Raw genomic sequence first — 57,063 nt, 5'->3', positions numbered from 1 at the left:
GGCCGGGGCACGTGACCGGTTTCGTCGGCCCGAACGGCGCCGGCAAGTCGACCACGCTGCGCACGATAATAGGCCTGGACCGGCCGGACGCCGGGACTGCCATCATCGGCGGCCGCCGGTACGCCGAGCTCGCCCACCCCATGCGCCATTGCGGAGCCCTGCTCGACCCCCACGCCCTGCATCCCGCGCGAAGCGGCCGCAACCATCTGCTCTGGCTGGCCGCCTCGCAGGGGCTGCCCGCCCGCCGCGCCGACGAGGTCCTCGGCCTGACCGGCCTGGCCGACGCCGGCCGCCGCGCCGCCGGCGGCTATTCACTGGGCATGCGGCAACGGCTGGGCGTGGCCGCGGCGCTGCTCGGTGACCCGCCGGTGCTGCTGCTGGACGAGCCGTTCAACGGCCTCGACCCGGCCGGCATCGTGTGGATGCGCGGCCTGCTGCGCGACCTGGCCGCCGAGGGCCGCTCGGTGCTGGTCTCCAGCCACCTGATGAGCGAGCTGCAGGACATGGCCGGCCACGTGGTGGTGGCCGGCCACGGCCGGGTGATCGCCGACGCCGGTGTGGACGACCTGATCGGCGAATACGCGTCGCTCGAGGCGGCCTATCTGGAGCTCACCGCCGGCGTGGGAGGCATCCGATGATCCTGCGCGCCGAGTGGCTGAAGCTTTGCACCGTCCGCGGCTGGATGGCGGGTCTCGCGGCGGTCCCGCTGATCATGGTGGCGCTCGGTGTCCTGTTCGCCTCCGGATCGACGATGTCCTGCATGGACGGCACGCGCGAGGTCGACTGCCCCGCGCCACCGGCCGACTCGTCCGGGCGGTCGGTGCAGGACAGGCTCACCTTCGTCAACCGGGAGCTCGACGGCGACGGCTCGATCACCGCGAAGGTGGGCGGCCTGGACGGGACGATCACCTACCCGCCGCCGAACCACGACGAGATCGTGCGCGGCGTGGTCCCGTGGGCCAAGGCCGGCCTCATGATCAAAGATGGCACGGGGCCCGGCGCTGACTACGCGGCGGTGATGCTCACCGGCACTCACGGCGTGCGCATGCAGTCCGCTTTCACCCGCGACAAGGCCGGCCCGCCGCTGAGGGAGGCCTGGCTGCGTCTCACCCGGCACGGCGACGAGATCACCGGCTACGTCTCGGACAACGGCGCCGACTATCAAAAGATTGATTCCGTACGCCTTGACGGCCTGCCCGCCACAGCCCGCATCGGCTTGTTCGTCACCTCACCGAGCGGCTACACGGTCGACGAGCGCGCCGAGGGCGGCCACGCCGTGTCGGCCCGCTGGACCCAGGCGACCGCCGAGTTCAGCCGGATCAGCCCGGGCGGCGCGTGGACCGACTCGCTGGTCGGCTACAGCGACTACCGCACCACGTGGGAGCAGACCCACCCGCCCGGCTACACCGAGTCCGGCGGCGTGATCACCGTGGCCGGCTCGGGCGAGATCGGGCCGGACAGCGAGAACGGCCTGGCGATCGAGCGAACGCTGACGGGGGCGTTCGCCGCGCTGCTCCCGCTTCTCGTGGTGGCGGCACTGTGCGGCTCGGCCGAGTTCCGGCACGGCATGATCCGAACGACGCTGGCCGCGATACCGCGTCCGCTGCGGCTGTCGGCGGCCAAGGCGGCCGTGATCGGCGCGGCGGCCCTGGTGACAGGCCTGGTGGCGGTCGCGGTGACGATGCCGGTGACCGTGGGAATGCTGCGCTCCCACGCCGTGGTCGTGCTGGCCGCGCCGTGGCCGACCGTCCTGCGCGTGGCGATCGGCACGGCCGTGCTGCTGTCGTTGGCGGCGCTGTTCGCATACGGCCTCGCATCGCTCCTGCGCCGAGCCGTGCCCGCCATCGTCATCACAACCGTGCTCGTCCTCGCCCCTCCGATCCTGGCCGCAACGTCGGTCCTGCCCGCCACCGCCGGCGTGTGGCTGCTGCGGCTGACCCCGGGCGCCGCGTTCGCAATCCAGCAGAGCCTCCCGTCCTACCCACAGGCTTCCCGCCCACAGACAGTCCTGGACGGCTACTACCCCCTGTCCCCATGGGCAGGCTTGGGCGTGCTGGCGCTCTACGCTTTGGCCGCCCTCACCGCAGCCACGTGGCGACTCCACCGAGACATGACCCCCTCCTCGCAGCCCGCCGCCTCCTCAGAGCGCGGCGCCACCTCCGAGCGCGGCGCCTCCTCCGAGCGCGGCAACCCCTCCGAGCGGGCCGCTTCGTCGGAAGGCGGCGTGAGACCACGCGGCTCCCTTCGCCAGGACTCGGCGTGAAAGCCGGGAGCAATGGCGCTAGGGCCGCGTGGGTCGCTTCGCGAGGGAGCGGCGTGACTTCCGAGCGTCGCGGTGTGAGGGGAGCGTGGGCTGCTGAGGTTGGGAAGCTTCGTACGGGAGGTCTCGGTCTCGCCGTGCCGCTTGGTTTCGCGCTGCTGCTCACCGCCGGTGGTGTGATGCTCGGGCGTGGTGGGATCGATGCGGTGCAGTTGCGGCTGCTGGGTGTCCGTCTCGGGCAGGCGGCCGTGGCCGCGGCCGGGGTGCAAATTCTGGCGGGTGAGTATGGCACCGGTCTGATTCGGGCCACTCTGATCGTTGTTCCGCGACGCTGGTCCGTGCTTGTCGCCAAGGCCGGGCTGCTCACCGCTGGGGTGGTGCCCGTCGCGGTCGTCGGCGTCGGCGTCGCGGTGATCGGGCTGCCGCTGAGCGACGCCCTGCTGCGGGCGGCCGGCGAGTCGGTGCTGCATCTGATCCTTGTCGGGCTGCTCGGGCTCGGGGTGGCCGCTGCCGTGCGCAGTTCCGCGGCGGCGATGGGCATTGTTCTGGGGCTGCTTTATCTGGCGCCGATGTTGTTGTGGATGCTGCCCGATCCGGACTGGGGGCGGTTCCTCTACCGCCTGACCCCGGCCACCGCGGTGCAAGCCCTGACCACCACCGTCGACGATGCCGGGCTGCCGCTGGGGCCGTGGGCCGCTCTCGGCGTCGTGGCCGCGTGGACGGTGGGCGCGCTCGGCATGGGCGCCGTGCTCTTCCAACGGCGGAACGCGTAAGAAGATCGGTGTTCGCCGATGGCCGTTCGGCGGATGGGTGGTGCACGGTGGCGGCCTAGCGTGACGAAATGGCCCGCAGATTCGCGCTCGTCGCCGTCGCCGTGCTCGCCCTGCTCGCATATGGGGCGCCCGCCGGCGCGCACACAGGATTCCGGCCCGGCACGGCCGGCATCGGTGATCCGTACTTCCCGCTCTCCGGCAACGGTGGCTACGACGTCAAGCACTACGGGCTCGACCTGCGCTACACCCCGGCCGACGACCGGCTGTCCGGTGTCGCGGTGATCACGGCACGGGCCACTCAGGACCTGTCGAGATTCAACTTCGACTTCCATGGTCTTTCCGTACGGTCGGTGACCGTCGACGACCGTATGGCGCGATGGACGCGCAGCGGCGACGAACTCACCGTCACGCCCGCGCGCGGCCTGCGCTCCGGAACGACTTTCATCGTGGTCGCCCGCTACGACGGCGTGCCCGGGCTCGTCACCAATGAGAGCCTCGGCGACGGCGGCGTCTTCCACACCGACGACGGCATGGTCATCGTCGGCCAGCCGTTCGCCGCGTCGACCTGGTTCCCGGTCAACGACCACCCCCGCGACAAGGCCGCCTACACCGTGCGGGTGACCGTGCCCAAGGGCCTCGAAGCGGTGTCCAACGGCCAGCTGATCAGCCACACCACCCAAGGCCCCTGGACCACCTGGCTGTGGGACGAGCGCGCCCCCATGGCGTCCTATCTGGCCACCGCCACCGTCGGCGAGTTCCGCACCACCTCGTACACCAAGAATGGCTTGAAGTTCTTCGACGCCATCGACCCGGACCTGTTCGTCCGGCCGCCCGCGCGCACCGGCACCCACCTGGCCATCAGCGGGGTGGGCGAACCCTCGTACAAACGCCTCACCCGCACCATCGCCGTGCCCGCGACCGGCGGCCGGATGACCTTCTGGGTCAGCCGCGAAACCGAATCCGACTGGGACTACTTCTTCGTCGAAGCCCGCACCGCCGGCGCCGGCGACTGGACCACCCTGCCCGACGCCAACGGCCACACCAGCACCGACACCGGCAACCTGTGCGACTACGCGCCCGACGTGCACCCGTTCCTCGTGCGCTATCTGAACTGCTCCTCGACCGGCACCGCCTCCTGGAACGCGGCCACCGGCGTCAGCGACGGCTACGAGCAGTGGTCCATCGACCTGTCCAAGTACGCCGGCAAGAGCGTCGAGCTTTCCCTGTCGTACGAGAACGACCCGTCGTATTCCCCGCCCGGCGTCTTCGTCGACGACATCGCCGTCTCCACCGGCCAGGGCACCACCTCCTTCGAACCCGACGGCAACCAGCTCGACGGCTGGACCCCGACCGGCCCGCCGCCCGGCAGCGAACCCAACCCGAGCCCGTGGACGGTCGGCACCGTGGCCGACGAACCCACCACCACCGGAGAACTGGCCGCGCGCTCCCTGGCCCGTGAACCCGAGATCATCCGATTCGAGTCCGGCCTCTTCGGCCCGTACCCGTTCAACGCCGCCGGAGGCATCGTCGACGACGTGGCCGGCCTCGGCTTCGCCCTGGAGAACCAGACCCGCCCCATCTACGCCCGTGAGTTCTTCACCGACCCTGAGCAGGGCGACAGCGTCGTCGTCCACGAGCTGGCCCACCAGTGGTACGGCGACAGCCTGGCCCTCACGAACTGGCGCGACATCTGGCTGAACGAAGGCTTCGCCACGTACGCCGAGTGGCTGTGGAGCGAACACGAAGGCCGCGACACCGTCCAGGAGATCTTCGATGGTACGTACAGCGGCATCCCCGCCGGCGACCCGTTCTGGACCCTGCGCATAGGCGACCCCGGCCCCGACAACCTGTTCGACGGCGCCGTCTACGACCGGGGCGCCATGACTTTGCACGCCCTGCGCCAGCGCATAGGCGACCCCACGTTCTTCCGCCTGCTGAAACAGTGGGCCACCACGAACGCCGGCGGCAACGTGACAACACCCCAGTTCATAGCCTTGGCCGAACGACTCTCCGGCCGGCAACTGGACGACCTGTTCACCGCCTGGCTCTACACCCCGTCCAAGCCCGCGGCGGCGGTGACGGCAGTCTCTTCCGTCACCCTTGACTTCAAGCGCTAGAGGGTACGCAGACTCGGACGGCATGAGCATTGTTCTTGTCACCGGAGCGACGGGTCACCTTGGTGGTCACTCCGTCGCCCGGCTGATCACCGAGGGATACGAGGTGCGGGTGGCCGTGCGCCGCCCGGACCAGGAGCACGAGGTCCGCGAGCGGGTCCGCCGGGCCGGCGTCGAGGCGGGCGACCGGGCCCGGTTCGTCGCGGCCGAGCTGACCTCCGACGACAACTGGGACAAGGCCACGGCGGGCGCCCGGTATGTGTGGCATCACGCCTCGCCGTTCCCGTTCACCCCGCCGGCCTCGGACGACGAGCTGATCGTGCCCGCCCGCGACGGAGCGATCCGCGTGCTCGCGGCGGCCCGGGCGGCCGGAGTCGAGCGGGTGGTGATGACATCGTCGTACGCGGCGGTGGGCTACACGGTGAAACCCGGCGGCCACTACGACGAGTCCGACTGGACCGACCCGGACGGCGACATCCCCGCGTACATCCGCTCCAAGACCCTGGCCGAACGCGCGGCGTGGGACTACGCCCGCGCCCAGGACGACCTCGAGCTGACCGTGGTCAACCCGACCGGCATCTTCGGGCCCCTGCTCGGCGCCAAGATGTCGGCGTCGACGGGCCTGGTGAAGGCGTTCCTCGAGGGCGCCATGCCGGTGGTGCCGAGGATGTACTTCGGGGTGGTGGACGTGCGCGACGTCGTCGACCTGCACCTGCGGGCGATGCGGCATCCGGGCGCCGCCGGCGAGCGGTTCATCGGGGTCGGCGGCCCGGCCATCAGCTTCTTCGAGATGGGCCGGACGCTGGCCCGTCACCTGCCGGCCTTCGCGGACCGGGTGCCGTCGGCCGAGCTGACCGACGAGCAGGTACGCGAGGCGGCCCGCACCGACCCCGCCCTGCGCGAGGCGGCCGGGCTGCGTGGCCAGATCCCGCTCATCAGCAATGACAAGGCCCGGCGCATGCTCGGCTGGCGTCCCCGCGACGTGGCCACCACGATCACGGACACCGCGGACAGCCTGCTGAGCCTGGGCGTCGTCAGAAGCGCCGGAGGATCTCCTCCACCCGCTTGACGGTCTCGGCCTCGGCCCGGCGATCACCCTGGTCGCGGGCGTCCCACATCCGAGCTTTGAGCACGAGGTATTCCTGCCGGACCCGCAGCCGCTCGATCTCGGCGGCGAGGTGGGCGGCGTGCTCGTCGAACAACTCCCGCAGCTCGCCGGCCGCGCCGTCACCCTTGTCCACCAGCTCGACGTAACGCCGCATCCCGTCGACGGTCACCCCCGACGACCGCAGGCAGGCCAGCGCCTCGACCCGGGCCACCACGGTCTCGTCGTACCGGCGGTGCCCGCTGGACGCGTCCCGCTCGACGACCCCCAGCAGGCCGATCTTCTCGTAATAGCGCAGCGTCGGCTCACTGAAGCCCGATCGCCGAGCCATCTCCTGAATGGTCAACGGCACCCGTCCAAGTTAGCCGCGCCCAGCAGGTTCGCCGAGTCGCAGGCCCAGGTCAGTCACGCTTGGAGCGGCTGGGCCTGTCGCCGCGCGGGGCGGGCCGGGCAGCCATGGTCGGTGGGGCTCGGACAGCCGTTGTCGGCGGGCGGCTCGGAGGGGTGGCCCGGGTCGGCCGTGGTCGACGGGGCCGGTGGAGGGCGGGCTTGGTCAGGGTCGGTCGGTCAGGCCGGCGAGGCGCAGGGCGAGGTTCGAGCGGAAGGCCGGCACCAAGGACAGGGCCGACAGGGCGGCGTTGCGCAAGGGACGAGCCGGGGCCGGAACGGTGGCCAGACGGGTCAGGCGGGACGCGAAGCGGACCACCTCCAGGGCGGCGGGGCGGCGGGCGGCGGCGTAAGCGTCGAGGGCGGCGTCCGAGCCGTCGGCCAGGGCGTCGGCCAAGGCCAGGGCATCGCGGAGGCCGAGGTTCATGCCCTGACCGCCGGCCGGGCTGTGCACGTGGCCGGCGTCGCCGGCGAGCAGGACCGGGCCGGCGCGGAATGTGTCGGCCACGCGGTGGTGAACGCGGAAGCGGGAGCCCCACACCACCTCGGCGACCTGGGCCGGCTCGCGGGCGGGGCCACGGCTGGAGAGGAGCTTTTGGACGTACGCAATGTCCGGCTGTTCCGGGGCGTCGTCGACGGCGGCCACGATGCGGACCGTCCCGTCGGGCAGCGGCGCCCAGACCAGCATGCCGGCGCGGGAGAAGTAGAGGACCACCTCGTCGCGGGCCGGCCCACCGTCGACCTTGATGTCGGCCAGCGTGAAGGACTCACCGTCCGTTGCGGCGCGGCCCGAGGCGTCCGTTGCGGCGCGGCCCGAGGCGTCCGTTGCGGCGCGGCCCGAGGCGTCCGTGGCCGTGCGGCCCGAGGCGGAGGCGTCCGTGGCGGTGCGGCTCGAGGTGGAGCCGGACGTGGCGGCGGGGCCGAAGCCGATGCCGGCCAAGCGGCGGATGGTGCTGTTCATGCCGTCGGCGGCCACCACCCGGTGGGCCCTGATCTGGTCGCCGGTGGCGAAGGTGGCCGTGGCGCCGTCCAGGCCCACCACCTCCTGGCCTCGCAGGACTGTGCCGCCGGCGGCGGTCAGGCGGTCGTTGAGCACGGCCTCGGTGGTCGACTGCGGGACCATCAAAGCGTACGGATATGGGGTCGGCAGGCCGTCGAAGGCCACCGGCACCAGCACCCGGTCTCGGTCGCGGATGGTGAATCGCGGCGCCGGAATGCCGGCCGCGACCAGTGGGGCGGCCGCGCCGATGCGGTCCAGGGCCTCCAAGGTGCGGGCGTGCACGACGGCGGCCCGGCTGGTGTGGGCGGCACCGGCCGCCCGGTCGACGACGGTCACGTCGATGCCCCTCTGGGCGAGTGCGGTCGCGGTGGCCAGCCCGACGGGGCCGGCGCCGACGACTAGAATGCCAACATCTGTTTGCCAACGCATGTTGGCAAAGATAAGCCCGGGCGGATGGCGGAGTCAACAGGTGTTGGCCTACGCTTGTTGGCATGAGCGAGAACCGGCAACCACCGCGCCGCTCCGACGGCACCCGGGCGGCCATCCTGCGGGCGGCCCGGGAGCGGTTCGCCGCCGACGGGTACGAGCGGGCCACCATTCGGGCCATCGCGGCCGACGCCAACATCGACCCCTCGATGGTCATGCGGTACTACGGCAACAAGGAGCGCCTATTCGCGGCCGCGGCCGAGTTCGACCTGCGCCTGCCCGCGCTCACCGGCGTACACCCCGATCAAGCCTCTGAATTGCTCGTCGGGCACTTCCTCGAGCGCTGGGAGGGCGACGAGACGCTGATGGCCCTGCTCCGCGCCGGCGTGACCAACCCGGCCGCGGCCGAGCGCATGCGCGAGATCTTCGCGGCCCAGCTCGTGCCGGTCGCCGAGCGGCTCTCACCCGATCGGCCGCAGGTGCGGGCGGGGCTCGTGGCGTCGCAGATCCTCGGGCTCGCCCTGTGCCGCTACGTGCTGCGGCTGCCGCCCATCGTCGCCATGGAGCGGGCCGACGTGGTCGCCTGGACCGCGCCGGCCGTGCGGCATTACCTGACCGGATCAGTAACGGAAACGGCCGAGGTTGGTCTGCAGGTCGCCGGCGACGCGGGCCAGGTCGACTGAGGTCTGCTCGGCGTTGGCGGCGGCGCTGGTCGTCTCGGACGCCGCCTGGGCCACGCCGCTGACGTTGGCGCTGATCTCGGCCGAGCCCGCCGCGACCTCGGCCACGTTGCGGCTCATCTCGGCCGTGGTCGCGGTCTGCTCCTCGACCGCGGCCGCGATCGCCGTCTGGGTGTCGTTGATCTGCTGGATGACCTCGCTGATCGCGTTGATCGCGACCACCGCCGACTGGGAGTCGGCCTGGATGGCCGAGACCCGGGTCGAGATGTCCTCGGTGGCCCGTGCCGTCTCCTGAGCCAGGTCCTTGACCTCGGACGCGACCACCGCGAAGCCCTTGCCCATCTCGCCCGCCCGGGCCGCCTCGATCGTCGCGTTCAGCGCGAGCAGGTTCGTCTGCTCGGCGATGCTGGTGATCAGCTTGACCACGTCGTCGATCTCGGCCGACGAGGCGCCGAGCTTGTCGAGGATCTCGCGGGCGCCGGCCGTCGTGGTGACCGCGCCCGCCGCCACCGCCGCGGCGCTGGAGGTCGACCGGGCGATCTCGGCGATCGAGGCGCCGATCTCCTCCGAGCCGGCCGCGATGGTCGAGATGTTGACGCTGATCTGCTCGGACGCCGACGAGGCGCCCTGCGCCTGCGCCGCCGACAGCCGGGCCGAGTCGTTTACCGACGTGGCCACCGCCGACAGCTCCTCCGACGACGAGGCCAGCGTCTCCACGTTGACACCGATCTCCCGCATGGCGGTCGACAGCCGTTCCATGGCGGTGTTCAGCGACTCGCCCATCTGGCCCATCTCGTCCCGGCCGCGCACCTCCATCCGCTGATCCAGGACACCCTTGGCCAGCTCGGCCAGCACGGCGACCGTACGCCGGGCCGGTCCCGCGATGGCCCGGCTGACCACGAAGACGATCAGCCCGGAGAGCAGCACGGCCGCGATGATCAGACCGATCATCAGCAGCTCGGCCCGGTCGCTGGACTTCTGGGAATCGGCCATCGACGCGGCGGCCGCGTTCGCCTCGATGTCCCCGATCTCATCGAGCGCGTCCATCATCGTCGTGATCGCGGCGTCGGCGTTGGCCGTGCGCACCTTCACGAACTGGGCGGACTCGCCGGCCAGGGCCAGCGGCAGCAGCTGCGTGTCGCGGACGTCGCGATAGGTGGCCAGGTTGTCGGTGAAGGCCTTGACCTGCGACTCGCGGCCCTCGACGCCGGTGGCCTGATACGCGGCCCACTCCTTGTCCAGGGCGTCGTCGTACTGCTTCATCTGGGTCTGCACCTTCGCCTTGGCCGCAGCCGTGGTCGAGATCAGCAGATTGGTCAGGCTGAAGCGGATCAGGACCAGATCGGCCTTGGTCTCACCGGCGTACGCGATGGCCAGCAGGTTGTTCCGGTACATCGCTTCGGTGTGCTCGTTCGTCTCGCGCAACCGCAGGATGCCGACGACACCCACGATGACGGTCAGGGCGCACACCACGCCGAAGGCGACGATCAGCTTCTGAGCCACCCGTAGGTTCTGGAACACACCCTTCCGGTCGGCCCCGGTCACGCCGTACTGAGAAGAACAGAAATGATCAGACACGGCGATCGTGCCACTTTGCCGACAGAACCCATCCGATGGCCGGCGGACGCCGAACCTCTCCTGACACTGGAGGGGGAACAATGATCAAACGATCTCTGGCGGCGACCGGCGCCGCGGTACTCGTCGTGTCGCTCACGGCCCTCGGGCCCGGTGCCTCCACGGCGTCCAGCCACCGGGAGGCGCCGCTCATCGCCAGCGACCCGGCGGCGGACAACACCGACCTGTACGCCTTCGTCAGCCCGGACCGCCCGGGATACGTCACGATGATCGCCAACTGGATCCCGTTCGAGGAGCCCGACGGCGGGCCCAACTTCTACCCGTTCGCCACCGACGCCGCCTATCGCATCAACGTCGACAGCGACGGCGACGCCAAGCCGGACGCCGTCTTCCGGTGGACCTTCAAGAACGTCGACAAGCGGGGGAACAAGACGTTCCTCTACAACAACGGTCCGGTGACCTCGCTCGACGACAAGAACCTGCTCTTCAAGCAGACGTACACCCTCGAGTCGTCCTTCGACGGCGAGCCGTTCAAGACCCGGATCAGCGACGCGCCCGTGGCGCCCTCCCGGATCGGCGCGGCCTCCATGCCGGACTACAAGAAGCTGCGCGACCAGGCGACCGTACAACTGAAGGGGGGTTGGAAGTTGTTCGCCGGCCAGGCCGACGATCCGTTCTTCCTCGACCTCGAGGTCTTCGATTCGCTGTACGGGGGTGACCTCAGCGAGCGTGGGAACGACACGCTGGCCGGCTACAACGTCAACAGTCTGGCCATTCAGGTGCCGTTCAAGGACGTCGCGCTCAAGGGCGACGCCCAGCGCAACCCGGTGATCGGCGTCTGGACGACCACCGAGCGCAACCGCTACCGCATGTCGTCGGGTGACGCCACCATCGGCGACGACCGGGTGCAGGTGTCCCGGCTCGGTAACCCTCTGGTGAACGAGGTCGTGGTGCCGGCCGGCCTGAAGGACGCCTTCAACTCGATCTCGCCGGACAAGGACGCCGGTATCCCGCAGGTGGTCAAGCGGGTCACCGATCCGGAGCTGCCGAAGCTGATCGAGGGCATCTACAAGGTCAAGGCGCCGCCCACTCCGCGCAACGACCTGGTGGAGATCTATCTGACCGGCATCACGACGAAGGCCGGCGGACCGATCAAGGCGGACCTGAACTCGCAGCTCAACAACAAGGACGTCGACGCCAAGCGGTTCCGCCCGTCGGAGATGCTGCGGCTCAACCTGGGCGTCCCGGTCAGCGCGCAGCCCGAGAGGCTCGGTGTGCTGGCGAAGGATCTGCAGGGCTTCCCGAACGGACGCCGGCTGACCGACGACGTCCTGGACATCTCGTTGCAGGCGGTCGAGGGCGCGGCGCAGAGCGGCAAGCTGGTCGACGCGCTCGCCGACGGTGACAAGGTGGACGCGAACGACAACGCTTTCGGAGACGTTTTCCCGTACGTAGCGTTGCCGAACCAGGGAGCTGTCAACGCGGACCGTAAGGCGGCCCCCGCCGCCGCCGTCGACCCCAGTCCCTCGGATGAGCCCAGCGAGGAGCCGGCACCCGATCTCACGCCGGCTGCTGCTTCCGCCGGGCTGAGCAACTCGTCCGCCGTTCTGGGTGGAGTCCTCGGTGCCGTCGCCCTGGTCACGATGCTCACGGTCTGGTGGCTGATGCGACGCCGGCGGCTGGCCCGCCCATCGTCCGACGACGACACGATCCTGTTCTGAGGACGCGGGTGTTCCCCATGAGAAGAGCCGTCACCGTTGCTCTCGCCGCGATCGCCCTGCTCGCCGTGGGCGCGATCTTCGGACTGCGGGGGACACCCGCACCTCCCGCGCCGGCCGCCGCCGTGGTTCGCGCCGACCGCTTGGCGCAGACCGTTTCCCAGGCCCAGCAACGACTTCGCAAGGTGCCGCGGGATCACCGTACGTGGGCCGAATTAGGTCTTGCCTATGTCGAACAGGCCCGGGTCAGCGCCGACCCCAGCCGTTACCCGATGGCCGAGGCCGCGTTGCGCCGCTCCCTTTCGGTACGCCCGAAGGACAACCCGGACGCGCTGACCGGCCTCGGCGCTCTCGCCAACGCCCGCCACGACTTCACCGCCGCCCGCTCCTTCGCCCGCGAAGCCCTGAAGATCAACACCTTTTCGGCCGACGCGTACGGGGTCCTGGCCGACGCCGAGACGCAACTGGGCCGCCCCGCCGAGGCCACCGCGGCCATCCAGCACATGCTCGACCTGCGCCCCGGCCTGGCCGCGTACGCCCGAGCCTCGTACGACCTGGAGCAGCGCGGCCGGCTTCCCGAGGCCGCCGGCCTGATGCGGCGCGCCCTGGACGCCGCCGTCGATCCGGCCGACGTCGCTTTCTGCCGCACCCAGCTGGGCGACCTGGCGCTGGCCCAAGGCGACCTGAAGTCCGCCGGCGCCGAGTATGCGGCCGGTCTGGCCGCCGCCCCCGACTATCAGCCCCTGCTGCGCGGCCGGGCCCGAGTCGCCGCCGCCACCGGCGACCTGGGCGCCGCCGTCGCCGATCTGCGCGCGATCGCCGCCCGAACCCCCACCCCGGAAACCCTTATGGAGTACGCCTCGGTGCTGCGCCTGGACGGCCGCGAGCCCGACGCCACCCGCCAGTTGACCTTGGCCCAGGCCGCCCACCGCGTCTTCGTGGCCAACGGCGGCCGCGACGACCTGACCGCCGCCCAGCTGGCCTTGGCCACCGGCGACGCCCGCGAGGCGGTGGCCGCCGCCCGGTCCGAGTGGCGCCGCCGCCCGTTCGCCGAGGTGGCCGACGTTCTGGCCCAGTCCCTGCACGCGGCCGGCCGCGACCGCGAGGCCCTTCCGTACGCGACGAAAGCCACCACCGCGAGCCCGCACAACGCTTCGTACGCGTATCACCGAGCTTTGATCGCCTTGCAGTTGGGCGACCGCGCCACGGCTCTTACGGAGCTACGCCGCACCCGTTCCTTGAACCCGTACTTCTCGCCCACCGACGCCCCGAACGCGGCCCGGGCGTTGTCCGCCTTGGAGGCCCAGCGGTGAAACGCACACTCCTGTCAGCGGCCCTGGCCGCAGTGGCCTTCGCGGCCTTGCCGTCGGCCCCCGCGGCCGCCCACCCGCTGGGCAACTTCTCGGTGAACCGTTACGCCGGCCTGACCTTGCACCCCGACCGCATAGACGCCGTGGCCGTGGCCGACCTGGCCGAGCTGCCCACCCTGCAGGACCCACCCGCCACTTGCGACGAGGCAGCACAGGCGCTGGTGGTCGAGGTTTCCGGCACACAGGTCCCCTGGACGATCACCGATTCGTCGCTGACGTTCACCAAGGGCGCCGGCGGCTTGCAGACCAGCCGCCTGACATGCCACTTGACCGCTAGGACGACCTTGGACACCCCCACCCGCATAGAGGTCACGAACCGCTTCCGAGACGACCGAATCGGCTGGCGCGAGCTGTCCGCCTCGGGCAGCGGCATAGCGTTGACTGGTTCCCCGCTACCCACGACCAGCCCCAGCAACGAACTCCGCGACTACCCGAGGGACCTGCTGACGTCCCCTTCGGACGTACGGACGGCCTCGTTCACCGCCGCCCCCGGCACCTCCTCGGCCACCATTCCCACGGCCGCTCCGGCGAGCACCGGCACACCGTCGTTCCTGGCGTCCGCCGAGCGCCACTTGGAAGACTTGATAGGCAACCGCATAACGCCTTTGGTGGGTTTCCTGGCAGTCTTGCTTTCGTTGCTGTTGGGCGCCGCCCACGCCGCCCTACCGGGCCACGGAAAGACCGTAATGGCGGCTTACTTGGCCGGTAGCAGAGGCCGCCCCCGAGACGCCATCCTGGTGGGCGCCACAGTGACTTTCACCCACACGGCGGGCGTGCTGGCACTGGGCCTACTGCTGACCACAGCCTCAGGAATAGCCGGCGAAACAGTCCTCTCCTATTTGGGCTTGGCCAGCGGCATCCTGGTCACCTTGGTAGGCCTGGCCACCTTGATCCCCGCCATCCGCCGCCACACAGCCCACCACCACACCCACGCCCACCCTCACACCCAGCCCTCCAAGCACAACCACCCCCACGATCCACCCCACAGCGCCGCTGTACCCCACTCCCACAGCGCCGCCGCACCCCACTCCCACAGCGCCGCCCCAGCCCACAATGTCGACCGCGACGCCGAGCCCACCCAAGCCGTAGCCCACACCCACGACGTCGCGCTGGTTAATGGCCGAGCGCTCACCGCCCACCACAACCACGACCACGACATCGCGCACACAACCGAGCCCCACGCCCACAGCCATGACACCGCACCAACTCACGACTTCGCCCTGACCCACCACCACACCCTCGTCCACAACGACGCCCCCGCCCACGGCGACGCCCACGCCCACGCCCACGGCGACAGCCAACCCCACGCCCACGGTGACGCCCACGCCCACGACCACGCCCACGGCGACGTCAACGCCCACGCCCACGGCGACAGGCACGTCCACGCCCACGGCGATGTCCACGGCGTGGCCCGCCACTATGTCCTCGAACACGGCCACAGCCACAGTCCTAAGGCCGCGGCCGCTCATGACCACCGGCCAAGCAGGTGGAGCATCGCGGGCCTCGGTGTAGCCGGCGGCTTGGTCCCCAGCCCATCCGCGCTGATCGTCCTGCTGGGCGCAGCCGCCTTGGGCCGAACGATCTTCGGCGTTCTGCTGGTTCTCGCCTACGGCATAGGAATGGCCGCCACATTGACCGCCGCCGGCCTCCTGCTGCTACGCCTGCGCGATCGCCTGGAACGCCACTCCTCCCTCTTCACCCGCTGGCGCGCCATTGCCCAGCCCCTCACCGCAGCCTTGATCGTCCTGGTAGGCCTCGGCCTGGCCGGCCGAGCTTTCTTCACCCTGTCGTAGCCCCTTCCCCGACGCCGGCGGCCAGCCTTCAGCCGTCAGGGCGGCCCGCGCCCGAACTGGTCGGCAGTCCAGCAAACCAACGGAGAGACTCAGGACTATCGGTGCAGGCGATTCGCCGAGCCGCTGAAATCGCGTCCCCGGGGTCTTCGAACACGCGCGGATTGCCAACGCCGCCGAACTGTGCAGGCTGGATCAGAGACGCGAATATGAGCTCGCTCATGGTAGCCTTCAGGTGGCTTTCCGTCGAGTCTGCCAAGAGCGCGAAATCGATCCGGATTTGCGTTTGAAGTAGCCGTTTCTCTCAAGTAATGTCGGCCGAATATCGGCTTATCCGCGGTCCTGCAGTCGCCCATAAACTCAGTCGTATCCCACCTCGACTCACCAGATCGACCGTCTGTCGTCAGCCGGAACGCGACTTCAACCCCGCCGCTCGCAGCAGGCTCGGCCGCGTCCAAAGCTGCGGCCGCCCGTGGGCGTCCGTCTGGCTCCGCCTTGGTCCGTGCGCTTGAAGCAAGCGGCTCGGCGGCTTGCCTGCCGACAACTAGGCCCGTCTCGGTTGACTCCGCAGCCTGCTGAGCCGCAGCGGAATCGTGATGATCAGCCGCCTTGGCGTCAAAGGTCTGGTCGGCCGTTTTGACGTCGATGGTCTGACCTGCCACTTTGGCGTCGATGGTCTGGCCAGCGGCTTCGGCGTCGGCACTCTGACTTGGCTTGGTGACCGGGGCTTGGCTGGTCGCAGCCTCGGCGTCTCCGCGTGGGGCGGTCGCGGCCAGCCGCACTTTGGGGCGCACGATTGCGCGATCGGGCTTGGCTGGCACGTCGCCGGCCTGGCGGAGCCAGCCTGGCCGGACCGTGTTGCGATCCGTGGGGGCACGCGAAGGCGGAGGCGGGGCTGAACGGCGTTCGGAGTCGGCTCGGGGCGCTTGGGGTGGCTCATCGCCGTTCAAGTGCCGCAGTTTTCGAGCGTGGCGTTGTTGTAAGCCCCAATCGCGGTGGCGCTTGTGCTCGCGGCGGAAATGTGCGCCCGCAGGGGAGTAATTCGGGCCTTTGTGGGGTCACGCATGGTGGCTAGTTCTGTTTGGTTGAAAAACTGCATCTGTGCCATGAGTAATTATCCCGTGGCTCGCATGTTCCGCGCCAGTTTTTGATCAGGCAAACTGAATTCCTGATTCTTTGTCAATGAGCCGCAATCGAAGGTGATAACAAGATCAACCTGGCATGGTGAGGGGAGAGCCCGAGGGATCCGCAGAAGCCGGTCACAAAGGATCAAGACCGGCCTGGGGTCAAGGCAGCTCGAAAGACCGTGCGATCAAGGCCCGTCGGCGCGGAGAATCAGGGGCCGCGCCAGGCAGGGCGAGGGTCAGGGGCGCGGAAGGGTCGGGATCGCGCTGGGTCGGACGAGGCTCAGGGGCCGTGGGAGCTGCCGGGTCTAAGGCTGTGGGCGGGGTCAGGGGACTGGGGCCATGGAGGGCACTGCGGCCAGGAAAGCGTGAGCCAAAGGAATGTCGCCCTCTATGGTGATGGCCAGCTGGGAAGGGGCCTGGCGGTTGGCGGCCAGGCGGCAGAAGTCGACCACGTTCACGGTTATGGCTGTGGCGGGGCTTGTCATGGCTGAGGCCGGGTCCAGGGGCACCGTCCACGTGCCGCCGCCTGGGCCGGTCAAGTGCAGGCGCACCGCCTCGCTGGACGCCACCGCTCGGGACACCACCCTCGGCAGCACGCGGGCCGCCAGGTCGGCCATCGGGTGGATGTGGGTGGGCAATGGTGGCATCGGTGGGCGGCCCGTCGCGGACGCTATGTCCTCGCGGTGGATCCACGTCTCGTACGCTCGGGCCGTCAGTGCGTCCTCCAACGGGAACGTGCGGCTCAACTTCACCATCACCGCGCCGGCCGACGTGGAAGCCTTTGCGATCTCGTCTGCCTGTGAACGCCACGCTCGGTGGGTCTGCGATGGCGACCGGTTCTCCTCGAAGCGGAGCACCGCCTCCGTGCGCGCCGCCGGGCTCGGCGGTGGGGCAGGCATCGGCGGGGCTGTCGGCAACCCCAGCGCGTGCGCCACCAGGCTGTCCGTCGCGGCCAAGTGGGCCACCAGCTCCCGCACCGTCAGCTCCCCGAGCGCCGGGCGCTGCCACTGCACCGGGGTGAGGTCGGACAGCAGCAGATCCAGCGCCGCGACCTGGGTGCCATAAGGGGACTTGGCCGGGGCCGCAGCCAGCAGGCGGGACAGCGAATGCGCCGGCGGCCGCAGATAGGCACCACCCAGATCGGCCGCCGCCTCGCGCAGGGCGGCCGCCTCGACGGCGCAGGTGTCGCAGGAGGCGAGATGCTCCTCGACCAGCTCGGTCTCGTCGGGTGGGCACGCGTCCAGCGCCCATGCCCCGATGAGCTCGGCGACGGCGTCGTGGGTCATCTTCCCTCCACCTCGCCAGTGTGCGTCTCGCGCAGCGCCTCCGCCAACCGGCGCAGGCCCTCGCGGAGCTGCGATTTGGCGGTCCCCTCGGGTACGCCCAAAACCACCGCCACCTCGCGGTACGTGTGGCCTTCCAAGTACGCCAGGGTGATCGCCCGGCATAATCGCTCCGGCAGGGCTTTCAGCGCCTCGGCCAGCCGCGCTGCCGCGTCCTCGTCCGACACCTGCTCGCCCACCGGGTCTCCCCGGCTGAACGTGGCGTCGTAGAGACGCACGGCGAGGTTCGTACGGCGGTGGGCCTCCTCCCGGCGTACGAGATCGACGGCCCGCCGGTGGGCCATCATGGCCAGCCACCCCCGCAGGCTCCCTCTGTCCGGCTGGAAGTCGTGCGGGCGCTGCCAGACGGCCAGGAACACCTCCTGGGTGATGTCCTCCGCGGCCGTGCTGTCGCGGGTGACGCGCACGGCGATCGTGTAGACCAGCGAGCTGAACCGTTCGTGCAGGTCGATGAGGGCGGTCTCGTCCCCGTGGACGAGCCGGTCGCGCGAGTTTGCGTCATCGGTGGCACGTTGCTGGAACAAGGCGCTCACCTCCACCTCGGGCCCTACTCTAACCCCCATTTCGCCTGATTCCAGGCCGGCGCCGGCACTGTCGGGACATCGACGCCCCCGCGTACCGTGCCCAGGTCGGTCAGCGCCACCTTCTCCAGCCCGTTGCCCGGGCCGCCGTCACTGGTGACCGCGATGGCCAGCGTGTTCTCTCCGCGGGGATGCAAAATCCCATTGGGCAGGGTGTACGTGTTCTGGGGCCCCACGTTCGCGGTGTACTGCCCCATGTTCCAGCCGTTGACGTAGATCAGCGCCCGGTAGTTCGCCGTGGACCGCAGCGTCGCCGGGTCGCCGATGGTCAGACCGAGCGACGCGTCGTGCCCGTCCGGGACGGACAGTTCGAACGTCGTGCGATACCAGGTGGTCCCGGGTTCGGCCGTCGCCGCGGGCACCGCAGCGGTGGCCCAGGAGCTGTCCGGATATCCGGGCAGATGGTAGCCGTCATACGAACCGGCGTTCATGATCCCGCGCACCGGGTCGACCAGATCCTCACCACCGCGGTTGCCCTGGATCTTCCAGGTGGCCGCCGCACCGAGCGAGGTCGAGATCAGCCCCCGCCCTTCCTTGTGCGCTTCGTCGGCGGCCATGTCCTGCGTGTGCCCGTTGTTGCGCACCATGACCGTCACGACGTGTTCTCCCGCGGAGGCCGGAGCGTCGAAGGTGGCCGTCGCCAGTCGGCGTGGGGCGGGAACGCCGCTGGGCACCACGCTCTGCCCTAGATAGACGCCGTCGACCCAGGCTTGCAGCAGCCCGGCACCGCCGCCGCCGAAGCGAAATGTCAAAGATTTCCGAACACCAGAATAGTGACCTCGGTACCAGATGTCCCCTTGATGGAAGCCGTAGTCGTCGGCCGTGAGCACCGGATTCCCGGCCGGCGGCTTGGTCGTGGCGGTCGTCGTGATGTGATCGGCGACTTGCCAGCCGGTGTCGTCCGGGAGAGGCGGGACGAAGGATCGCCAGATCAACTGGGGCAAGGTCACCGCGGACGGCCCGGCGATCTTTCCGGCGTACGGCTCCCCGTTCCACAGCACCCGCGAGACCTGCGCGGGCCCCCAGATCCGCAACGACGCCGGCGCGTCCGTGTCACCGGTCAAGGTCAACAAGGACCCTTCCATTGCGGCCGTACGGACGAGAGCCGGCCCACTCACCAGCACCGGCCCCGCCGCCGTGTCGTACCGCCACATGTCCGAGATGTCATCGGTCAGCAGCAGCGTCAGCGGCGGCCGCCCGCCCCCGCTGATCTTCACCTCACGCAGACCGCCGTGGACATAGCGAAGCCGGAGATCACCCGTGGCCGGGTCGTACGAACTCGCCACGTCCCCCGACACGGTGGGCGCGGAGGCGTACCGCAGAACCGTCTCTCCGCTCTCGCCTTTCCGCCCGGTGAACAGTGCGGTCCCGGCGAAATGGGTCACCATCTCGGACGTGGAATAGACCAGGTGCTGCCCGTCCATGTCGTAGTCGGCGACGAGCAGTTTCGCGTCCTGCCCGTCGAGGCGTACGGCCGGCTCATAAGCCCCGTCCCTGGTTTCGATGGGAAAGGTGAACGAGTCGTCCGTCGTCGCGCGCGACGGGTTGTGCATGGCCACGAAAAGATGGGCCCCCGAGTCGGGATTGACGTCGTGATAGACCTTCACCTTGGACGACGACGGCGTGACGGCCGAGCCGCGGGTCAGCTTGGTGATCGGCGAGAAACTCTGCACGAACAATCCGAGCTGCTTCATCACCGTCGTCTTCGGCCGCAACTGCCGGGCCTCGCTGATCGCGGCCCCGTAGTCGTACGAGGTGTAGACGATCGGCGACGGCAGCCACCCCCACGAGGTCCCGCCGAAAGTCATGTAGAAGTTCTGGATGCTCAGCCCGTTGGCGATGTTCGTGCCGTAGAAGACCCGTTCGTATCCCGGCCCGGCCCCTTCGGCGGCGAGGCATTCGTACGCGTCCGGCCCGCCCCAATAGTCGAACCATCCGCCGCCGAACTCGGCCGTGAATCCCGGCGTGTTCGGCGACGCCTTCGCCCCCACGTCGCCCCAGATCCCGAAGTCGGGCGCGTCCTTGGCCTTCTCATCGCAGCGCTGCGGCCCGACGTAGGCGTCGAACGCGTACAGATCGACCGGCCCTTTCAGGGGCCCGGCCCCGCCCGGCGGCACCCAATAGCCGTTCCGGGCCACGTCGTTGTGGAAGATCGGGACCGTGATGCCGTCGGCCCGTACCCGCGAAGCCAGACGTTTCATGTATCTCTGCTGCGACGGTCCGGTGGCGAACAGCTCGTTCTCGATCTGCTGGAGGATGACCGTCCCGGTGCCGTTCGTGTATTGATGCCGCCGGATGACGGCGTCGATCCGCGTCATCCATTCGTCGGCCGCCGCGAGATAGCTCGGCGCGTCGCTGCGGGCCTTGCCCGGATCGTTGTTCAGCCAGCCCGGAAAGCCCCCGCTGCTGGTCTCGGCGTTGATGTACGGCCCGGGGCGCGCGATGACGTACAACCCCATCTCCTCGGCCATCTCGAGGAGCAAATCGACGTCGCGGATGCCGCTGAAGTCGTACACACCCTTCTTCGGCGAGTGATACGCCCAGTTGAAGTAGATGGAGACGGTGTTGTAGCCGTTCGCCGTCATCTTCTGCAGCACATCGCGCCAGAGCCCCGGGCTCGGCAGGCGCCAATAAGCGAATTCCCCCGACCAGATGTACGTCCGCTTGCCGTCCAGCATCAGCGAGTACCTGTCGTACGTCACCGTGTGCTTCTCCGTGACGCCACGGGGAACGTCCGCGGTGAGCACCGCGGCCAGGACGACGAGCACCGTGACGAGCGCGGCTCTGCGGACCAAGGTCATCCGGACACGCTATGTGATCCGCCTTACGCACGATTCTCATCCCTTCCGGGTTCGACGAGGATGACCTGGTGGAGCTGCTGGGACGGCGCCAGGAATGCGCCACGATCGACCGGATGATCGCCGCCGTCCGCAGCGGCGAGAGCCGCGTCCTGGTCCTGCACGGCGGGGCCGGCGTGGGCAAGACCGCGCTGCTCGACTACGCCCGCCGCAAGCCGGCCGGCCTGCGCGTGCTGCGGGCGGCCGGCGTCGAGTCGGAGATGGAGCTGGCCTTCGCCGCCCTGCACCAGCTGTGCGGGCCGCTGCTCGACCTGCTGCCTCGGCTGCCCGAGGTGCAGCGCCACGCCCTCGAGACCGTGCTCGGCCTGCGCACCGGCACCCCGCCCGACCGTTTCCTGGTCGGCCTGGCCGTGCTCAGCCTGCTCTCCGAGGCGTCGGAGCAGTCGCCGCTGCTGTGCGTCGTCGACGACGCGCAGTGGCTCGACCGGGCCTCGGCCCAGACGCTCAGCTTCGTGGCCCGGCGGCTGCTGGCCGAGTCGGTGGCGCTGCTGTTCGCCAGCCGCGAGCGCGAGCCGGCGCTGATCGGCCTGCCCGAGCTCGAGATCACCGGGCTGCGCGACGGCGACGCCCACGCGCTGTTGAGCTCGCTGACCCACGCCGGGCTCGACCGGTCCATCCGCGACCGGATCGTGGCCGAGACCCGCGGCAACCCTCTGGCCCTGGTCGAGCTGCCGCGCGGGCTGTCGCTGACCCAGATCGCCGGCGGCCTCGGCCTGCTCCGGCCCGGCGACTCCGCGCCCGGACACGACTCCCTGCCCGGCCACATCGAACGGAGCTTCCTCAACCGGATCGACGGCTTCGCCGGTCCGACCCGCACCCTGCTGCTGATCGCGGCGGCCGAGCCGCTCGGCGACCCGGTGCTGGTGTGGGCGGCCGCCGAGCGGCTCGGCATCGACCCGGCGGCCGCGCTCGCCGACGGCACCGACGGGCTGCTGTCGATCGACGAGCGGGTGACCTTCCGGCATCCGCTGGTCCGCTCGGCCGTCTACCAGGCCGGCGAGCCCCGACAGCGCCGGGCCGTGCACCTGGCCCTGGCCGAGGTCACCGACGAGACCATCGACCCCGACCGTCGCGCCTGGCATCGGGCGGCGGCCGCGCCCGGCCCCGACGAAGAGGTGGCGGCCGAGCTGGAACGCTCGGCCGGCCGGGCCCAGGCCCGCGGCGGGCTGGCCGCGGCGGCGGCGTTCCTCCAGCGTTCGGTGCAGCTGAGCCTCGACACCCGGCAGCGTGTCCGGCGGGCCCTGGCCGCGGCCGAGGCCACCCTGGCCGCCGGCGACTTCGAGGCCGCGAGCCGCTTCGCCGACCTGGCCCGGCGCGAGGCCACCGACGAGTTCCCGAGAGCCCGGTCCGAGCTGATCCGCGGCCACATCGCGTTCTCGTCCGGCCGCACCGGCGAGGCGCCCGGCGCCCTGCTCGCCGCGGCTCAGCGGCTCGAGCCGCACGACATGGACCTGGCCCGCGAGACCTATCTGCTGGCGTGGGGCGCGGCGCTGATGGCGGGCGACCGGCCGACCCTGGAGGCGACCGCCCGCTCGACCGCCGCGCTGCCACCGCGCGAGGGCGGCCGGCGCGCGCTCGACCTGGTTCTCGACGGCTACGCCGAGCTCCTGGTGGGCCGCCGGCCCGAGGCGGTACGCCTGCTGCGCGAGGCCACACCGCTGGTGATCGGCCTGCCGCTGAGCGACGCCATGCTGTGGGGCTGGGTGGCCAACGCGGTGCCGCCGTCCATCTGGGACGACGCCGCCATGCGCGAGCTGTCGGACCGCCAGGTCGAGGTGGTCCGGGCGGCCGGCGCGCTGGCCCACCTGCCCCTCGACCTGACGGCCGCGGGGATGGCGACGTCGTTCAGCGGCGACCTCGACCGGGCGGCCGCCCTGGCCGCCGAGGCCGAGACGGTCGCGAGCGCGCTGGGCCTGCCCATCTCTCCGTACGTCCGCTTGCGCCTGACCGCCCTGCGCGGCCGCGAGCCGCAGGCGTCGGCCCTGCTGGCCGAGACGGTGGCCCGGGCCGAGGCGAAGGGCGAGGCGCTCGGCGTGGCCATCTCCCAGTGGTCGTCGGCGGTGCTGAACAACGGCCTGGGCCGCTTCACCGAGGCGATGGCGGCGGCCCGGGTCGCCTCCGGCATCTCAGTGATCTGGGTGGCCGAGTGGGCCCTGCCCGAACTGGTCGAGGCGGCGGCCCGGGTCGGCTCGCTCGACGTGGCCCGCGAAGCCCTGGACCGGCTCACCGAGATCACCGCCCCGTGCGACACGGACTGGGCGCAGGGCACGCTGGCTCGCTGCCGGGCCCTGCTGAGCGACGCGCCGCCGGCCCTGTTCCATGAGGCGATAGAGCGCCTGGGACGCACAGGTCTGCGGGCCGAGCTGGCACGCGCCGAGCTGCTGTACGGCGAATGGCTGCGCCGCAACAGCCGGCCCACCGAGGCCCGGGAACACCTGCGAAAAGCTCACGAGATGTTCACCGGCATGGGCCTGGAGGCTTTCGCGGAACGAGCCCGCCGCGAGCTCTTGGGAACAGGCGAGGCGGTCCGCAAGCGTACGGCCGAAGCCCCGGTCCGAGACGAGCTGACCGCCCAGGAAAGACAGATAGCGGTGATGGCCCGAGACGGCTTCTCCAACCCCGAGGTGGGCGAACGCTTGTTCCTGAGCCCTCGCACCGTCGAGTGGCACTTACGAAAGGTCTTCACCAAGCTGGGCGTAACTTCCCGCCGCCAGCTGCGGGAGGCCCTACCGCGCGACCCGGCGAGCTCGCCCGGGCCATGAGCCCGGGCGAGCCGACATCAGGCCCGGCGACGCCGGCGGGTGAAGGAGAAGCCGACCAGGCCGGCGATGGCGGCCAGGAAGCCGCCCGAGGCCGTCCATACCCAGCGGGAGGAGAACTCGGGCACCAGGTCGGAGGCCCAGGATTCGTCCGGGGTGGCCGATGAGGACGGCGCCGGGGTCGGTGTCTCCGTCATGACTGTGCCGGGGCGGTTGACCGGGTTCAGTGGGGCGGCCAGCTTGCCCTGGTCGGCGCCCGTGTCGCCCTTCTCGGCGGTGAGGGTCAGGTCGGCCTTCAGCGGGAGGCCCAGGTCCTGTTCGGGCAGGGCCGTCGACGACAGGCGCACGTAGTACGTACCGGGAAGCGGGTCCTGGTCCGAAGGCTCGGCCCACGACCGCACCTGGCGGAGTTTGCAGCCCAGGGCCACCTCCGTGGCGTCGTTGGTGACGATCGGGCTCTGTTCGCCGGCCACGCACGGCTGGCGGCGGCGCAGGCCGTCGAAGACCTCGATCGTCCACGCCTGGTAGCCGTGGCGGTCGGCCACCGGTGGCAGCGTGACCTTGGCCGTCAGCTCGGGCTGCTGGCCCGCCGTGGCCGGGAACGACCAGTACAGGTAGTCGCCGGTGACCGCGGAGACCTGCACCGGGCGGGTGGTGTCGATCGGGGTCGCCGTCAGATAGGACGTGCCGGCGCTGCCGGGCGCCAGGAGCAGAGCAGCCAGGAAAATGGACATCAGTTCTCCCTCCAGGTGGCGACCCACCAGCGGGTCAGCCAGCCGGCCAGGACGCCGGCGATGAGTCCGGCCACGACGAGGACCAGCAGGAGCAGCCAGCCGCGGCCGAGGCCGGGCGCGTCCGGCGCGGTCGACGCCTTGACCGTGTCGATGCTGAGCTCGAGCGGCATGCCGGGGGCGGCGGCCGCGGTGGCGGACGCGAACGAGTTGCTCACGATCACGCAGACGTCCGACTTCTCCGCCGAGGACCACCGCAGGCCGGCCGAGATGACGTCGGCTCGCCCGCTGGCCGCGTCCAGGCCCCTGACCAACTCACGGCCGTTTTCGGTCACTGCTTTCAGCAGTACGCCGTAGTCCCGGTTCACCGGGCGGTCGAGAGCCACACTGACCGAGGCCCGCAGTTCCTCGTCCGCTTGCAGGGAGACCCGGTAGTAGCGGTGCTCGCCGATCCGCTCCCGGTCGCTGTAGACGCCGGGGGAGAGCACGGGCGCCTTGTCGCACGACTCGGTGCCGGCCACCACCGCCGGTGTGACCGGCGGGGGCAGTGCGGCCCGGTCGACGAGCTGCTGCACCCGGTCGGTCAGCTCCTGCTCGCTCTGGGCCGACGCGTACGTGCCGCCGGTCGCCGTCGAGATGCAGACCAGCTGCTTGCGGGTCTTCTCGTCCGGCGTGAGGCCGAGCGTGTCGACCACCAGCTTGGTGCCTTTGGCGGCCAGCTCGCGGGCCACCGTGCACGGGTCGGGCGGCGTGCAGGTGTCCTCGCCGTCGGTGATCAGCACGATGCGCCGGGCGCCCTCGCCGGTGCCGAGGTCGTTCGCGGCGGCGCGCAGGGCCAGGCCGATCGGGGTGTATCCGGTGGGCTTGAGCGCGGCGATGGCCGCCTTGGCCACGGCCGGGTCGACCGGGCCGACCGGGACGATCTGCTGGGTGTCGAGGCAGCCTTTCCTCTTGTCGTCGCCGGGATAGGTGGCGCCGAGCACCCGGATGCCGAGTTGGGTGGTCTCCGGCAGCGCGTCGACGACCTGGCCGAAGGCCCGTTTGGCGACCGCGATCCGGGTCTGGCCGTCGATGTCCTTGGCGCGCATGGAACCGCTGACGTCGAGGACCAGCTCCACCTGGGGCGCCACTTCGGTCTCGTCGGCCTCGGCCGGCGTAGCCCCCAGAACCGATGATGTGGCGATCATCCCGACTAATACCAATATGGACAGTCTTTTATGGATCACGCGGCAAGATCATAAAGCGTGGCCCCTCCTACCCCGAACCGGGGTGTTGCACCGCTGCCGAAAACGTTTCGGTGATCGGCGAATAACGACCCGTTGACACAACTGAAACGCGCTGACACGATCCCGAAAAGGTTTTCGCCCCCGCGCCGGAAGGACAGCTGGATGGCACCGGTCAACCGTCGTCAGTTCCTACAGGTCTCCACTCTGGGCACCGCCGCCTTCGCCGGGCTGGAGTTCTCCACCGCGGCCCCCGCCCTGGCCGCGGCATCGGAGGGCCCGGGCGCCACCGCCCCGGTCCGGCCCTTCCCGCTCGGCGACGTGCGCCTCGGGGCCGGTCTGCTCCAGGAGAAGCGCGACCGCACCAAGGCCTGGCTGCGCGCCTTCGACGAGCGCCGCTTCGTGGTGCTCTTCAACAACCAGGCCGGCCGCCCCAATCCGGCCGGCGTCGCGGTGCCCGGCGGCTGGGAGGACGGCGGGCTGCTCAGCGGCCACTGGGCCGGGCATTACCTGACGGCGCTCTCCCAGGCGTACGCCGATCAGGGCGAGGCCGTCTACAAGACCAAGCTGGACTGGATGGTCGGCGAGCTGGCCGCCTGCCAGGCCGCCATCACGGCCCGGATGACCACCGGGGGTGGCGGCGGCGAGGAGGAGCCGGCCGCCGCCATCGGCCGGGTGCCGGGCCGGATCGGCACCGGCCTGCGACTGGGCGGCGGCACCCCCGCGCAGTACTGCACCCTGCCCCAGGAGGCGATCAACCAGCTCACCGACTTCACGATCGCCACCTGGATCAACCTCGGCTCCACCGCCAGCTGGACCCGCCTGTTCGACTTCGGCCAGTCCACCGCGATCAACATGTTCCTGACACCCAGGGCCGGCGTGACCGGCAACGTGCCCCGCTTCGCCATCACCGTCGGCGGCTCCGGCGGCGAGCAGCAGATCAACGGCACCACCGCGCTGCCGGTCGGCCAGTGGGTGCACGTCGCGGTGACCCTGGCCGGGCGGGTCGGCACGCTGTACGTCAACGGGCAGCCGGCCGGCACGAACACGAATATGACGCTGAACCCGTCCCACCTCGGCAACCCCGGCAACCGGTGGATCGGCCGCTCGCAGTACGGCGACCCGTTCCTCGACGCGACCATCGACGAGTTCCACATCTTCGACCGGGCGCTCACCCCGGCCGAGTTGACGGCCCTGCAGACCGCGACCACGGGCGGCGGCACCATCGCCTGGTACCGGTTCGAGGAGACCGGCGGCACCGCGCTGAAGGACTCCTCGCCCAACGGCCGCGACGCCGGCGTGGTGGCCGCCTCGACCGAGGGCCCGGCCGACTGGGTGCCCACCTTCCCCGGCTATCTCGGCGCCATCCCCGAGGACGCCGTGCTGCGGCTGGGCCCGCCGCGCTGGGCCGTCTACGGCGGCAACGCGCAGACCAACACGTGGGCGCCCTGGTACACCCAGCACAAGATCATGCGGGGCCTGCTGGACGCGTACTACAACGCCGGCAACGCCCAGGCGCTCGAGGTCGTCACCAAGATGGCCGACTGGGCCCATCTCGCGCTGACGATCGGCGACAAGAACCACCCCGACTACAAGGGCCCGCTGACCCGCGACGACCTCAACTACATGTGGGACCTCTACATCGGCGGCGAGTTCGGCGGCGCCAACGAGGTCTTTCCGGAGATCGCCGTGCTCACCGGCGACGACAAGCATCTGGAGACGGCCAAGGCGTTCGACAATCGCGAGTCATTGTTCGGCGCCACCGTGGAGAACCGCGACATTCTCGTGGTCACCCCGCAGAACCGTCCCGGCCGCCGTCGCCCGGAACGGCTGCACGCCAACACCCACGTGCCGCAGTTCATCGGCTATCTGCGCGTCTTCGAGCAGGGCGGCGGCCAGGACTACTTCACCGCGGCGAAGAACTTCTACGGCATGGTGGTGCCGCACCGGACGTTCGCCAACGGCGGCGCCGGGGGCAATTACCCGGGCTCCAACAACAACCTCGAGCTCTTCCAGAACCGCGGGAACATCGCCAATACGGTGCCCACCAGCGGCGCCGAGACCTGCACGACGTACAACCTGATGAAGTTGGCCCGTAATCTCTTCCTGCACGAGCACGACCCGGCCTATCTGGACTATTACGAGCGTGGCCTCTACAACATGATCCTCGGGTCACGGGCCGACACCACGTCGACCAGCGACCCGCAGGTCACCTATTTCCAGCCGGTCGGCTCGGGCACGGTCCGCAGCTACGGAAACACGGGCACCTGTTGCGGCGGCACGGGCCTGGAGAACCACACCAAATATCAGGAGACCGTCTACTTCAGATCGGCCGACGGCGGCACGCTCTGGGTCAACCTCTACGTGCCCTCCACCCTGTCGTGGGATTTCAACGTCAAACAAGAAACTGCGTTCCCTCGTACGGATCGGACGCGGCTCACCATCGACGGAACCGGACCGCTGACGCTGAAATTGCGCGTTCCGGCGTGGGCCAGACGCGGTTTCACGGTCGCGGTGAACGGCGCGCGGGTCGCGGTGACCGCCGTTCCGGGGTCGTACGCCTCGATAAGCCGCACCTGGAAGCCCGGCGACGTCGTCGACATCACGATGCCGTTCAGCATCCGCGTCGAGCGGGCACTCGACCGCCCCGACACCCAGGCCATCTTCTGGGGCCCGATCCTGCTGCAGATCATGGGCAGCGGCACGCAATGGCGCGAGCTCACCCTCTACCGCCATTTGAAGCGCGACGGCGATTACGGCCGTGCCGCCATCACGGCCGGCGCGGTGACGGCGGCCGGCGACCCGACCTTCACCGCCGGCGGCTACGCGCTGCGCCCGTACTACATCAGCGACAATCAGGCGGCGTCGTCGTACTTCCGCCGGGTCGAGCCGTCGATCGTCTTCGGCTCGATCGACACCGGCGTCCCCAACCGCAAGCGCAACGACGGCCTGCCGAACTACGACGTCCCGGTCACCGGCGTCACCTCGCCCGGCACGGACGGCCCGACGTTCCTGGATCTGGTCTGGGACAAGGCCCCGTTCAGCACCCACGCCCAGTTCGTCGCGACGGTCACCCAGACCGCCGACGCTTTCGTGGCGGCGGGCGTCTTCACCGCGGCCGAGCGCACCACGATCGTCAGCCGCGCGACGGCGGCCGACCGTGAGCTCTCACCGGGCGCGGCCCTCAGCGTCGACGTGCAGGCCCGCACCCAGCGCATCGGCACGACCGTGTACCTCGCGGTGACGGCCCGCAACACCGACAGCGTCCCGCTGACCATGGAGCTGACCACGCCGTACGGCTCGAAGAGGGTGACCGCCGTCGCGCCCGGCCAGTCCGCCTATCAGTCCTTCAACACCCGCTCCACAGCGATCCCGGCCGGCACGGCCACAGTGACGGCCACCGGCACGGTCGGCGGGGGAGAGGTGACAGCTTCGTTCGAGGCCGCCTATAGCTGAGGCCCTATCATCGGGCGATGCTGGACATCACCGAGGACCCGAACGAGGAATGGCACACGACCGGCCCCGTCGAGATCCCCCTTCTCGGCGGGCCGCCGGTGCCCATCATCCTCGACGGTTACGGCGACGACGAGGCGCAGGAGCACTTCCACGCCGCGGTAAACGCGTTCCTGACACTGGACCGGTCGGTGCTCGGTCGGTCGTGTCGGCCACGTCGCGGTAGTAGGCGAAGATGTCACGCTGGGCCGCGAGCCCACGGTCTCCCGAGACAGCTACACCGACCACCACGTCTACGTATCGCTGGAATGCGAGTGCGCCTGGGAGCCCGAACACGGCCTGCAACTGGTATTCCGCGACGGCCGGACGATAACCAAGGTGGGCCCGTACGACGGTCACCTGACCAACGCCTCCGCCTACGGCGACCCGTCCCTGACCGACGTAATCTACGGGAGTCGATAAATTCTTTGTTCCTCCCCGGACACTACCGTTCGCCAGGATGCTCGCGTTGTGAGCCTCGCTCGACACGGAAGCTCTTGGTGGGAGAAGTCATTGAGGAAAAGCACAGCGGTGAAGGCTGTCCTGGGATCCGTCCTGACGGTCGTGGCGTCGGCCGCGATCGCCCCGTCGGCCGCGCAGGCCGCCCCGTACCAGTGCGGGACGTACGGCGAGGAGATCTGCTTCTACGAGCACTGGGACCTGACCGGTTCGACGCACGTCTTCCGCGGCGTCAAACCCGGAACCGCCGTCCTCGACTTCCGTGATTTCACGTATACGAACGGCCGGAACCTGAACGACTCGGCATCCTCGGTCGTCAACCTGACGTCGAACATCATCGTCGTCTACGAGCACGGCCTGCGAAACAACACGACGGCCCAAGCCGGGAGGAGCGTCTTCGTGAAACCCGGAGAGCGAAAGAACTTCGAACTCAGCGGCAAAGGGCTTCTCAACGATTCGGCTTCCTCCCTGTTCCGGTCATATCAGACCAGTTGAACGCATCCGCTCGCCGGGGTGGCGTGAACCGCCGTACGTGATCTACTCGGTGAATGTTGCCTTGGAGTCACGAGCTGGCCGGCCGGTTGCACCGGGAGACGATCGATTCGGCGCTGCTGCGGGGCAACCCGCTCGGTGACCCGCACGAGCGGCCGTTGTGGGTCTACACGCCGCCGGGATACGAGTCGGGGGCGGCGCGCTACCCGGTCATCTACGTGATTCAGGGCTACACCGGGCACATCGGGATGTGGGCCAACCGTACGCCGTTCCGGCAGCCGTTCATCGAGACCGCCGACCAGGTGTTCGCCCGCGGCGAGGCCCCGGACTGCATCCTGGTCTACGTGGACGCCTGGACGGCGTACGGCGGCTCGCAGTTCGTGGATTCGGTGGGCACCGGCCCGTACCACTCCTATCTCTGCGATGAGGTTGTTCCCTGGGTCGACGCCCGCTATCGCACGATCCCGGCGCCCGAGTCCCGCGCGATCAGCGGCAAGTCGTCGGGCGGATTCGGCGCGATGATCACCCCGATGCTGCGCCCCGACCTGTTCGGCGCGCTGGCCACCCACGCCGGCGACGCCCTGTACGAGTACCTCTATCTGAACGAGTTCGCCAAGGTGACCCGCGCGCTGCGCGACTACGACCATGACATCCAGAACTGGTGGTCGGACTTCCGCGGCCGCACCGCCTTCACCGCCGAGAACGACTCGCTGCTGGTGCTCGTGCTGGGCTGCGCCGCCGCGTTCTCCCCGGCCGAGGACGGCACGCCGCAACTACCGTTCGACCCGCGCTCCGGCCAGCTGATCCCCGACCTGTGGGAGAAGTGGCTGGCCTGGGACCCGATCCGCATGATCGACCGGTACGCCGACGCGCTCCGCTCGCAGAAGGCGATCTGGATCGACGCCGGAACCCGCGACGAGTGGTTCCTGGACCTGGGCGCCGAGGCGTTCCGGGCCGGCCTGGAGCGCATCGGCGTCCCGTCCGACCGGATCCACTTCGAGCTGTTCCCCGCCGGTCACGGCGGCATCGACTACCGCTATCCGCAGGCCGTGACCTGGCTGGCCCACCGCCTATCATCAGCGAATGGCTGAGACGGACGAGCTGGTAGACGCGCTGGCCCAGCTGTCGTTCGCCGTGGTCGCCGCCTTGACGGAGGTGGCCGGCCGCTACGACATGTCGGTCGTGCAGGTCCGCCTGCTGGGCGTCCTGCGCGACCGGGAGCCGTCGATGAGCACGCTGGGCCGCCACCTGGGCCTGGACAAGTCGTCGGTCAGCGGCCTGGTCGACCGGGCCCAGCGCCGGGGCCTGATCACCCGTACGCCAAGCCCCACCGACCGCCGCTCCTCGTACGTCTCCATGACCGACACGGGCCAGGCCTTGGCCACCCGCATAGCCGCCGAGTTCGCCACGAGCATCGAAGCCCTCACCGAAGGCCTGTCCCCGGACGAGCGGCGCCTCCTGACCACGTTGGCCACCCGCATCGTCTCCGCGGACGTTCATTGAGCGACGAGGTTGATCAGGTCTGCGATGTTGTTCAAGACTTCCAGAAGGAGTGAGCTCAGCGTCAGCATTCGGACTCCGTCCGCGAGCTCGCAGCGTATGCAGCGCCGCGACCGTCTCTTGTTTCCGAACCTCTTCATGTTCTCGATAATGTCCACGCTCTGCTGTTGGATGCACCGGTCAAGTACCGGTACGTGACCGAACCAAACCCCTGCGGCCATCGCGTAGCCTCAATAAAAGTTGGCCTGATCGGGGTGGTGTGAAATGCCCAGGTACTCCAACATCGATATCGCGATCGGTGAGCGCATCCGCATCCGCAGACTGCTGCGGGGATGGAGCATTCGACACGCCGCCAGCCGTGCCGGTATCTCGCACGCGAGCTGGAGCAGAATCGAAAGAGGGTTGCAGGCGTTTGACAACAGATTTGTCATCGCCGACATCGCCACAGCGCTCGAGTGCGCGCCGGTCGAGCTGACGGGTGTTCTGGTGCCTGCCGCGGACCTGCGTGCGTCGGCCGCCCAGGCAGGTGTTCGTGCGCTCCGCGAGGCCCTCGTGAGCGTCGCTCCCTCGGAACCCGGTGGCACGACCGATCGTGACCTCGCGGAACTGCGCCAGCAGATGTCGTCGGTGCGCGACCTCCGAGAGCGCTGCGACTACGCCGCCGCGGTGCGCCTTCTACCCGGCCTGCTGCGTCATTCACACGCGCAGGTCGGCGGGCCCACCCGCGAAGGTGCTCTTCGGGTACTGCGCGAAGCGTGTTTCGTGGCTTACTCCAGCTTGAACGCGCTTGGGCACCCAGCGGAGGCGTGGCTGGCAGCCGAGCGCTGTCATGAAGTCGCCGGAGCGATCGGGGACAAGCTGTTGATGGGCTTCGCAGCCTATGCTCGGGCCTGCGCTGCTACAGCATGCGGATCGTTTTCGCGAGGGCGAACTCTCGCCGAGGATGCGATCGATCTTTTGGAACCCCTCTCCGGGCGGCCTGGAGTCATCGAAGTCGTCGGGCAATTGCACCTGTCTTGCGGCTACTCGTACTCCGGTTTGAGGCGGAACGAGGAAAGCGGTGATCACATGGCCGCAGCGATTAATCTTGGGCAGCGTGTCGGCGAAAGCAAGGCGTTCGGGCTGTTCTTCGGCCCGACGAATGTGAATATCTGGCGGATGGCTCGAGCGAATGACAGTGGAGAGCCGGCGCGCGCGGTCAATATTTCCGAGGAGACGAATCCCGCGATTCTTGGTGCAGCAATGCGGATTGCAGACTTTCACATAGAGCTCGCTCGGGCCTATGGACGGCTGAAGGGACGCGAAGGTGACGCGGCTCGCCAGCTTCTGGCGGCGGAGCGCCTTGCGCCGCAGCATCTGCACACGTCGTCAATCGCGCGTGAGACCGCACGGCACCTGATCACCAAGAGGTTGTCGAGGTCGAACGCCTCGGCAATGAAACGGCTCTGCGGAAGGATGGGCGTCGCGGTCAGTTGCTGAGGCGTGTCGGAATCGGCTGGGGCTGTTCGTAGGGAAGGTGTAGGTGCCAATCACGCGAGGAAGGAACCGCCATGACCGCGGTCTACACCTGGGACGTCTTCTCCACGCTCGACGGCTACGGCTCTTACGCCGAAGAAGCTGACTGGGGTGGTTACTGGAGCAAGCAGGGGCCTGAGCTGCTCGCGCGCCGGGCGGCGATCTTCGACAGCGAGCAGCGGATGGTCTACGGGGCGACCACGTTCCGCGAGATGGCGCAGATCATGTCGTCGGGGGTCGATCCGAACGCGCTCGACGAGTGGAACCTGCGGACCATGCGGTCGCCGGCGACGGTGATCTCCTCGACCCTGACCGACACCCTCGGCTGGCCCGACGCAACCATCGCGAAGGGTGATGCCGTCGACATCGTCGCCCGGCTCAAGGAGGAGTCGGACGTGCCGCTGCGCTCGCAGGCCAGCCTGTCGCTGAACTGGGCGCTGATGGCCGCCGGCCTGGTCGACCGCCTCCAGGTGACGATCTTCCCGGTCGTCTCGGGCCGAACCGGAACCAGCCCGATCCTCGGCGGCGCAGGCGATTTCGACCTCGAGCTGCTCGAGAGCCGAACCCTCGACGGCCGGACCCTGGAGCTGGTCTACCGCCCCACCGTCCGGTAGCCGGTCACTCGCCCAGCAATCCGACGAGGACTCGTGAAATCGTGTCTTCGAAGTGGGGCGCCGGCACCGGCGAACCGCCGGTCAGAGCGGCCGTCAGATGCGGGTGCCGGCCCGCCGCGACCGCGTGGGCCAGGTAGGCGCCCTGCCTCTGGCGTGCGCCCACGTCCAGCTCGCTCAGGGTGAGCGCGGCGGTGAGCGCGTTCATCACGGCGAACGCCTCCAGTTTGCGGCCCACGTCAGCGGGGTGACCGGCGAGTATCTCGAGCACCTGCTCCAGCAGGTCGGTGCCGTGCGGGCCGAGCGCCGAGCGGGTGAGCACCAGTTCCGGAAGCCAGGCGTGCCGGCGCATCAGCTCGCGCCCCTGGCGGCACACCTCCAGCAGGCCCGGCAGCCAGGGGCCGGGCGGCGGCAGCTCGTACGCGGCCGCCACCTCGTCGGTCATCAGATCGAGCAGGTCGTCCCGGCTGTCGACGTAGCGGTAGAGCGACGCCGCGCCGGTGCCGAGCTCGGCGGCGACGCGGCGCATCGACACCGCGGCCAGGCCCTCCCGGTCGGCGAGCGCGATCGCGGCGGCGGTCACCTCCGCCCGGGACCGCTCGGCCGGACGGCCCACTCCCGAGCGCCGTTCCCGAAGCCATACCGGCACCGCCCCCATGCCACCCCTCTCGTTTGCGCCCAGCCTATCGTGGCGGATACGGTGTTCGCGAACACCGTTCCCGAATGAGTGAGGCGACGATGGCCAGAACCCCGTACACCGCAGGCAACGGCGACGTGGACCTCGCGGCCGACGACCTCGGCGGTGCCGGGGGAGACCCGCTGCTGCTGCTCATGGGGCTGGGTGTCTCGCGTTTCTACTGGCCTGACGGGCTGGTTGCCGCGCTGATCGACGCCGGCTTCCATGTGGCCTCGTTCGACGGCCGTGACGCCGGTGGCTCCACCCGCTTCGACGACGCCCCGGCCGGCAACCCGGTGACAGCGCTGTTGCGCCGGCGGCCGCCCGCCTACACCGCCGAGGACATGGCCGACGACGCCGTCGCCGTGCTCGACGCGCTCGGCTGGCCGCGCGCCCACCTCTTCGGCGTCTCGCAGGGCGGACTGGTCGCCCAGCGCACCGCGCTGCGCCACCCGGAGCGGGTGCTCACCGTGACGTCGCTCGCCGCCGTGCCCAGCGACGTGCGTGGCGCGGCCGTTTTCCGCTACATACGCTTGCCGTTCCTGGCGCGCCTGGCCCGCATGCGCCACCCCGCCGGCCGCGACGGCGACATAGCGGCCGGCCTGGACCTGTTGCGGGCGGTCGCCTCACCCGTCTACCCGTTCGACGAAGAGGACGCCCGCCTCCGCGTCGAGCGCGAACTCGACGCCGGCCTGCCCAGCGGCGTCCGCGACGCCCGCGCGCAGGCCCGGCAGACCAGCGCCACCTGGCATGGCCCACGGCTGCGCGAGCTCCACGCCCCCACGTTGGTGATGCACGGCGAGCGGGACCCGCTGCTCCGCCCCGCCGCCGGCCGCCGCATCGCCGCGTCGGTGCCGAACGCCCGCTACGTCGAGCTCCCCGGCGCCGGCCACGACCTACCACGCGAAATGTGGCGCACAGTGGTCAGTGAAATCCGCGCCCTGGCGAATTAGGGCACCAGGACTGTACGGGCGCCGGGCTGTTCCGGCTGCGTCCAGGCCGACTCCACCTCGGCCAGTGGGGCGGTGTGGGTATCGACGGTCAGGCCGCCGCTGGTGATCTCGTCGATCAGGGAGGGGAGCTCGGCCAAGTAGCCGCGGGTTGAGACGGCGCCCTGGCCATTGCCCTGCAGGCGGAAGTTGGCGGAGCGCAGCGCCACCGAGGGCAGCTCCATCGTGGGGCCGGCCACCGAGCCGATCTGGATCCAGTTGAGCTCGCGGCTCCGGTCGGTGCGGGCCCGCAGCACGGCCATCATGGCGGCGGCGGCCGGCTTGCCCCACAGGTAGTCGATGACCAGGTCGACCTCGCTTGCCGCCTCGGCCAGCGCGTCCTCGGTCAGTGGGACGGCGATGTCCGCGCCCAGCCCGGACAGGCGGCTCTCGTTGCGGCCGGCGGCGACGATGTGGCCGGCGCCGAGGCGGCGGGCGACCTGGGTCGCCATCTGGCCGGCGTTGCCGGTGGCGCCGAGGATCAGCACCGACTGGCCGGGCCGGATCGGGACGCGGCGGCGCAGCGCCACCCACGACGACATGGCCGGGTTCATCGCCGCCGCGACCTTCACCACGTCGGCGCCGGGCGGCAGCTCGACCGTGCGGCGCAGGTCGACGACGGTTCGCGTGGCCATCGGGCCGGCCAGGTCGTCGTCGGCCACGAAGTAGATCAGCCGGCCGTCGGCGAGCCGTCCCACGCCGTCGACGCCGGGGATCATCGGCAGCTTTCCGGTGCTCGTGTAGTGGCTGCCCGACGCGCCGGACCGGACGCGCGGGTGCAGCCCCACGGCGACGACGTCGACCACGGCCTGGTCCTCGTCGCTCGGCGCGGGCAGCTCGTACGGCTCGTAGCGTGGCGGCCGGTCGAACGACCGGACGACGGCGGCCTGGATCTCCATGGCTGACTCCCCAATTTAGTACGTGGCACAAACTAAAGTAGTTTGTGCCACGAATTTCTGCAAGTACCGCAGGTGCGGTACACGCGATCACCGCGCCGGGTTGACGACCCGAAGGCCCGCCGCCGGGACTCTGGAGGACGCCGATTTCCCCTGCTGAAAGGCGTCGCCGTGACCTCACTCGCCCGTGCCTGCTACCGCGGCCGGTTCGCCGTTCTCGGCGGCTGGATCGCCGCGTTGCTCGTCCTGGCCGGCCTCGTGCTGGCGCTCGGCACGGCGTTCACCGACGACGCCGGAATGCCCGACAGCGAGTCCGGCAAGGCGTACAGCCTTCTCGGCTCCTCGTCCTCGGCCACCGAATCGGGCACGATCGCCTGGCACACCGAAAACACTTCAATCACTTCTGTTTCCGTACGCCGGGAGTTCGGCACCCTGCTCGACGAGATCGCCGGGTGGCCGGGCGTGAAAGAGGTGGTGAGCCCGTACGAAAAGGCGGGCGCGGCTCAACTGAACGCCGACGGTGATGCCGCGTACGCCCAAGTGGTCTTGACCGAGAATGCCGACACCGCCGCGATCGAGAAAGCGGCGATCGCGCTGCGCGGCGCCGGCGTCGACGTGCAGGTCGGTGGGCAGGCGTTCACCGAGCAGCCCGGCGGCTCGCACGGCGGCGAGGCCGTCGGCCTGATCGCGGCGCTGGTGATCCTGTTCCTGGTGTTCCGCTCGGCGTGGGCCGCCGCCCTGCCGATCATCACCGGCGTCGTCGGCGTGGCGACCTCGCTGCTGGTCGTGATCCTGGCCGCGCACGTGGTCGACCTGGCCGCGACGAGCCTCACGATGGGTGCGCTGATCGGCCTGGGCGTCGGCATCGACTACGCCCTGTTCATCGTCAACCGCTACCGCAAGTCACTGATGGCCGGCGACGACGTGCCCGGCGCGATCGCCCGGGCGCTCAACACCTCAGGCCGGGCCGTCATCTTCGCGGGCTTGACTGTGATCGTCGCGCTGCTCGGCATGTACGTCGTCCAGCTCGGCATCCTCACCGGCATGGCCCAGGCCGCCGCCGTCACGGTGCTGTTCACCGTGGCCGCCGCGATCACCCTGCTCCCGGCCCTGCTCGGCATGCTGGGCCACCGCGTCCTGTCCCGCAAGCAGCGCGCAGCCCTCACATCCGGCCCGCATCACGCGACGCCCGATCTGCCCGCCCCGCATCACGCGACGCCCGATCTGCCCGCCCCGCATATCGCGATGCCCGACGTGTCCGCGCCGCACCACGCGATGCCCGACGTGTCGGCGACGCACCACGGCGCGCCCGACCTGTCCGGCTCGCTCCACGGCGTGTCGACCGCGTCCAGGTGGCTCCACGGCGCGCCGGCAGCGACCCCCGCGACCCGCCTCCGTATTGGGGATCGCTGGGCCGCCTTTGTTCAGCGTGCGCCGTTGCGGGCCGGTGCCGGCGCGCTGCTGATCGTTCTGGTGCTGGCTTCTCCCGTCCTCAAACTGCGCGTGGGCGACGCCGACGCGAGCAGTGACCCGGCCGGCTCGTCGTCGCGGGCCTACTACGAGCTGATGGCCGACGGTTTCGGTGCCGGCTTCGACGCGTCGCTGCTGCTGGTGGCCGAGATTCCCGACGCTGCTTCAGCGCAGGAGTTCGCCGCTCTCGTGAAGCGCCTCCCGGCCGTCGAGAACGTCGCCTCAGTCTCCTCCCGCGTGTCCGGCGGCGTCGCGGTCGCCACCGTGGTGCCCCGGACCAACGCCCAGTCCGAGCAGACGTCCGACCTGGTCAAGCGCTTGCGCGACGACGTCGTCCCCGCTTCGGGCCTCCAGGTGTACGTCGGTGGCGCCACCGCCAGCAGCATCGACCTGGCCGCCGCCCTGATGAGCAAGCTGCCCCTCTACCTGGGCCTGATCGCGCTCCTCGGCTTCCTGCTTCTGGCCGTGGCCTTCCGCAGCCTGGTCGTGCCGCTGGCCGGCGCGATCAGCAACCTGGCCACCATCTTCGTCGGCCTGGGCGCGGTGACCGCGATCTTCCAGTTCGGCTGGGGCACCGAGCTGCTCGGCGTGGGCGAGGGCGCCCCCGTCACCTACCTCATCCCTGTGCTGATCATGGGCATCATGTTCGGCCTGTCCATGGACTACCAGGTCTTCCTGGTCAGCCGCATGCACGAGGAATGGAGCCACACCAAGGACAACCGCTCGGCCGTACGGGTCGGTCTCCGCGAAACAGCGCAGGTGATCGCGGCCGCCGCCACGATCATGCTGTTCGTCTTCGCCTCCTTCGGCTTCAGCGGCGAGCGGATCGTCTCGATGATCGGCGTCGGCCTGGCCATCGCGGTGGTGGTGGATGCCTTCGTGGTCCGCATGACCCTGATCCCGGCCTTGATGACCCTGCTGGGCCGCGCGAACTGGTTCTACCCCCGCGGGCTGGACAAGATCACCCCGAAGGTCTCGGTCGAGGGCCCGGCGGAGAGGGCTGCGAAGCTCGGGGCCGTCCCCGCGCCGGCGCGCGAGTCCTCATTCGCCGTGCGCGACCACTGATCCGTACCACCATGGTGTCCTCCTTTGCCGGGTGCGACCGCTGATCCGTACCACTGGGCTGTCTGAAGTTGAAAGGCTGACCGTCATGACCGTCCGTGTCCTGCTCGCCGATGATCAGGCGCTGTTGCGTGCCACCTTTCGGTTGCTGATCGACAGTGACGAAGGGCTCGAGGTGGTGGGTGAGGCCGCGACCGGGCAGGAAGCGGTGGCGCTCGCTCGGGACGCCCGGGCCGACGTGGTGCTCATGGACATTCGGATGCCCGGGATGGACGGCATCGAGGCGACCCGCCGGATCACCGCCGACGAGGATCTGGCCGGTGTCCGCGTGCTGGTGCTGACCACGTTCGAGACAGACGAACTCGTCGTGGCCGCCCTGCGCGCGGGCGCCAGCGGTTTCCTCGGCAAGGGCGTCGACCCGGAAGACCTTCTTCAGGCCGTACGCACGGTGGCCGCCGGCGAGTCATTACTGTCGCCGGCCGCGACCACGAGCCTGATCGGGCGTTTCCTGGCCCAGCCGCAGAGGGGTCATCGAGAGCTGCCGGTAGAACTTACCGCCCGCGAACGCGAGATCACCACCCTCGTCGGCCGCGGAATGTCGAACGCGGAGATCGCCCAGCAGCTGGTCATCAGCACGGCCACCGCGAAGACCCACATCAACCGCGCGATGATGAAAGTCGGCGCCCGCGACCGCGCTCAGCTGGTCGTCTTCGCGTACGAGACGGGCCTGGTGACGCCAGGAACGCCCCAGTGAGCGCCGCGGACCGGCCGGCCCGGCCGGAACCGGTGGGCGGCGCGGGCGGGGAGGCTCGGCCGGAGTCGGTGGGCGGCGCGGGCGGGGAGGCTCGGCCGGAGTCGGTGGGCGGCGCGAGCGGGGCGGCCCGGCAGGAACCGGTGAGCAGTGCGGGCGGGGCGGCCCGGCATGAACCGCTGGGCGGAGCCGGCCGTGTGGCGCCGACGGGTTCCGCCGGTCGGGGGGTGCCGACGGGTACCGCCGGGCGGATGGCCTGGCGGGTCTGGGTGCCGCCGTTGCTGGTGGTCATGATCGAGCTTGCCATGATCACCTACACGGATGGGGCGCACCTCCGGGACGTACCCACCGGGGAATTGATTTTGATTCTGCATGGCGCGGTGGCTCTGCTGTGGCGGCTTCGCTTTCCGGTTGTGGTCGCGATCTTCACCGTGCTGTGCGGGGCGGCGCTGCCGATGCTGCCCGAGCACTACGTCATCACCGACGTGGCCAGCATGGTCGCGCTCTACACGGTGGCTCTCTCGCGGCCGCGCCGGATCACGATCGCGCTGGCCGTCTTCGCGACGGTGCTGCTGACCGCGAGCGTGGTGATCTGGCTGCCGGAGCACTTCCTCAACCTGTCGAGCCTGCTACCGCTCAACTGCGTCGTCCTCAGCGTGGCGGTCGGTGACGCCATCCGTAACCGGCGCGCGCTCCTCGCCCAGTTGCGTGACCGCGCCGAGCAGGCGGAGCGTGACCGTGAGGCCGAGGCGCGGCGGCAGGTCCACGACGAGCGGATCCGGATCGCCCGCGACCTGCACGACGTCGTCGCGCACCACATCGCCCTGGTCAACGCACAGACCGGCGTGGCTCTGCACCTCATGGAGGCCAGCCCGGACCGGGCCCGGCAGGCGCTGGCCGGCATCAAGGAGACCAGCCGGACGGCGCTGGACGAGCTGCGTGCGACCGTCGGCCTGCTCCGCCAGGAGGGCGACCCCGATCAGGAGCTGCAGCCCACGCCGGGCTTCGCCGAAGCCGAACTCGACCGCCTGCTGGAAACGGTCCGCGCCACCGGCTTGGAGGTCGAGCTGACCCGCACCGGCGATCCGTTTCCGCTGAGCGGACCGGCCGATCTCGCCGCCTATCGGATCGTGCAGGAGGCGCTGACCAACGCCCGCAAACACAGCACGACGCCGCGGGTCTCTTTGGAGATTGCGTACGGCGAAACGAATTTGCATTTGACCGTCACCAATGCCGCCGCCGCTTCCCATCGCGGAGCCGGCACCGGTCATGGCCTGATCGGCATGCGTGAACGCGCCCGAGCCGCCGGCGGCAACCTCACAGCCGGTTTGGAAGACGGCGATGTCTTCACCGTGAATGCCCGTCTACCGCGTTTGCGGTAGGCCAAGTACCGCTCTCGGCGGACGACACCGAGCCGCCGGCCGACCAGACTTCTCCCCATGATTGTCGCGGTGGCGCTGTGCCTGCTGTCGGCGGTGGCTTACGCTTTCGGGGCTTCACTGCAACACCGAGAAGCCGAGGTTTCCGTACGGATTCTGCTGCGCCGCCGTCGTTGGTGGCTCGCGATGGCCGCCAACGGGGCCGGCGCCCTCCTGCACGTCGTCGCCCTGCGATACGGCCCGCTGACCCTCGTCCAGGCCCTGGGCGTGCTCACCCTCGTGGCCGCCGCGTTCATCACCCGCCGCCACCCCACCCGCGCCGAAGCCGCCGGCACGGCGCTGACCACCGTCGCGCTGGCGGCCGCGCTGGCGCTCATGGGCTCCTCGAGTCAGTCCCTGACCACCCGCGAAGGCGTCACCGTCTCCCTGGCCGCCGCCGCGATCATGGCGTGGGCCGCCGTCCGACCCCGCCTGCCCGCCCTGGCCTCGGCGGTCGTGGGCGGCATGGGTTTCGGTGTGGCGTCGGCGCTGACCCAGACGGTCATGGTGCACCCCTCGGTGGCGACGCTCACCGCGATCGGCCTCTTCAACGTGGCCGCGGTCTGGTTCACTCAGCGCTCCTACCGAGCCGGCCTGGCCGCCCCGCTGGCCACCGGCACCGTGGCCAACCCGGCGACGGCGGCCCTGATCGGCGTCCTGCTGCTGGACCAGAACTTCCACGGCGGCCCGGCCGGCTTGATCGCCCTGCTCGCGTGCGTTGCCGCTGTCACCGCCGGCGTGTGGCTGCTGGCCCACCGGGTCGTTCAGCACCCTCTCGAAATCAGTGGCGCCCACTCGGGATCATGGAGGCATGGATGATCTCGCGCTGTGCCGGAAGGTGTACGCCGCGGCCAAGGCCGGCACGCTGAACTGCGCGGACGCGTTCGACCTGTCCACCTCTGTGCTCGAGTGGAGCCCGGCGGAGGAGCACGCCACCGAACTGGCGTCGCTGAGCCTCGAATGCGCCCCGGCCGGCCGGCGCCGGATGGCCGAGCTCGCCCTCACCGTGCTCGAGGCCACCGACTTCGAGCCCGGCTTCGCGGAGGAGCCGCAGTGGCTGACCCGTCTCGAGGACGCCATGGAGCTGGTCAACCGGGACGTGGCCGCGACCGGCCTGCGGCACACCTGCCGGCTGCGCGTTCACCCCGACGAGCCCGCCCTGACCGGCAACGCCTACGCCCAGACGTGGGACGGCCACGTCGGCACCTCCGGGGGCGTCTACCCGTACGCCGGCGCCGACCCGGTGTCCGCACTGCTGGCGGTGGCCGACGACACCCAGGACGCGGTGATGCATTCGCTCTGGTCGGCGTGGCCGGTGTGCCCGGCCCATCAGCTGGGCGTCCACGCCCGCCTCCACCACGAGACAGCCGCCTGGTGGTGCACCGGCGATGACGGCCATGTCGTCGCACGAATCGGCGAATGGCAGAACGGCTGAGAGTCATGGTGGCCGACATACACACAGCAATCGAGGTTCGACGGGCCGGCCGTTGGAGACGAGTCCGCGAAACCCTCGCGAGTACGAGCGGTGGACGGACGAACGAGTTGTTCGAGCACCCGGACTACCGGATCTTCGGCTTCCTGGCCGGCGTCCGGAACTACTCGCGCTCGCCGGTGATCGCGCCGCCGCGTGGTCTGCCCGCCGACCTCGACGTCGTCGGCGACGAGTTCGACTCGTGGCGGGCGGAGCTCTTCGCGACGTCGTGGCTGACGCTGGCCGAGCTACAGGCGTACGACTACGACCAGGTGTTCAAGGATCGCCGGCTCCGCAACGGCGGCTACGGTGCCGGACCGGTCCACGAAGGCGAGAGCGACATCGTTCGGCTGCGCGACTTCCTGACCCCGTACTTCTTCGAGCGGCTGACGATCCTGACCGGTCTCGGCGCCCCGGACGACGTCCGGATCGTCATCGGATTCGACGAGTGATCTGGGACGTCCTCTCTTTGGCGGCCTCCAGGAACGCTGTGACGATGGGCAACGGCAAGCTGCTTTCGTACAAGAGAACCTCGGTCTCCTCGGCGCCGGACGCGGAGAACAGGACCGTCATGAGCTCGGGGCCTACTTCTCCGTCCACCAACTCGGCCAGCTCCAGTGCTGGACCGTCGTGCCGTATCGCGTCGTGGTAGGCCAATACCTGGAATCGCCGGTCGCCATGGTCGAGGAAAGAGGTCATCGACGGATCCTCGCATTGCGGCGCCTACAAGTCGGCGGCCGTCACGGCGGCGGCGATCGGGTCGAGGGCTGTGATCAGCTCGTCCAGTTCGGGTGCGCTCAGGGCGTTGTAGGGCGGGGCCGCCAGCTCGTCGGTCAGGGCCTCGATCTGTTCTCTGGTCTTGCGGCCGGCGGCCGTGAAGCAGTCGTCGGCGGTGACCAGGCCGCGGTCGCGCAGGCCGTCGACCACGGCGGCCAGCTGAGGTTTCGGCAGGTGGTGGAGGCGGCCGAAATCCTGGGGCCTCATGTCCAGGGACAGGGCCAGCAGGACGTGGGCCTCGGTGCCGGCTATGCCGTGGGTCAGCAGGGCGGCGTTGTGGCCGTCGCCTCGGTGTTCACGGAGCAGGGTTGCGGCGTGCCACAGTCTGGCTGCCGGGTCCTCGGGGACGTCCAGTGCGCGCAGGGCGGCATACAGCGGGCGGCCTTCGATCGGTGCGCTCAGAGCGGCCCGGGTGGCCAAATCGGCTGCGCGCGTCAGGTCCAGGCCGCCCGTCGCCTGTCGCAGGGTGGTGGCGCTGGACCGTTCCCGTACGGCTATCGCCTCGGTGGGGGTGGTCTTGGTCCAGACCCACGGGATGTGGCGGGTCACCTCGCCGGGGGCGAAGTTGTAGAAGACCGCGTGCACCACCTCGGGTGGGGCCGTGCCCAGCGGGGCGGCGCGGCCCGCGAAGTAGCCGTCCCAGTAGTTGCGCATGCCCAAGGCCAGGAAGGCCTCGTTCGGTGTCTCCGAGAACGTGACGGTGGCGATCGGCTCGATGAGCTCGAACATGCGACGGATCTTGGCTGGTGGATGCGGCATTTCGGTACCCCCTCACCATGGCTACGAACGGCGCCGCCCCGATCCGACACGGGGATACTTCGCGTGAATGTCGCCGTCGAACAAGCGGTAGCAGAACGCGTTCATCCGGGCAGCGGCCGGCGCGTGCCGGGCCAGAATCTCCACGACGGGGAACGGCACGTTTGAGGGGATGTCGCCGTCCGCGCAGCGGCGCACATAACTGTCCCGGGCGGGCAGCGGGACGCCGCAGGCCGAGGTGACCAGCCAGTTCACCAAACGCATCGCCATGTAGTCAGCGTCGTGGTCGGCGTTGTGGGCGACGAACTCGCGTTCCTCGTCCGACAGGTCGAAGCGGGGCGAGGTGGCCAGGCCGTAGTCGACGAGGTGGATGCGGGTGCCGTCGGATCGCATGTTGCCGAAGTGGGCGTCCATGTGCAGCACGTCGCGGGCGCGCAGGGACGCCACGATCTCGAACAGTTGCCGCTCGACCGTCAGGGGATCGGTCAACATCGCCGACACCGGGTGGGGGAGGTATTCGAGGAACAGCACGAGGCTGTTGGTCGCGGCGGCCAGTTCCTCGAAGCGGGTGCGGACAGCCGGATGATCGCCGAACTGCCGGACCACGGCGTCGATGTCCTGGTGCTCGGCCGCGACCGGCGGGCGTCCGGGCAGCACACGCCAGTGGTACAGACCGGGGCGCAGGCGAGCTCGCGCCGCCAGTTCGTCGTCGGTGAAATTCCCGAGCATCAGCGCAGGTAGGAAGCGCCGTTGAGGTCCAGGACGGCGCCGGAGGACCACAGCGCCTCGGGGGAGCTCAGGTGCAGCACCGCCGCCGCTACCTCCTCCGGCGTGCCGGCACGGCCGAAAGGGCTTTGCTGGCGTACGGCGTCGCCCACCTGCTGGCGCTCGGTGGCGATGAAGCCCGGTGCCACCGATGTCACGGCTATGTCGTGCGGTGCCAGCGCGATCGCCATCGACTGGCCGAAGGCCTGCAGGGCCGCCTTGGCCGCGCCGTACGCCGGATAGTCCGGCTCGCCCCGGTAGGCGCCTCGAGAACCGACGTTCACGATGCTGCCGGGGGCGCCTCGGTCGATGAGGTGATGGGCGAAGGTGTACGTCACGTTGGCCGCGCCCAGCAGGTCCACGTCGACCGTGTGGCGCCACTGGTGCTGCCAGTCCTCGTACGACGTCGTCGCTATGGCATGGCGGTTGCCGGGGCCGGGCGCCACCGCGGCGTTGTTGACCAGCACGTCGAGGGCGCCGAGTTCGCGGACGGCGGCGTCGACCACCTCACGCGCCTGGCCGGGATCGGCCAGGTCGCCGCCGACGATGGCATGCCCCGTACCCCCAAGCCTCTCCAATGTCTTTGCCGCCTCGTCGCGGGCCGAGCCGTAGTGGACCGCGACCCGGTCGCCCCGGGCGGCGAAGGCGACCGCGATGGCGCGGCCGATGCCGCGGGAGGCTCCGGTGACGAGGATGCGTCTCATGATCGAAGACTACGCAGGCGGGCGTGGATCCCCTCGTACGCGGTCGCGGTGCCCAGATACTTCTTGGCGACCTTGGCCAGCATCGTGTAGTTCGGGTCGCAGACGTTGCCGACCGGTGCCTCGCCGGCCTGGCTGATCAGCTGGTAGGCGTCGAGCACGTCCAGGCCGGTCAGCTCGGCCGACCAGGTGACCAGGTCGTGCTGGCTCATCCGGTACGCGTCCTCCAGCGGCCTCGCCGACCCGGCCGACATCAGCGCCTCGTCGGTCTCGAAGCGCGGCGTCGGGGTCGCCACCCCCTTCACCAGGTCCAGGATCACCACCGTGTTCATGGCCGCTTCCACGCCCGTACCGCAGACCTCGCCGTCGCCCTGACGGCAGTGACCGTCGCCGAGGGCGAAGAGCGCGCCGGGCACGTTGACCCCGAAATAGGCGGTGACCCCGGCCCTCAGCTCGGGCGTGTCCATGTTGCCGCCGTGCACGTCGGGCACGATGGTCATCCGGCTCTCGAAGGCCGCGGGCGCCACCCCGGCCGTGCCGTGCATCGGATCCAGCGGCAGCGCCACGCTGTAGTCGCCGCGCCGCGCGTGATAGGTGACCGTGCCCGCCTGCACGTCCACGTCGTAGCGCCACACCACCTCGTCCAGCGGCGGGTGCAGGGTCGCCGTCGTGTGGGTGCCGGTCAGCGCCCCGAAGTGCGGGAACGTCGACGACACGGCCCAGTCTCGGGCCGGCGTGATCGAGACGAAGTGCACCGCGAGGGTGTCGCCGGGCTCGGCCCCCTCGACGTGGATGGGGCCGGTCACCGGATTCAGGTACGGGAACTCGCACACCACCGACGGCAGGTCGTCGACGGACTGGACGCGGCCGCCGAAGCAGTCCTCGGTGTAGAGCTCGACGGCGGTGCCGGGCGCCACGGTCAAAACAGGCTCGCGGCCGCCGAAGGTGTAGGACAGCTGGTCGGGCGTGGGTCGGAACTTCACTTTTCTCCCTCGGAGAGGCCGGCGAGCGAGGGGCGCCGCCCGGTCGCATAGAACACGATCAGCACTATCACGCCGATCCCGAGCCAGGCGAAGCCGAGCGTCTGAGCGGCGATGTCCGCGTTGATCACCACGTAGAGCAGGATCAGGAAGCCGGCCACCGGCACGATCAGGTGCCGCCACCAGTCCCGGCTTCCCTGGCGTACGACGTAGTGCACCACCACGGCCACGTGCAGCGCCAGGAAAGCGGTCATGGCGCCGAAGTTCACCAGCGTCGACAGCAGCGAGATGCCGTCGTCGCGGCTCGCCATGTACAGACCCAGGGCCAGCGAGACGGCCGCGACCAGCAGTGTGGCGTTGGCCGGTACCCGGTGCTTCTCGTTGACCCGGGCCAGGACGCGCGGCATCTGCCGGTCGCGCGCCATGGCGTACAACAATCGGCTCGTCGCCGCCTGAGCCACCAGCGAGTTGGCGAAACCCCAGGCGATCGCCGTGGCCAGTGCGGTCAGGTTGGCGAGCCAGCCGCCGCCGGCCGCCCGGGCCGCGTCATAGAAGGCCGTGCCCTCGGGGTCGCCGTTCTCGAGAAGACCAGGTGCGTCCGGTACGAGCAACGCGGCCACCCAGGTCTGCACCACGAACAGGGTGCCGGCCAGCAGCAGCGCACCGACCATGGCCCGGCCGATCTGGCGGGCCTCCTCGCGGCTCTCCTCGGCCAGCATGGAGATGCCGTCGAAGCCCAGGAACGACAGCACGGCGATCGACACCGCCCCGAACACCACCGACCACGAGAACGTGTCGGCGTTGAAGAGCGGGCTGAACGAGAATTTGTCGATGTTGGCGATCCCGACCACGAGGAAGATCGCCAGGATGATCAGCTCGGCCACCAGCATGATCCGGTTGACCCGGGCCGTCATCTTGATGCCGAGATAGTTGACCACCGTGTTGAGCAGCACGAAGGCGACCAGCCACAACCAGACCGGCACGCCCGGCACCAGCGAGTGCATGGCCACGCTGGCCACGAGATAGAGCAGACCGGGCACGAGTACGTAGTCGAGCAGGATCACCCACCCGGCCAGGAACCCGACCGGCGGCGCGATGCCGCGCCCGGCGTAGCTGTAGACCGACCCGGCCATCGGAAAGGCGCGGACCATCTGGGCGTACGACAGGGCGGTGAACATCATCGCCACCATGCCGATGACGTACGCCAGGGCGACCATGCCGCCGGAGCCGCTGTACACACTGCCGAAGATTCCGAACGGGGCGATCGGCACCATGAAGATGAGCCCGTAGATGAGCAGGTCGGTGAAGCTCAGCGAACGGCTGAGCTCCTGCTTGTAGCCGAACTGCCGGAGATCCTCCTGAGCCATGGCCCGAACATTAATCGAGAAGCGCCGATGAGTCGCGCCGCCGCGCATCGAGAAATCGCGGGCTCGTATCCTGGCTTGCATGGACGAAGACCTGTTCGAGCCCGAGGCAGGCTTCGCGGGGCTGGGGCTTCGGCCGGAGCTCCTGCGCGCGCTGGTGAGCCTCGGCTACGAGGAACCCACCCCCATTCAGCGCGGGGCGATCCCGCCCCTGATCGCCGGCGAGGACCTGGTCGGCCAGGCCGCCACCGGCACCGGCAAGACCGCCGCCTTCGCGCTGCCGCTGCTGCAGTCGCTGACCCGCGGCGAGACCGAGGGGCCGCACGCGCTGGCCCTGGTGCCGACCCGCGAGCTGGCTGAGCAGGTCTCCCAGGCCGTGCACCGGTACGGCCGTGAGCTGGGCGTGCGGGTGCTGCCGGTCTACGGCGGCCAGCCCATCGGCCGTCAGCTGCAGGCCCTGTCGCGCGGCGTCGACGTGGTCGTGGGTACGCCCGGCCGGGTGCTCGACCACATCAACCGGGGCACTCTTCACCTCGGTGACGTACGGACCGTGGTCCTCGACGAGGCCGACGAGATGCTCGACATGGGCTTCGCCGAGGACATCGAGGCCATCCTGGCCGAGACGCCCACCGAGCGGCAGACCGTGCTCTTCTCGGCGACGATGCCGCCGCGCATCGACGCGATCGCCCGCCGCCACCTGCGCGAGCCGGTGCGGGTCACGATGGGCCGTGAGGAGCCCACCCCCGGCGAGCTGCCCCTGGTGCGCCAGAGCGCGTACATCGTGGCCCGGGCCTACAAAGCGGCCGCGCTGGGGCGCATCCTCGACGTGGAGGCGCCGACCGCGGCCATCGTCTTCTGCCGCACCCGCGAAGAGGTCGACCAGGTCACCGAGACGCTGAACGGCCGCGGCTACCGGGCCGAGGCCCTGCACGGCGGCATGAGCCAGGACCAGCGCGACCGGGTCATGGGCCGGCTGCGCGGCGGCAGTACGGAGCTGCTGGTGGCGACCGACGTGGCGGCCCGCGGCCTCGACGTCGAGCAACTCACCCACGTGATCAACTTCAACGTGCCGGCCGCTCCCGAGGCGTACGTCCACCGCATCGGCCGCGTCGGCCGGGCCGGGCGCGAGGGCGTCGCGATCAGCCTGGCCGAGCCCCGCGAGCAGCGCATGCTCAAGGCGATCGAACGGCTGACCGGCCGCCGCATCCCGCTCGAGAAGCTCCCGACGGTGACCGACCTGCGGGCCCGGCGCCTCGAACTGACCAGGGCCTCGCTGCAGGAAGCCCTGGACGCCGACGACCTCGACCGGTTCCGCGTGGTGATCGACTCGCTGACCGACGAACACGACGTCGAGCAGGTCGCCCTGGCCGCGGTGAAGCTGCTGCACGAGGCGGCCGGCGGCGACATCGACGAGCCGGAGATCCCGTCCCCGCTGCCGCCGCGCCGCGAACAGCCGGAGAACAGGGGCCCGCGCCCGGACCGCCGCTCCCGCAACGGCGAGGACGACGTGACCCGCCTGTTCGTCGGCATCGGCCGCCGCTCCGGCCTGCGCCCGCAGGACCTGGTCGGCGCCATCGCCGGCGAGTCGGGCCTGCCCGCCCGCGACATCGGCGCCATCCAGATCACCGACCGTTTCTCCCTGGTCGAGATCCCGGAGGCCGCCGCCGACCGCGTCATCAAGGCGCTGTCCCGGGCCACGATCAGGGGCAAGCGCCCGACGGTCCGCCGGGAGCGCTACAACCGATAAGGACCCCAAAGCCTTCCCACCCATGCCGTACGGGTCCGGCGCGCGGCCACCGACAGCGGGGCATCCGGGAAGAGGGCGTCGAACCCGTGGAAGCCGCCGGCCCACACGTGCAGCTCAGCGTGTCCGCCGGCGGCCCAGATCCGGCTCGCGTACGCCACGACCTCATCCCTGAACACCTCGGCCGACCCGGCATCGAGATAGGCGGGCGGCAGCCCGGCCAGGTCCCCGGCCACCGCGGGCGAGACGTAGCCGGACACCGCGCCGCCGTCTCGGTTCGCGGTCCGCGCGGCCGAACTGAGGTCGGCTCCCGCGGGCGCGTCGGCGTCGCCGAGCAGGCACCGCCAGGCGAACTCGTTCATCTCGCGCGTCCACACGCCGGGCCGGCCGGAGAACTGCCGGCTCGACGTGGTCTCGTTGCGGTGGTCGAGCATGGGGCCGATCAGCACCTGGCCGGCGATCGGGCCGAGGCCGCGGTCGCGGGCCATCAGCGTGACCCCGGCCGCCAGCCCACCGCCGGCGCTCGCGCCCGCCACGACGACACGCCCGGCGTCGACACCCAGGTCCTCGGCGTGTTCGAAGATCCAGGCCAGGCCCTGATAGCAGTCGTCGACCGGTGCGCTGCCCCGTGCCTCCGGCGCCAGCCGATAGTCGACCGACACCACGACGGCACCGAACTCCCCGAGCCACTCCAGCGGGATGTCGATCTGGGAGTAGCGGTTCCCCATGATCATCCCGCCGCCGTGGATCCAGTAGACGCACGGTGCCGCGTGCGAGGCGGCGGCCGGCCGCAGGATCGTCAATGGCAGCGGCGCGCCGTCCGGCCCGGAGATGCTGGTCTCCTGCCAGCCGATGGAAGCGGAGCCGGCGGCGGCAGGGGAGGCCGCGGTGGGACCGGGGCTGACGGCGGCAGGGGAGGCCGCGGTGGGACCGGGGCTGACGGCGGCAGGGGAGGCCGCGATGGGATCGGGGCTGACGGCGGTCGTGGGGGTCGCGGCCGGAGAAGCGAGGACGGCGGGCGGTGGGACGGCGGCGAACGGGCGGATCTGGGCGAGGGTCTCGGCGTTCAGCGGTGGCATCTGAGGCATCGCGGCGAGCAGCTCGCCCAGCGTGGGGTCGATCATCAGAAGGCCGCCTTTCCGCCGACGGGGATCTCGTCGCTGTAGGCGGACTCGCCGGTCAGCAACGGCTGGAGGCCGGCTACGAGGGTCTGCGCGGGCTCGGTCGCGAAGAACTCGGCGTGGGCCTCGCGACTCGTCCAGCCCTCGGTGACGTGGACGATGTCCGGGTCGGCGGCCGAGCGGCCCACCAGGAAGACCACGCAGTCCGGGTGCGGCAGCGACGGCGCCGCCAGCAGCAGCGCGACCACCTCGTCGCCCAGGCCCGGCCGGGCGGTCATCGTGGCGCGGAAACCATGCATCTGATACTCCCGTGTCGTTCGTTCAGGCTGGTTTCCATTCAAGGCTCTGAACTGCCGATTCGTTTGTACGATGGTGCGCCGCTCTTGCCTGATCCTCCCAGCGGCGGCAGGATCGGGTCATGGCGCTGGACGAGCTGCGGGACCTGCTGGACCGCCACGCCCGGCCCGGCCAGCTCACCGCGATCGAGGACGTGCTGATCTCGAAGGTCGACCGGACCGGGCCTCCCGTGCCCGCCATGTCCGGTGCCGTGCTGGCCGTCGTCGCTCAGGGCGCGAAGCGGATCGCGCTCGGCGACCGCGTCTACGACTACGGCGCCGGGCAATATCTCGTCGCCTCGGTCGACCTGCCGATCACCGGGCAGTTCACCCGGGCCAGCCCCGACCGGCCCGCGCTCGGCTTCGGGCTGATCCTGCGCCCCGACGCCATCGCCGAGGTCCTGCCGCACGCCCCGGCGGAAAGCACGGGGACGCCCTCCGGGCTGGTCGTCAGCGACACCCCGCCCGAACTGCTCGACGCCGTCGTGCGGCTGCTGCGCCTCATCGAGCGCCCCCGCGACATCCCCGTGCTCGCGCCGCTGATCAAAAAGGAGATCCTGTGGCGGCTGGTCACGGGAGAGCAGGGTGCAGCCGTACGCCAACTCGGGCTCGCCGACAGCAGCCTCACCCACATCGCCCGAGCGGTCCAGTGGATCCGCGACCACTACGCGCACGCCTTCCAGGTGGACGAGCTGGCCCGGCTGGCCGGCATGAGCGCGTCGGCCTTCCACCGCCACTTCCAGGCGGTCACCGCGACCAGCCCCATCCAGTTCCAGAAGCTGATCCGCCTGCAACAGGCCCGGCTGCTCCTGGCCGCCGGTCCGGCCGACATCACCGGCGTCAGCCGCAGCGTCGGCTACGACAGCCTCTCGCAGTTCAGCCGGGAGTACCGCCGCCAGTTCGGCGCGCCGCCCAGCCAGGACGCCGCCCGCCTGGCCGCCGATCAGACGGCGAAGAACTCGATCATGTCCTCCCGGGTCGGCTTGTAGGCGGCCGCCACGGCGTGCTCCGCACTGCGCGGGAAGAGCGTTTCCTCGTACGAGGTCAGGCCGTCGCCGCCGTGAGCGGCGAGGGCCGCGCCCAGCTCGGCCGCGTCCTGCATGGCCAGGTTGGCCCCCTCGCCGTCCGGGGCGGCCAGGTGGGCGGCGTCGCCGATCAGGGTCACGCCCGGCCTGTGCCCCCAGCGGAGCCCCTCGGGCGGCAGCGCGTAGTGCGGCCGGTGGACCGGCGCGGTGTCGCTGTCGGTGATGAAGGCGAGCAGTTCGGGCGCCCAGCCGTCGAACTGCCGGGCGATCCGGGTGACGTCGATGCTGTCGAAGAACTCCAGCGGTTCGGTCAGCTCGGCGTACACGTGCAGGGTCCCGTCCGCTTCCCGGTGCGCGTTGATCTGCCGTCCCGCGAAGTCGGACGCGATCGTCGTCCCCGGGCCGGCCACCCGCGCGACGTCCGGGTGACGCCTCTGGACGTCGTACAGGAAAGTCTCGATGAAAGAAGTCCCGGCATAGACCGGAACCGCGCCGGTGAGCAGGGGCCGCACCCGCGACCAGGCCCCGTCGGCGCCGACGAGCAGGCTCGTGGTGACGCTGCCCCGGCCGGCGAAGCTGAGCTCGTGGCGGCCGCCGCCCAGCGCGCGCACCCCGTCGACCTTGTGGCCCCAGCGCACGGTGCCGGCCGGCAGCGAGTCGAGCAGAATCCGCCGCAGGTCGCCGCGCTGCACCTCGGGACGCCCGCCGGTGCCGTCGTCGGCCTTGTCGAACAGCAGGGTGCCGTCGGTGGCGAGCCCCCGATACGCCTCGCGGCCGGGCAGGACGGCGGCCCGGAACTCCGCCATCAGACCGGCCGCCTCGAGGGCAAGCTGCCCGTTGTAGTCGTGGATGTCGAGCATGCCGCCCTGCGCGCGGGCGTCGGGGGAGCGCTCCGACTCGTACACGATGGCCTCGATGCCGTTGACTCGAAGGACGCGAGCCAGGGTGAGCCCGCCGAGCCCGGCGCCGACGATGGTGACTGGTGTGTTCATGAGTGAAGGCTGGCGCGGGCCGCTTGCACCTGCCTGACACGGCCCGCACACGACGCTGACAGGGCGGTTCAGGCCAGGAGGGCACCGCCGTCGACGGTGAGGATCGTGCCGGTGGTGAAGGTCTGGCCGATCAGGTAGAGGTAGGCGTCGGCCACGTCGGTCACCTCGCCGACGCGGCGCAGGGGCACGGCGGCGGCCGTGTCGGCGTACAACCGGTCGACGCCCTCACCGGAACCCCACAGCGGCGAGCGAGTGACGCCGGGTTTGACCGCGTTGACCCGCAGCGGGGCCAGCTCGACGGCGAGCGCCCTGGTCAGGGCCTCGACGGCGCCGCAGATGCTCGACGCGACGGCCCAGCCCGGCGAGGGACGGTCGGCGGCGGTGCCGGTGGTCAGCGTGATGGAGCCGCCCGCCCGCAGGTGGGGGAGGGCGGCCCGGACGGCGGCGAGCGCGCCGAAGTAGCGCAACCCGAAGAACTCCCGGGCCCGGGCGACCTCCATCGAGGCGATCGGGGTGAGTGACAGCTGCTCGCCGGCGGTGTAGACGAGGTGGTCGAACGGGCCGATCTCGTCGAAGAGGCCGGTGGGCGGGTTGGTGAGGTCGGCGGTCAGTCCGGTGGCGCCGAGCCGTTCGGCGGCGTCGCGGACGCGCTGCTCGGTGCGGGAGACGACGACGACCTCGGCGCCCTGCTCGACGGCCGCGGCGGCGGTGGCGTAGCCGATGCCGGACGTTCCGCCGACGACGACCACCCGTTGTTTCGCGATGTTCATGCCCTCAACGCTGCGCCCACGGGGGCGTCCGCGTCCAAGACCTGTTCCGCCGCCTGTAATACCCTGAGGGCATCGACGTGGACCTGCGGAAACTGCGCTACTTCGTGGCCGTGGCCCGGCACCTGCACTTCGGGCGGGCCGCGGCCGAGCTGCACATCGCCCAGCCGGTGCTGTCCCGGCAGATCCGGGCGCTCGAGGGCGAGCTGCGGGTGGAGCTGTTCCGGCGCGACCGGCGCTCGACCGAGCTGACCGAGGCCGGTCACCGGCTGCTGGCCGGCGCCGGGCCGCTGCTGGCCGCGGCCGAGGCCCTGCGCCGCCGGGTGGCGGCGCCGGACCGGTTCGTGGTGGCCTTCATGCCCGGCCTGCTCGTCACCGGCGCCGTGCGCCGGCTGCGCGACCGCCACCCCGGCCTGGCGGTCGAGGTGCTGCGCACGACCTGGAGCGACCAGGTGGAGGTGTTGCGCGACGGCCGAGCCGACGTGAGCTACCTGCGCCTGCCGGCCGACCGGCGCGGGCTCACGGTGCGGCCGCTGACCAGCGAGCCCCGCGTGGTGGTGCTGCCCGTGGGGCACCGCCTCGCCGGCAAGGACTCGGTGGCCATCGCTGACCTGGCCGCCGAGACGCTGCTGCAAAATCCGGAGGCGGTGCCGGAGTGGGGCGAGGCGGCGACAGCGCCGGTCCCCGCGCATTCGGTCGAGGAGAAACTGGAGTACGTGGCGGCCGGACGGGGAATCGTGGTGCTGCCGCTGTCGACAGCCACGTACTACACCCGGCCGGACGTCACGTGGTCCCGCATCACCGACATCCCGGACAACCAGGTGGTTCTGGCCTGGTTGTCCGAGCGCCGGGACGCCTTGCTGACCGAGTACGCCGAGCTCGCGCTCTGACCGTCAGCGCTGGAAGCGGGCGGGAACCCAGCGGCTGCGGGCCTTCGCGCGAGCCGCCCGGCGCCGTACGAGCAACACCGCGATCACCCCGCCCACCGCGGCCAGCGCGCCGGCCGCGGGCACCTTGTTCCGCCGTACGGCGGCCGGAGCCTTGGAAGCGCCCGAGGCGATCGTCTCGCGCAACCGCTGGCGCGGCGTCTCGGGGGTGGTGGTGACGGTCTCATCGATGGTCATGGCGCTCCTCGTTTTTGAGCTGGTGTTCTGCCCGTTGCGTGCCCGGTGCGGCTGATCGGCTAACCGGGAACCCGGTTCATTCATCACACCCACGCGTGGAACCCGTCATGTCCGGGCCCCGGTTGCCGATGCAGGCGGCGTGAGTTTTCGTCGCGGGTGGGCCGCGGTCGTCGCCGCGGTGGCGCTGGGTGGCTTTCTCGTCGTGCCCGACGGCGGGCTGGCGCAGGTGCTGTGGCAGGTGGGCTGCGGCTGGTTCGCGGCCGGGGTGATCGTGGTGGGGGTGCGGCTCAGACGGCCGGGCCTGCCGGCCATGTGGTGGCTGCTCGCCGCCGGCGTGGCCGGAAACGCGAGCGGCATCCTCGTCGAATATCTCTTGAGCCATCTCGCGGACGACCCGCCCTTCCCGTCCTGGGCCGACGCCGCCTATCTGTCGCTCTACCCCGCCGCCGCCGTCGGCCTGCTCCTGCTCATCCGCCGGCGCACCGCCCACCGCGACCTGTCCAGCCTGGTCGACGCGGCCATTTTGACCACCGGCATCGGACTGCTGGCCTGGGTCTTCCTGATCAAGCCGGCGGCCTCCGACCCGTCGATCGGGCTGTTCGGCCACATCGTCAGCGTCGCCTATCCGGTCGGTGACATCGCCCTGCTGGCCATGACCGCCCGGCTGCTGCTGAGCGGCGGCGCCCGCAACACCTCGTTCCGGCTGCTGGGCGCGGCCCTGCTCTGCTTCCTGGCCGGCGACGGCGCCTGGGCCGTGATCAACCAGATGGTCTGGGAGGCCGGGCCGATGGCCGGCAAGATCCTGGCCGATGTCTTCCTGGCCGGATATCTGCTCTTCGGCGCGGCCGCCCTTCATCCCAGCGTCCGCACGCTGACCCGTACTGTCGCACCCCGCTCGGCCCGTCCCAGCCGCCGCCTGCTGCTGATGCTCACCGTGGTCTCGCTCCTCGCCCCGGCCCTGCTGATCTGGCAGGCCGTGCGCCACCAGGTCGACGACGCCCTGGCCATCGCCCTCGGCTGCATCCTGCTGTTCCTGCTCGTCGTCACCCGCATGTCGCAGCTCATCACCCAGCTCGACGAGCAGACCGAGAAGATCCACGAGCTGGCCGTCACCGACGAGCTGACCGGCCTGCCCAACCGCCGGGCCTGGAACACCGAGCTGCCCCGCACCATCGAGCGGGTCCGCCGCACCGGCGATCCCCTGGCCGTGGCCATCATCGACATCGACCACTTCAAGCATTTCAACGACGCGTACGGCCATCTGGCCGGCGACCGCCTGCTCAAGGAGGCCGCCGCCGCCTGGCAGGAGCAGCTGCGCACGGCCGACCACATGGCCCGCTTCGGCGGCGAGGAGTTCGTCGTGATGCTGCCCGCCGCCTCGTCCGCGCAGGCCCGCGAGATCGTCGACCGGATGCGGCTGGCCACCCCGGGCGGCCAGAGCTTCTCGGCCGGCGTCGCCGTGTGGGACGGCGCCGAGACCGCCGACGCCCTGGTCGCCCGGGCCGACGCCGCCCTCTACGCGGCCAAGGACGCCGGCCGGGACCGGGTTCACGAGGCCGCCCACGAACTGGCGCTCAAATTCCTAGACTGAGGTCATGCTGCTCGCGGTGACCTCCGCGTACGCGCTGATCTTCGCCTGGATGGGCTACCGCTACCTGCGGCGGCGCGACCCGCTGCTGCGCGACGTGATGGTGATGTTCGCGTCGGTGGCGATGCTCTTCGTGCTCGGCCTCGTCGAAGTCTTCGGCGGGTCGGCGTCGCCCGTGGTGATGGGCATCCTCGTCGCGGTGCTGCTGGCCAAGCCGGTGTTCACGCTGCGACTGGTGGCCCGTCTGCGGCGGGTCAGCCCCTGGTTGATGGCCGGCGCGACCGCGGCCTGGGCGGTCAGCGCGGCCCCGGTGGTCGTCGCCACCGCCGGCATGCGGTCCCGCCGGATGATCCTGCTCGCCGCCGGCGTCTTCTTCTGCCTCGAGATCCTGGCCGCGGTGCT

The 57,063-nt window shown here is 70.4% G+C and carries 49 protein-coding genes and 2 pseudogenes (2 of these 51 cut by a window edge); 30 read left to right on the top strand and 21 right to left on the bottom strand.

All coding sequences use genetic code 11. The features are described from left to right. From CRP55_RS14725 to CRP55_RS14705, 5 genes are all read left to right on the top strand, one after another. Window positions 1-638: the 3' portion of an ABC transporter ATP-binding protein gene (locus CRP55_RS14725; protein WP_097320458.1), read on the top strand. The gene continues 79 nt to the left of window position 1, outside the view; the window shows 638 of its 717 coding nt (coding positions 80-717); its start codon lies off the left edge, out of view; its stop codon occupies window positions 636-638. Continuing rightward, window positions 635-2,263, top strand: coding sequence for a DUF1349 domain-containing protein (locus tag CRP55_RS51470; RefSeq protein WP_101536190.1), 1,629 nt, complete (start codon window positions 635-637; stop codon window positions 2,261-2,263). Before CRP55_RS14725 ends, CRP55_RS51470 begins: the two co-directional genes overlap by 4 nt. A 134-nt stretch (window positions 2,264-2,397) precedes the next feature. Further along, window positions 2,398-3,033 (top strand): ABC transporter permease subunit, encoded by a 636-nt coding sequence (locus CRP55_RS51465; RefSeq protein WP_101536189.1) that lies wholly within the window; start codon window positions 2,398-2,400, stop codon window positions 3,031-3,033. Window positions 3,034-3,101: 68 nt separating this feature from the next. Further along, window positions 3,102-5,150 carry a M1 family metallopeptidase gene (locus CRP55_RS54560; protein WP_245922997.1) on the top strand — a complete coding sequence of 683 codons (2,049 nt, stop codon included), beginning with the start codon at window positions 3,102-3,104 and terminating at the stop codon, window positions 5,148-5,150. 22 nt (window positions 5,151-5,172) lie between these two features. Then, entirely contained in the window at window positions 5,173-6,216 is a 1,044-nt protein-coding gene (locus CRP55_RS14705) for an NAD-dependent epimerase/dehydratase family protein (protein WP_097320456.1), read from the top strand. On the opposite strand, the gene CRP55_RS14700 is transcribed toward CRP55_RS14705, so the two are convergent. After that, on the bottom strand, window positions 6,182-6,583 hold the full coding sequence (locus tag CRP55_RS14700) for a MerR family transcriptional regulator (protein WP_097320455.1): 402 nt from the start codon (window positions 6,581-6,583) through the stop codon (window positions 6,182-6,184). The two genes, CRP55_RS14705 and CRP55_RS14700, sit on opposite strands and share 35 nt — an antisense overlap. A gap of 222 nt (window positions 6,584-6,805) precedes the next feature. Beyond that, window positions 6,806-8,068 (bottom strand): FAD-dependent oxidoreductase, encoded by a 1,263-nt coding sequence (locus CRP55_RS14695; RefSeq protein ID WP_097320454.1) that lies wholly within the window; start codon window positions 8,066-8,068, stop codon window positions 6,806-6,808. 62 nt (window positions 8,069-8,130) lie between these two features. Between CRP55_RS14695 and CRP55_RS14690 the strand changes: the two genes are divergently transcribed. Beyond that, complete coding sequence (locus tag CRP55_RS14690; RefSeq protein WP_097320453.1) at window positions 8,131-8,748, top strand: TetR/AcrR family transcriptional regulator; 618 nt, start codon at window positions 8,131-8,133, stop codon at window positions 8,746-8,748. Here CRP55_RS14690 and CRP55_RS14685 read toward each other — a convergent pair. Further along, window positions 8,686-10,323: a methyl-accepting chemotaxis protein gene (locus CRP55_RS14685; RefSeq protein WP_179855168.1), complete on the bottom strand. Its 1,638-nt coding sequence runs from the start codon at window positions 10,321-10,323 to the stop codon at window positions 8,686-8,688. The two genes, CRP55_RS14690 and CRP55_RS14685, sit on opposite strands and share 63 nt — an antisense overlap. 80 nt (window positions 10,324-10,403) lie before the next feature. On the opposite strand from CRP55_RS14685, the gene CRP55_RS14680 reads away from it, so the two are divergent. Genes CRP55_RS14680 through CRP55_RS53895 form a run of 3 tightly spaced genes read left to right on the top strand, consistent with a single transcriptional unit; the run spans window position 10,404 to window position 15,201 of the window. Then, window positions 10,404-12,041, top strand: a complete 1,638-nt coding sequence (locus tag CRP55_RS14680; RefSeq protein WP_218854444.1) for a DUF4331 domain-containing protein — start codon at window positions 10,404-10,406, stop codon at window positions 12,039-12,041. A 17-nt stretch (window positions 12,042-12,058) separates the two neighbouring features. Next, complete coding sequence (locus CRP55_RS55610) at window positions 12,059-13,351, top strand: tetratricopeptide repeat protein (protein WP_143234614.1); 1,293 nt, start codon at window positions 12,059-12,061, stop codon at window positions 13,349-13,351. Next, on the top strand, window positions 13,348-15,201 hold the full coding sequence (locus tag CRP55_RS53895) for an urease accessory protein UreH domain-containing protein (RefSeq protein ID WP_218854442.1): 1,854 nt from the start codon (window positions 13,348-13,350) through the stop codon (window positions 15,199-15,201). The genes CRP55_RS55610 and CRP55_RS53895 overlap by 4 nt, the downstream gene beginning before the upstream one ends. A gap of 1,447 nt (window positions 15,202-16,648) precedes the next feature. Here CRP55_RS53895 and CRP55_RS14655 read toward each other — a convergent pair. Genes CRP55_RS14655 through CRP55_RS14645 form a run of 3 tightly spaced genes read right to left on the bottom strand, consistent with a single transcriptional unit; the run spans window position 16,649 to window position 21,050 of the window. Continuing rightward, entirely contained in the window at window positions 16,649-17,611 is a 963-nt protein-coding gene (locus tag CRP55_RS14655) for a maleylpyruvate isomerase family mycothiol-dependent enzyme (RefSeq protein ID WP_097320725.1), read from the bottom strand. After that, a complete protein-coding gene (locus tag CRP55_RS14650; RefSeq protein WP_179855167.1) occupies window positions 17,608-18,192 on the bottom strand; it encodes a sigma-70 family RNA polymerase sigma factor in 585 nt (194 codons plus the stop codon). Before CRP55_RS14650 ends, CRP55_RS14655 begins: the two co-directional genes overlap by 4 nt. Before the next feature lie 23 nt (window positions 18,193-18,215). Then, window positions 18,216-21,050 (bottom strand): beta-galactosidase, encoded by a 2,835-nt coding sequence (locus CRP55_RS14645; protein ID WP_097320446.1) that lies wholly within the window; start codon window positions 21,048-21,050, stop codon window positions 18,216-18,218. 68 nt (window positions 21,051-21,118) lie between these two features. On the opposite strand from CRP55_RS14645, the gene CRP55_RS14640 reads away from it, so the two are divergent. Then, complete coding sequence (locus CRP55_RS14640) at window positions 21,119-23,869, top strand: helix-turn-helix transcriptional regulator (RefSeq protein ID WP_281260782.1); 2,751 nt, start codon at window positions 21,119-21,121, stop codon at window positions 23,867-23,869. 17 nt (window positions 23,870-23,886) lie between these two features. On the opposite strand, the gene CRP55_RS14635 is transcribed toward CRP55_RS14640, so the two are convergent. Next, the gene (locus CRP55_RS14635; protein ID WP_245922996.1) at window positions 23,887-24,600 is read right to left on the bottom strand and encodes a peptidase; all 714 of its coding nucleotides are present in this window, start codon (window positions 24,598-24,600) and stop codon (window positions 23,887-23,889) included. Continuing rightward, on the bottom strand, window positions 24,600-25,823 hold the full coding sequence (locus tag CRP55_RS14630) for a VWA domain-containing protein (protein WP_438865791.1): 1,224 nt from the start codon (window positions 25,821-25,823) through the stop codon (window positions 24,600-24,602). The genes CRP55_RS14635 and CRP55_RS14630 overlap by 1 nt, the downstream gene beginning before the upstream one ends. Before the next feature lie 162 nt (window positions 25,824-25,985). On the opposite strand from CRP55_RS14630, the gene CRP55_RS14625 reads away from it, so the two are divergent. From CRP55_RS14625 to CRP55_RS14595, 8 genes and pseudogenes are all read left to right on the top strand, one after another. Beyond that, window positions 25,986-29,276, top strand: coding sequence for a beta-L-arabinofuranosidase domain-containing protein (locus tag CRP55_RS14625; RefSeq protein ID WP_097320444.1), 3,291 nt, complete (start codon window positions 25,986-25,988; stop codon window positions 29,274-29,276). A gap of 17 nt (window positions 29,277-29,293) precedes the next feature. After that, a pseudogene (locus tag CRP55_RS56480) lies at window positions 29,294-29,470 on the top strand (DUF6985 domain-containing protein); the annotation flags it as partial. 43 nt (window positions 29,471-29,513) lie between these two features. Then, window positions 29,514-29,735 (top strand): annotated as a pseudogene (locus CRP55_RS56475) (DUF6985 domain-containing protein); the annotation flags it as partial. 108 nt (window positions 29,736-29,843) lie between these two features. After that, a complete protein-coding gene (locus tag CRP55_RS14615) occupies window positions 29,844-30,266 on the top strand; it encodes a peptidase inhibitor family I36 protein (RefSeq protein ID WP_179855166.1) in 423 nt (140 codons plus the stop codon). 53 nt (window positions 30,267-30,319) lie between these two features. Continuing rightward, window positions 30,320-31,354: an alpha/beta hydrolase gene (locus tag CRP55_RS14610; RefSeq protein WP_097320442.1), complete on the top strand. Its 1,035-nt coding sequence runs from the start codon at window positions 30,320-30,322 to the stop codon at window positions 31,352-31,354. Continuing rightward, entirely contained in the window at window positions 31,347-31,766 is a 420-nt protein-coding gene (locus CRP55_RS14605) for a MarR family winged helix-turn-helix transcriptional regulator (protein ID WP_097320441.1), read from the top strand. Before CRP55_RS14610 ends, CRP55_RS14605 begins: the two co-directional genes overlap by 8 nt. Before the next feature lie 261 nt (window positions 31,767-32,027). Next, window positions 32,028-33,242, top strand: coding sequence for a helix-turn-helix domain-containing protein (locus tag CRP55_RS14600; RefSeq protein ID WP_245922995.1), 1,215 nt, complete (start codon window positions 32,028-32,030; stop codon window positions 33,240-33,242). 71 nt (window positions 33,243-33,313) lie between these two features. Beyond that, window positions 33,314-33,892 (top strand): dihydrofolate reductase family protein, encoded by a 579-nt coding sequence (locus CRP55_RS14595; protein ID WP_097320440.1) that lies wholly within the window; start codon window positions 33,314-33,316, stop codon window positions 33,890-33,892. A gap of 4 nt (window positions 33,893-33,896) precedes the next feature. Here the strand turns inward: CRP55_RS14595 and CRP55_RS14590 are convergent, their stop codons facing one another. Further along, complete coding sequence (locus CRP55_RS14590; RefSeq protein WP_097320439.1) at window positions 33,897-34,547, bottom strand: TetR/AcrR family transcriptional regulator; 651 nt, start codon at window positions 34,545-34,547, stop codon at window positions 33,897-33,899. A gap of 65 nt (window positions 34,548-34,612) precedes the next feature. Between CRP55_RS14590 and CRP55_RS14585 the strand changes: the two genes are divergently transcribed. Continuing rightward, a complete protein-coding gene (locus tag CRP55_RS14585) occupies window positions 34,613-35,518 on the top strand; it encodes an alpha/beta fold hydrolase (protein WP_245922994.1) in 906 nt (301 codons plus the stop codon). Here CRP55_RS14585 and CRP55_RS14580 read toward each other — a convergent pair. Continuing rightward, a complete protein-coding gene (locus CRP55_RS14580) occupies window positions 35,515-36,453 on the bottom strand; it encodes a quinone oxidoreductase family protein (protein WP_097320438.1) in 939 nt (312 codons plus the stop codon). The genes CRP55_RS14585 and CRP55_RS14580 overlap by 4 nt on opposite strands. 168 nt (window positions 36,454-36,621) lie before the next feature. Between CRP55_RS14580 and CRP55_RS54550 the strand changes: the two genes are divergently transcribed. The 6 genes from CRP55_RS54550 to CRP55_RS14550 all read left to right on the top strand — a co-directional run bounded on the left by CRP55_RS54550 (window position 36,622) and on the right by CRP55_RS14550 (window position 43,074). Then, window positions 36,622-38,985 carry an MMPL family transporter gene (locus CRP55_RS54550; protein WP_245922993.1) on the top strand — a complete coding sequence of 788 codons (2,364 nt, stop codon included), beginning with the start codon at window positions 36,622-36,624 and terminating at the stop codon, window positions 38,983-38,985. Window positions 38,986-39,070: 85 nt separating this feature from the next. Then, the gene (locus CRP55_RS14570; RefSeq protein ID WP_097320437.1) at window positions 39,071-39,736 is read left to right on the top strand and encodes a response regulator; all 666 of its coding nucleotides are present in this window, start codon (window positions 39,071-39,073) and stop codon (window positions 39,734-39,736) included. Window positions 39,737-39,960: 224 nt separating this feature from the next. Next, window positions 39,961-41,115 carry a sensor histidine kinase gene (locus tag CRP55_RS14565; protein ID WP_143234612.1) on the top strand — a complete coding sequence of 385 codons (1,155 nt, stop codon included), beginning with the start codon at window positions 39,961-39,963 and terminating at the stop codon, window positions 41,113-41,115. Window positions 41,116-41,172: 57 nt separating this feature from the next. Then, window positions 41,173-41,970, top strand: coding sequence for a DMT family protein (locus CRP55_RS52980; protein ID WP_097320435.1), 798 nt, complete (start codon window positions 41,173-41,175; stop codon window positions 41,968-41,970). Further along, entirely contained in the window at window positions 41,963-42,586 is a 624-nt protein-coding gene (locus CRP55_RS14555) for a hypothetical protein (protein WP_097320434.1), read from the top strand. Before CRP55_RS52980 ends, CRP55_RS14555 begins: the two co-directional genes overlap by 8 nt. Before the next feature lie 107 nt (window positions 42,587-42,693). Continuing rightward, on the top strand, window positions 42,694-43,074 hold the full coding sequence (locus CRP55_RS14550) for a hypothetical protein (RefSeq protein WP_097320433.1): 381 nt from the start codon (window positions 42,694-42,696) through the stop codon (window positions 43,072-43,074). Here CRP55_RS14550 and CRP55_RS14545 read toward each other — a convergent pair. Genes CRP55_RS14545 through CRP55_RS14520 form a run of 6 tightly spaced genes read right to left on the bottom strand, consistent with a single transcriptional unit; the run spans window position 43,055 to window position 47,968 of the window. Beyond that, window positions 43,055-43,321 (bottom strand): hypothetical protein, encoded by a 267-nt coding sequence (locus tag CRP55_RS14545; protein ID WP_097320432.1) that lies wholly within the window; start codon window positions 43,319-43,321, stop codon window positions 43,055-43,057. The two genes, CRP55_RS14550 and CRP55_RS14545, sit on opposite strands and share 20 nt — an antisense overlap. A gap of 24 nt (window positions 43,322-43,345) precedes the next feature. Next, entirely contained in the window at window positions 43,346-44,128 is a 783-nt protein-coding gene (locus CRP55_RS14540) for a MarR family winged helix-turn-helix transcriptional regulator (RefSeq protein WP_097320431.1), read from the bottom strand. Between the two features lie 51 nt (window positions 44,129-44,179). Continuing rightward, complete coding sequence (locus CRP55_RS14535; RefSeq protein WP_097320430.1) at window positions 44,180-44,884, bottom strand: serine/threonine protein phosphatase; 705 nt, start codon at window positions 44,882-44,884, stop codon at window positions 44,180-44,182. Beyond that, entirely contained in the window at window positions 44,884-45,624 is a 741-nt protein-coding gene (locus tag CRP55_RS14530; protein WP_097320429.1) for an SDR family NAD(P)-dependent oxidoreductase, read from the bottom strand. The genes CRP55_RS14535 and CRP55_RS14530 overlap by 1 nt, the downstream gene beginning before the upstream one ends. Next, complete coding sequence (locus tag CRP55_RS14525) at window positions 45,621-46,604, bottom strand: acetamidase/formamidase family protein (RefSeq protein WP_097320428.1); 984 nt, start codon at window positions 46,602-46,604, stop codon at window positions 45,621-45,623. Before CRP55_RS14525 ends, CRP55_RS14530 begins: the two co-directional genes overlap by 4 nt. Further along, window positions 46,601-47,968, bottom strand: coding sequence for an APC family permease (locus CRP55_RS14520; protein WP_097320427.1), 1,368 nt, complete (start codon window positions 47,966-47,968; stop codon window positions 46,601-46,603). The genes CRP55_RS14525 and CRP55_RS14520 overlap by 4 nt, the downstream gene beginning before the upstream one ends. A gap of 79 nt (window positions 47,969-48,047) precedes the next feature. Here CRP55_RS14520 and CRP55_RS14515 point away from each other — a divergent pair, with 79 nt between their 5' ends. Next, complete coding sequence (locus CRP55_RS14515; protein ID WP_097320426.1) at window positions 48,048-49,712, top strand: DEAD/DEAH box helicase; 1,665 nt, start codon at window positions 48,048-48,050, stop codon at window positions 49,710-49,712. Here CRP55_RS14515 and CRP55_RS14510 read toward each other — a convergent pair. Together CRP55_RS14510 and CRP55_RS14505 are read right to left on the bottom strand one after the other, a co-directional pair. After that, window positions 49,700-50,833, bottom strand: coding sequence for an alpha/beta hydrolase fold domain-containing protein (locus CRP55_RS14510; RefSeq protein ID WP_245922992.1), 1,134 nt, complete (start codon window positions 50,831-50,833; stop codon window positions 49,700-49,702). The two genes, CRP55_RS14515 and CRP55_RS14510, sit on opposite strands and share 13 nt — an antisense overlap. Further along, window positions 50,833-51,129, bottom strand: a complete 297-nt coding sequence (locus tag CRP55_RS14505; RefSeq protein WP_097320425.1) for a putative quinol monooxygenase — start codon at window positions 51,127-51,129, stop codon at window positions 50,833-50,835. Before CRP55_RS14505 ends, CRP55_RS14510 begins: the two co-directional genes overlap by 1 nt. Before the next feature lie 119 nt (window positions 51,130-51,248). On the opposite strand from CRP55_RS14505, the gene CRP55_RS14500 reads away from it, so the two are divergent. Continuing rightward, window positions 51,249-52,154, top strand: a complete 906-nt coding sequence (locus CRP55_RS14500) for an AraC family transcriptional regulator (RefSeq protein ID WP_097320424.1) — start codon at window positions 51,249-51,251, stop codon at window positions 52,152-52,154. Here CRP55_RS14500 and CRP55_RS14495 read toward each other — a convergent pair. Together CRP55_RS14495 and CRP55_RS14490 are read right to left on the bottom strand one after the other, a co-directional pair. After that, window positions 52,109-53,182 carry an FAD-dependent oxidoreductase gene (locus CRP55_RS14495; RefSeq protein WP_097320423.1) on the bottom strand — a complete coding sequence of 358 codons (1,074 nt, stop codon included), beginning with the start codon at window positions 53,180-53,182 and terminating at the stop codon, window positions 52,109-52,111. The two genes, CRP55_RS14500 and CRP55_RS14495, sit on opposite strands and share 46 nt — an antisense overlap. Before the next feature lie 68 nt (window positions 53,183-53,250). Continuing rightward, window positions 53,251-53,952, bottom strand: a complete 702-nt coding sequence (locus CRP55_RS14490) for an SDR family oxidoreductase (protein ID WP_097320422.1) — start codon at window positions 53,950-53,952, stop codon at window positions 53,251-53,253. A gap of 77 nt (window positions 53,953-54,029) precedes the next feature. Between CRP55_RS14490 and CRP55_RS14485 the strand changes: the two genes are divergently transcribed. Continuing rightward, window positions 54,030-54,839, top strand: a complete 810-nt coding sequence (locus tag CRP55_RS14485) for a LysR family transcriptional regulator (protein ID WP_245922991.1) — start codon at window positions 54,030-54,032, stop codon at window positions 54,837-54,839. A 3-nt stretch (window positions 54,840-54,842) separates the two neighbouring features. On the opposite strand, the gene CRP55_RS14480 is transcribed toward CRP55_RS14485, so the two are convergent. Beyond that, window positions 54,843-55,073 (bottom strand): hypothetical protein, encoded by a 231-nt coding sequence (locus CRP55_RS14480; RefSeq protein ID WP_097320420.1) that lies wholly within the window; start codon window positions 55,071-55,073, stop codon window positions 54,843-54,845. 139 nt (window positions 55,074-55,212) lie between these two features. Between CRP55_RS14480 and CRP55_RS14475 the strand changes: the two genes are divergently transcribed. Together CRP55_RS14475 and CRP55_RS14470 are read left to right on the top strand one after the other, a co-directional pair. Then, window positions 55,213-56,664 (top strand): GGDEF domain-containing protein, encoded by a 1,452-nt coding sequence (locus CRP55_RS14475; protein WP_245922990.1) that lies wholly within the window; start codon window positions 55,213-55,215, stop codon window positions 56,662-56,664. A gap of 4 nt (window positions 56,665-56,668) precedes the next feature. After that, window positions 56,669-57,063: the start of a hybrid sensor histidine kinase/response regulator gene (locus CRP55_RS14470; RefSeq protein WP_245922989.1), read on the top strand. The gene runs 2,638 nt beyond the window's last position; only the first 395 of its 3,033 coding nucleotides appear in the window; it begins with the start codon at window positions 56,669-56,671; the stop codon falls past the right edge of the window.

Origin of the sequence: Paractinoplanes atraurantiacus (assembly GCF_900215205.1) — a bacterium.
GTDB classification, from domain to species: Bacteria; Actinomycetota; Actinomycetes; order Mycobacteriales; family Micromonosporaceae; genus Actinoplanes; species Actinoplanes atraurantiacus.
This window is presented reverse-complemented; position numbering and strand designations above follow the sequence as displayed.

Coding starts and splice junctions, on each gene's coding strand:
- CRP55_RS14515 (WP_097320426.1), top strand. CDS start 48,048: ATGGACGAAGACCTGTTCGAGCCCGAGGCAGGCTTCGCGGGGCTGGGG.
- CRP55_RS14635 (WP_245922996.1), bottom strand. CDS start 24,600: ATGTCCATTTTCCTGGCTGCTCTGCTCCTGGCGCCCGGCAGCGCCGGC.
- CRP55_RS14700 (WP_097320455.1), bottom strand. CDS start 6,583: ATGGCTCGGCGATCGGGCTTCAGTGAGCCGACGCTGCGCTATTACGAG.
- CRP55_RS14545 (WP_097320432.1), bottom strand. CDS start 43,321: ATGACCTCTTTCCTCGACCATGGCGACCGGCGATTCCAGGTATTGGCC.
- CRP55_RS14540 (WP_097320431.1), bottom strand. CDS start 44,128: ATGTTCGAGCTCATCGAGCCGATCGCCACCGTCACGTTCTCGGAGACA.
- CRP55_RS54560 (WP_245922997.1), top strand. CDS start 3,102: ATGGCCCGCAGATTCGCGCTCGTCGCCGTCGCCGTGCTCGCCCTGCTC.
- CRP55_RS14555 (WP_097320434.1), top strand. CDS start 41,963: ATGGATGATCTCGCGCTGTGCCGGAAGGTGTACGCCGCGGCCAAGGCC.
- CRP55_RS14610 (WP_097320442.1), top strand. CDS start 30,320: ATGTTGCCTTGGAGTCACGAGCTGGCCGGCCGGTTGCACCGGGAGACG.
- CRP55_RS14705 (WP_097320456.1), top strand. CDS start 5,173: ATGAGCATTGTTCTTGTCACCGGAGCGACGGGTCACCTTGGTGGTCAC.
- CRP55_RS14585 (WP_245922994.1), top strand. CDS start 34,613: ATGAGTGAGGCGACGATGGCCAGAACCCCGTACACCGCAGGCAACGGC.
- CRP55_RS14520 (WP_097320427.1), bottom strand. CDS start 47,968: ATGGCTCAGGAGGATCTCCGGCAGTTCGGCTACAAGCAGGAGCTCAGC.
- CRP55_RS14600 (WP_245922995.1), top strand. CDS start 32,028: ATGCCCAGGTACTCCAACATCGATATCGCGATCGGTGAGCGCATCCGC.
- CRP55_RS14625 (WP_097320444.1), top strand. CDS start 25,986: ATGGCACCGGTCAACCGTCGTCAGTTCCTACAGGTCTCCACTCTGGGC.
- CRP55_RS14500 (WP_097320424.1), top strand. CDS start 51,249: ATGGCGCTGGACGAGCTGCGGGACCTGCTGGACCGCCACGCCCGGCCC.
- CRP55_RS14570 (WP_097320437.1), top strand. CDS start 39,071: ATGACCGTCCGTGTCCTGCTCGCCGATGATCAGGCGCTGTTGCGTGCC.
- CRP55_RS14510 (WP_245922992.1), bottom strand. CDS start 50,833: ATGATCGACCCCACGCTGGGCGAGCTGCTCGCCGCGATGCCTCAGATG.
- CRP55_RS55610 (WP_143234614.1), top strand. CDS start 12,059: ATGAGAAGAGCCGTCACCGTTGCTCTCGCCGCGATCGCCCTGCTCGCC.
- CRP55_RS14690 (WP_097320453.1), top strand. CDS start 8,131: ATGAGCGAGAACCGGCAACCACCGCGCCGCTCCGACGGCACCCGGGCG.
- CRP55_RS14590 (WP_097320439.1), bottom strand. CDS start 34,547: ATGGGGGCGGTGCCGGTATGGCTTCGGGAACGGCGCTCGGGAGTGGGC.
- CRP55_RS14480 (WP_097320420.1), bottom strand. CDS start 55,073: ATGACCATCGATGAGACCGTCACCACCACCCCCGAGACGCCGCGCCAG.
- CRP55_RS14645 (WP_097320446.1), bottom strand. CDS start 21,050: ATGACCTTGGTCCGCAGAGCCGCGCTCGTCACGGTGCTCGTCGTCCTG.
- CRP55_RS14680 (WP_218854444.1), top strand. CDS start 10,404: ATGATCAAACGATCTCTGGCGGCGACCGGCGCCGCGGTACTCGTCGTG.
- CRP55_RS14495 (WP_097320423.1), bottom strand. CDS start 53,182: ATGAACACACCAGTCACCATCGTCGGCGCCGGGCTCGGCGGGCTCACC.
- CRP55_RS14595 (WP_097320440.1), top strand. CDS start 33,314: ATGACCGCGGTCTACACCTGGGACGTCTTCTCCACGCTCGACGGCTAC.
- CRP55_RS14535 (WP_097320430.1), bottom strand. CDS start 44,884: ATGCTCGGGAATTTCACCGACGACGAACTGGCGGCGCGAGCTCGCCTG.
- CRP55_RS52980 (WP_097320435.1), top strand. CDS start 41,173: ATGATTGTCGCGGTGGCGCTGTGCCTGCTGTCGGCGGTGGCTTACGCT.
- CRP55_RS14695 (WP_097320454.1), bottom strand. CDS start 8,068: ATGCGTTGGCAAACAGATGTTGGCATTCTAGTCGTCGGCGCCGGCCCC.
- CRP55_RS14530 (WP_097320429.1), bottom strand. CDS start 45,624: ATGAGACGCATCCTCGTCACCGGAGCCTCCCGCGGCATCGGCCGCGCC.
- CRP55_RS14580 (WP_097320438.1), bottom strand. CDS start 36,453: ATGGAGATCCAGGCCGCCGTCGTCCGGTCGTTCGACCGGCCGCCACGC.
- CRP55_RS14605 (WP_097320441.1), top strand. CDS start 31,347: ATGGCTGAGACGGACGAGCTGGTAGACGCGCTGGCCCAGCTGTCGTTC.
- CRP55_RS51470 (WP_101536190.1), top strand. CDS start 635: ATGATCCTGCGCGCCGAGTGGCTGAAGCTTTGCACCGTCCGCGGCTGG.
- CRP55_RS14505 (WP_097320425.1), bottom strand. CDS start 51,129: ATGCATGGTTTCCGCGCCACGATGACCGCCCGGCCGGGCCTGGGCGAC.
- CRP55_RS14655 (WP_097320725.1), bottom strand. CDS start 17,611: ATGACCCACGACGCCGTCGCCGAGCTCATCGGGGCATGGGCGCTGGAC.
- CRP55_RS14490 (WP_097320422.1), bottom strand. CDS start 53,952: ATGAACATCGCGAAACAACGGGTGGTCGTCGTCGGCGGAACGTCCGGC.